Annotated in this window: 54 protein-coding genes and 3 tRNA genes (1 of these 57 only partly in view); 34 read left to right on the forward strand and 23 right to left on the reverse strand. The window is 66.0% G+C overall.

From position 1 onward, the window contains the following. Positions 1-188: 188 nt before the first annotated feature. The 4 genes from WA983_RS07405 to WA983_RS07420 all read left to right on the forward strand — a co-directional run bounded on the left by WA983_RS07405 (position 189) and on the right by WA983_RS07420 (position 3636). Positions 189-812, forward strand: coding sequence for an FMN-binding negative transcriptional regulator (locus WA983_RS07405; protein ID WP_424311814.1), 624 nt, complete (start codon positions 189-191; stop codon positions 810-812). Between the two features lie 157 nt (positions 813-969). Next, complete coding sequence (locus tag WA983_RS07410) at positions 970-2721, forward strand: ribonucleoside triphosphate reductase (RefSeq protein ID WP_424247073.1); 1752 nt, start codon at positions 970-972, stop codon at positions 2719-2721. Between the two features lie 32 nt (positions 2722-2753). Next, a complete protein-coding gene (gene nrdD, locus WA983_RS07415; protein ID WP_424247071.1) occupies positions 2754-2936 on the forward strand; it encodes an anaerobic ribonucleoside-triphosphate reductase in 183 nt (60 codons plus the stop codon). A gap of 4 nt (positions 2937-2940) precedes the next feature. Further along, the gene (locus WA983_RS07420) at positions 2941-3636 is read left to right on the forward strand and encodes an anaerobic ribonucleoside-triphosphate reductase activating protein (protein WP_424311815.1); all 696 of its coding nucleotides are present in this window, start codon (positions 2941-2943) and stop codon (positions 3634-3636) included. A 59-nt stretch (positions 3637-3695) separates the two neighbouring features. Here WA983_RS07420 and WA983_RS07425 read toward each other — a convergent pair whose 3' ends face one another. From WA983_RS07425 to WA983_RS07435, 3 genes are all read right to left on the reverse strand, one after another. Continuing rightward, complete coding sequence (locus WA983_RS07425; RefSeq protein ID WP_424247067.1) at positions 3696-5000, reverse strand: TRAP transporter large permease; 1305 nt, start codon at positions 4998-5000, stop codon at positions 3696-3698. Continuing rightward, positions 5000-5551 carry a TRAP transporter small permease gene (locus WA983_RS07430; RefSeq protein ID WP_424247065.1) on the reverse strand — a complete coding sequence of 184 codons (552 nt, stop codon included), beginning with the start codon at positions 5549-5551 and terminating at the stop codon, positions 5000-5002. Before WA983_RS07430 ends, WA983_RS07425 begins: the two co-directional genes overlap by 1 nt. A gap of 77 nt (positions 5552-5628) precedes the next feature. Then, positions 5629-6687 carry a TRAP transporter substrate-binding protein gene (locus WA983_RS07435; protein ID WP_424311816.1) on the reverse strand — a complete coding sequence of 353 codons (1059 nt, stop codon included), beginning with the start codon at positions 6685-6687 and terminating at the stop codon, positions 5629-5631. A 151-nt stretch (positions 6688-6838) separates the two neighbouring features. On the opposite strand from WA983_RS07435, the gene WA983_RS07440 reads away from it, so the two are divergent. From WA983_RS07440 to lhgO, 3 genes are read left to right on the forward strand one after another with little or no spacing between them, the layout of a single operon-like run. Next, positions 6839-7531 carry an MBL fold metallo-hydrolase gene (locus WA983_RS07440; protein WP_424247061.1) on the forward strand — a complete coding sequence of 231 codons (693 nt, stop codon included), beginning with the start codon at positions 6839-6841 and terminating at the stop codon, positions 7529-7531. Between the two features lie 14 nt (positions 7532-7545). After that, positions 7546-8187, forward strand: a complete 642-nt coding sequence (locus WA983_RS07445) for a GntR family transcriptional regulator (RefSeq protein WP_424247059.1) — start codon at positions 7546-7548, stop codon at positions 8185-8187. Positions 8188-8221: 34 nt separating this feature from the next. Continuing rightward, complete coding sequence (lhgO, locus tag WA983_RS07450; protein ID WP_424247057.1) at positions 8222-9406, forward strand: L-2-hydroxyglutarate oxidase; 1185 nt, start codon at positions 8222-8224, stop codon at positions 9404-9406. Between the two features lie 45 nt (positions 9407-9451). Here lhgO and ubiT read toward each other — a convergent pair whose 3' ends face one another. The 3 genes from ubiT to ubiU form a co-directional block, all read right to left on the reverse strand. Then, positions 9452-9973 carry a ubiquinone anaerobic biosynthesis accessory factor UbiT gene (gene ubiT / locus WA983_RS07455; protein ID WP_424247055.1) on the reverse strand — a complete coding sequence of 174 codons (522 nt, stop codon included), beginning with the start codon at positions 9971-9973 and terminating at the stop codon, positions 9452-9454. A 35-nt stretch (positions 9974-10008) separates the two neighbouring features. Further along, entirely contained in the window at positions 10009-10959 is a 951-nt protein-coding gene (gene ubiV / locus WA983_RS07460) for a ubiquinone anaerobic biosynthesis protein UbiV (RefSeq protein ID WP_424247053.1), read from the reverse strand. 79 nt (positions 10960-11038) lie between these two features. Continuing rightward, positions 11039-12094: a ubiquinone anaerobic biosynthesis protein UbiU gene (gene ubiU / locus WA983_RS07465; protein WP_424247051.1), complete on the reverse strand. Its 1056-nt coding sequence runs from the start codon at positions 12092-12094 to the stop codon at positions 11039-11041. Between the two features lie 289 nt (positions 12095-12383). Here ubiU and WA983_RS07470 point away from each other — a divergent pair, with 289 nt between their 5' ends. After that, complete coding sequence (locus WA983_RS07470; RefSeq protein WP_424247049.1) at positions 12384-12611, forward strand: DUF2249 domain-containing protein; 228 nt, start codon at positions 12384-12386, stop codon at positions 12609-12611. 2 nt (positions 12612-12613) lie between these two features. Next, complete coding sequence (locus WA983_RS07475; RefSeq protein WP_424311817.1) at positions 12614-13960, forward strand: hypothetical protein; 1347 nt, start codon at positions 12614-12616, stop codon at positions 13958-13960. Positions 13961-13969: 9 nt separating this feature from the next. Here WA983_RS07475 and WA983_RS07480 read toward each other — a convergent pair whose 3' ends face one another. From WA983_RS07480 to WA983_RS07490, 3 genes are read right to left on the reverse strand one after another with little or no spacing between them, the layout of a single operon-like run. Then, the gene (locus tag WA983_RS07480) at positions 13970-14392 is read right to left on the reverse strand and encodes a response regulator transcription factor (protein WP_424248744.1); all 423 of its coding nucleotides are present in this window, start codon (positions 14390-14392) and stop codon (positions 13970-13972) included. Further along, positions 14323-14574: a response regulator gene (locus WA983_RS07485; protein ID WP_424248742.1), complete on the reverse strand. Its 252-nt coding sequence runs from the start codon at positions 14572-14574 to the stop codon at positions 14323-14325. Before WA983_RS07485 ends, WA983_RS07480 begins: the two co-directional genes overlap by 70 nt. Further along, entirely contained in the window at positions 14571-16223 is a 1653-nt protein-coding gene (locus tag WA983_RS07490) for a sensor histidine kinase (RefSeq protein WP_424248740.1), read from the reverse strand. Before WA983_RS07490 ends, WA983_RS07485 begins: the two co-directional genes overlap by 4 nt. Here WA983_RS07490 and WA983_RS07495 point away from each other — a divergent pair. Both WA983_RS07495 and WA983_RS07500 read left to right on the forward strand, forming a co-directional pair. Next, positions 16147-16602, forward strand: coding sequence for a c-type cytochrome (locus tag WA983_RS07495; RefSeq protein WP_424248738.1), 456 nt, complete (start codon positions 16147-16149; stop codon positions 16600-16602). The two genes, WA983_RS07490 and WA983_RS07495, sit on opposite strands and share 77 nt — an antisense overlap. Continuing rightward, a complete protein-coding gene (locus WA983_RS07500) occupies positions 16595-17509 on the forward strand; it encodes a c-type cytochrome (RefSeq protein WP_424248736.1) in 915 nt (304 codons plus the stop codon). Before WA983_RS07495 ends, WA983_RS07500 begins: the two co-directional genes overlap by 8 nt. Before the next feature lie 175 nt (positions 17510-17684). Here the strand turns inward: WA983_RS07500 and WA983_RS07505 are convergent, their stop codons facing one another. Next, the gene (locus WA983_RS07505; RefSeq protein ID WP_424247582.1) at positions 17685-18344 is read right to left on the reverse strand and encodes a Crp/Fnr family transcriptional regulator; all 660 of its coding nucleotides are present in this window, start codon (positions 18342-18344) and stop codon (positions 17685-17687) included. A 69-nt stretch (positions 18345-18413) separates the two neighbouring features. Here WA983_RS07505 and WA983_RS07510 point away from each other — a divergent pair, with 69 nt between their 5' ends. Then, positions 18414-18839 carry a YbaN family protein gene (locus tag WA983_RS07510; RefSeq protein WP_424247580.1) on the forward strand — a complete coding sequence of 142 codons (426 nt, stop codon included), beginning with the start codon at positions 18414-18416 and terminating at the stop codon, positions 18837-18839. On the opposite strand, the gene hemN is transcribed toward WA983_RS07510, so the two are convergent. Continuing rightward, a complete protein-coding gene (hemN, locus tag WA983_RS07515) occupies positions 18821-20251 on the reverse strand; it encodes an oxygen-independent coproporphyrinogen III oxidase (protein ID WP_424247578.1) in 1431 nt (476 codons plus the stop codon). The two genes, WA983_RS07510 and hemN, sit on opposite strands and share 19 nt — an antisense overlap. Before the next feature lie 248 nt (positions 20252-20499). On the opposite strand from hemN, the gene WA983_RS07520 reads away from it, so the two are divergent. The 7 genes from WA983_RS07520 (at position 20500) to WA983_RS07550 (ending at position 27027) form a co-directional block, all read left to right on the forward strand. Next, on the forward strand, positions 20500-23397 hold the full coding sequence (locus tag WA983_RS07520; protein ID WP_424247576.1) for a monovalent cation/H+ antiporter subunit A: 2898 nt from the start codon (positions 20500-20502) through the stop codon (positions 23395-23397). A gap of 1 nt (position 23398) precedes the next feature. Next, positions 23399-23740, forward strand: a complete 342-nt coding sequence (locus WA983_RS07525) for a Na+/H+ antiporter subunit C (RefSeq protein ID WP_424247574.1) — start codon at positions 23399-23401, stop codon at positions 23738-23740. Next, a complete protein-coding gene (locus WA983_RS07530; RefSeq protein ID WP_424247572.1) occupies positions 23737-25386 on the forward strand; it encodes a monovalent cation/H+ antiporter subunit D in 1650 nt (549 codons plus the stop codon). The genes WA983_RS07525 and WA983_RS07530 overlap by 4 nt, the downstream gene beginning before the upstream one ends. Then, positions 25383-25871 carry a Na+/H+ antiporter subunit E gene (locus tag WA983_RS07535; RefSeq protein WP_424247571.1) on the forward strand — a complete coding sequence of 163 codons (489 nt, stop codon included), beginning with the start codon at positions 25383-25385 and terminating at the stop codon, positions 25869-25871. The genes WA983_RS07530 and WA983_RS07535 overlap by 4 nt, the downstream gene beginning before the upstream one ends. Next, the gene (locus WA983_RS07540) at positions 25868-26152 is read left to right on the forward strand and encodes a K+/H+ antiporter subunit F (protein ID WP_424247569.1); all 285 of its coding nucleotides are present in this window, start codon (positions 25868-25870) and stop codon (positions 26150-26152) included. The genes WA983_RS07535 and WA983_RS07540 overlap by 4 nt, the downstream gene beginning before the upstream one ends. Further along, positions 26149-26490: a monovalent cation/H(+) antiporter subunit G gene (gene mnhG, locus WA983_RS07545; RefSeq protein ID WP_424247567.1), complete on the forward strand. Its 342-nt coding sequence runs from the start codon at positions 26149-26151 to the stop codon at positions 26488-26490. Before WA983_RS07540 ends, mnhG begins: the two co-directional genes overlap by 4 nt. Positions 26491-26625: 135 nt before the next feature. Continuing rightward, positions 26626-27027, forward strand: a complete 402-nt coding sequence (locus tag WA983_RS07550) for a hypothetical protein (RefSeq protein ID WP_424247565.1) — start codon at positions 26626-26628, stop codon at positions 27025-27027. 16 nt (positions 27028-27043) lie between these two features. Here the strand turns inward: WA983_RS07550 and WA983_RS07555 are convergent, their stop codons facing one another. The 6 genes from WA983_RS07555 to WA983_RS07580 form a co-directional block, all read right to left on the reverse strand. Then, positions 27044-28930 carry a potassium transporter Kup gene (locus tag WA983_RS07555; protein ID WP_424311818.1) on the reverse strand — a complete coding sequence of 629 codons (1887 nt, stop codon included), beginning with the start codon at positions 28928-28930 and terminating at the stop codon, positions 27044-27046. 8 nt (positions 28931-28938) lie between these two features. Next, positions 28939-30021 (reverse strand): sensor histidine kinase, encoded by a 1083-nt coding sequence (locus tag WA983_RS07560; RefSeq protein WP_424247584.1) that lies wholly within the window; start codon positions 30019-30021, stop codon positions 28939-28941. Positions 30022-30052: 31 nt separating this feature from the next. Beyond that, a complete protein-coding gene (locus tag WA983_RS07565; protein ID WP_424247561.1) occupies positions 30053-30727 on the reverse strand; it encodes a response regulator in 675 nt (224 codons plus the stop codon). Positions 30728-30813: 86 nt separating this feature from the next. Beyond that, the gene (locus tag WA983_RS07570; protein WP_424311819.1) at positions 30814-31335 is read right to left on the reverse strand and encodes an ExbD/TolR family protein; all 522 of its coding nucleotides are present in this window, start codon (positions 31333-31335) and stop codon (positions 30814-30816) included. A 1-nt stretch (position 31336) separates the two neighbouring features. Beyond that, positions 31337-32170, reverse strand: a complete 834-nt coding sequence (locus WA983_RS07575; protein WP_424251303.1) for a MotA/TolQ/ExbB proton channel family protein — start codon at positions 32168-32170, stop codon at positions 31337-31339. A gap of 9 nt (positions 32171-32179) precedes the next feature. Then, positions 32180-32995 (reverse strand): energy transducer TonB, encoded by an 816-nt coding sequence (locus WA983_RS07580; RefSeq protein WP_424311820.1) that lies wholly within the window; start codon positions 32993-32995, stop codon positions 32180-32182. Between the two features lie 199 nt (positions 32996-33194). Between WA983_RS07580 and WA983_RS07585 the strand changes: the two genes are divergently transcribed. Next, positions 33195-34874 (forward strand): solute carrier family 23 protein, encoded by a 1680-nt coding sequence (locus WA983_RS07585; RefSeq protein ID WP_424247289.1) that lies wholly within the window; start codon positions 33195-33197, stop codon positions 34872-34874. Between the two features lie 28 nt (positions 34875-34902). Here WA983_RS07585 and WA983_RS07590 read toward each other — a convergent pair whose 3' ends face one another. Then, positions 34903-35673 carry an SDR family oxidoreductase gene (locus WA983_RS07590; protein WP_424247287.1) on the reverse strand — a complete coding sequence of 257 codons (771 nt, stop codon included), beginning with the start codon at positions 35671-35673 and terminating at the stop codon, positions 34903-34905. Between the two features lie 216 nt (positions 35674-35889). On the opposite strand from WA983_RS07590, the gene WA983_RS07595 reads away from it, so the two are divergent. Next, complete coding sequence (locus WA983_RS07595) at positions 35890-37962, forward strand: CocE/NonD family hydrolase (protein ID WP_424311821.1); 2073 nt, start codon at positions 35890-35892, stop codon at positions 37960-37962. A gap of 88 nt (positions 37963-38050) precedes the next feature. Here WA983_RS07595 and WA983_RS07600 read toward each other — a convergent pair whose 3' ends face one another. Further along, positions 38051-38371, reverse strand: coding sequence for a hypothetical protein (locus WA983_RS07600; protein ID WP_424247283.1), 321 nt, complete (start codon positions 38369-38371; stop codon positions 38051-38053). 195 nt (positions 38372-38566) lie between these two features. Continuing rightward, positions 38567-38651 (reverse strand) — tRNA-Leu (locus tag WA983_RS07605). Between the two features lie 108 nt (positions 38652-38759). Between WA983_RS07605 and rnr the strand changes: the two genes are divergently transcribed. The 12 genes from rnr to WA983_RS07665 all read left to right on the forward strand — a co-directional run bounded on the left by rnr (position 38760) and on the right by WA983_RS07665 (position 52525). Beyond that, entirely contained in the window at positions 38760-41195 is a 2436-nt protein-coding gene (rnr, locus tag WA983_RS07610) for a ribonuclease R (RefSeq protein WP_424311822.1), read from the forward strand. A gap of 77 nt (positions 41196-41272) precedes the next feature. After that, the gene (gene rlmB / locus WA983_RS07615; protein WP_424252128.1) at positions 41273-42025 is read left to right on the forward strand and encodes a 23S rRNA (guanosine(2251)-2'-O)-methyltransferase RlmB; all 753 of its coding nucleotides are present in this window, start codon (positions 41273-41275) and stop codon (positions 42023-42025) included. Positions 42026-42113: 88 nt separating this feature from the next. Further along, positions 42114-43349 carry a cystathionine gamma-synthase family protein gene (locus tag WA983_RS07620; protein ID WP_424252126.1) on the forward strand — a complete coding sequence of 412 codons (1236 nt, stop codon included), beginning with the start codon at positions 42114-42116 and terminating at the stop codon, positions 43347-43349. Between the two features lie 274 nt (positions 43350-43623). Beyond that, on the forward strand, positions 43624-43902 hold the full coding sequence (locus WA983_RS07625; protein ID WP_376813784.1) for an HU family DNA-binding protein: 279 nt from the start codon (positions 43624-43626) through the stop codon (positions 43900-43902). A 117-nt stretch (positions 43903-44019) separates the two neighbouring features. Continuing rightward, positions 44020-45822: a monovalent cation:proton antiporter-2 (CPA2) family protein gene (locus tag WA983_RS07630; RefSeq protein WP_424311823.1), complete on the forward strand. Its 1803-nt coding sequence runs from the start codon at positions 44020-44022 to the stop codon at positions 45820-45822. 48 nt (positions 45823-45870) lie between these two features. After that, positions 45871-45946: transfer RNA gene (locus tag WA983_RS07635), tRNA-Val, on the forward strand. A 56-nt stretch (positions 45947-46002) separates the two neighbouring features. Beyond that, positions 46003-47079 carry a tRNA 2-selenouridine(34) synthase MnmH gene (gene mnmH / locus WA983_RS07640; RefSeq protein WP_424250550.1) on the forward strand — a complete coding sequence of 359 codons (1077 nt, stop codon included), beginning with the start codon at positions 46003-46005 and terminating at the stop codon, positions 47077-47079. A 34-nt stretch (positions 47080-47113) separates the two neighbouring features. Beyond that, positions 47114-48169, forward strand: coding sequence for a selenide, water dikinase SelD (selD, locus tag WA983_RS07645; protein ID WP_424311824.1), 1056 nt, complete (start codon positions 47114-47116; stop codon positions 48167-48169). A 25-nt stretch (positions 48170-48194) separates the two neighbouring features. Beyond that, positions 48195-49709: a helicase HerA-like domain-containing protein gene (locus WA983_RS07650; protein ID WP_424311825.1), complete on the forward strand. Its 1515-nt coding sequence runs from the start codon at positions 48195-48197 to the stop codon at positions 49707-49709. A gap of 35 nt (positions 49710-49744) precedes the next feature. Then, positions 49745-50350, forward strand: coding sequence for a DNA-3-methyladenine glycosylase I (locus WA983_RS07655; RefSeq protein WP_424311826.1), 606 nt, complete (start codon positions 49745-49747; stop codon positions 50348-50350). Between the two features lie 6 nt (positions 50351-50356). Beyond that, positions 50357-50761, forward strand: coding sequence for a DUF3293 domain-containing protein (locus WA983_RS07660; protein WP_424311827.1), 405 nt, complete (start codon positions 50357-50359; stop codon positions 50759-50761). A 69-nt stretch (positions 50762-50830) separates the two neighbouring features. Further along, positions 50831-52525: an FMN-binding glutamate synthase family protein gene (locus WA983_RS07665; RefSeq protein WP_424248408.1), complete on the forward strand. Its 1695-nt coding sequence runs from the start codon at positions 50831-50833 to the stop codon at positions 52523-52525. A gap of 194 nt (positions 52526-52719) precedes the next feature. On the opposite strand, the gene WA983_RS07670 is transcribed toward WA983_RS07665, so the two are convergent. Then, positions 52720-54282 carry a diguanylate cyclase domain-containing protein gene (locus WA983_RS07670; protein ID WP_424248406.1) on the reverse strand — a complete coding sequence of 521 codons (1563 nt, stop codon included), beginning with the start codon at positions 54280-54282 and terminating at the stop codon, positions 52720-52722. Positions 54283-54432: 150 nt separating this feature from the next. Here WA983_RS07670 and WA983_RS07675 point away from each other — a divergent pair. Beyond that, positions 54433-54509, forward strand: a tRNA-Met gene (locus WA983_RS07675). Positions 54510-54634: 125 nt separating this feature from the next. On the opposite strand, the gene WA983_RS07680 is transcribed toward WA983_RS07675, so the two are convergent. Next, a complete protein-coding gene (locus WA983_RS07680; RefSeq protein ID WP_424248405.1) occupies positions 54635-55138 on the reverse strand; it encodes a DUF2514 family protein in 504 nt (167 codons plus the stop codon). After that, positions 55135-55464 carry the 3' portion of a hypothetical protein gene (locus WA983_RS07685; RefSeq protein WP_424248403.1) on the reverse strand. Its footprint extends 201 nt past the window's final position, so the window shows 330 of its 531 coding nt (coding positions 202-531); its start codon lies off the right edge, out of view — the gene reads right to left on this strand; its stop codon occupies positions 55135-55137. Before WA983_RS07685 ends, WA983_RS07680 begins: the two co-directional genes overlap by 4 nt.

Here is a 55464-nt window from a genome sequence, read left to right on the forward strand (position 1 = left end):
CAGCCCTCCGATCCAACGCCTCATGTTTTCGATCTCCATGGAATCCGCACGAATGGATCACACGATAGCGGGTTTGCCCTTCGCCGAACAGGCGCGGACGTGGCACATGTGTGTCAGGATCTTGCCCTTTTGAGCGCATCGGTTGAAGATGACCCCTCTCCCCCTTTTCCTGGCAGCCCCGATCGTCCATGTACCTACCCGACCATTTCGCCGAAGCCCGGCCCGAGGAATTGACTCGCATCATCCGTGAACACCCGCTGGGCGTACTGATCACACACGACGCCGAGGGCCTGGACGCCAATCACATTCCATTCGAATTCGACCCAGGCGCCGGCGCACACGGCCTGCTCACGGCGCACGTGGCCCGCGCCAATCCGCTCTGGCAGCGCTGTCCTTCGGGCAGCCCGGTGCTGGTCGTGTTCCGCGGCGCCGAAGGCTACATCTCACCCAACTGGTATCCCAGCAAACACGAGGCGCACCGCCAGGTGCCGACCTGGAACTACGAGGTGGTGCATGCCCACGGCCTGCTCACCGTGCGCGACGACGAGCGCTTCGTGCGCGGCATGGTCGGGCGGCTGACGCGCCGCCACGAAGCCGGCGAGCCCCGCCCCTGGAAGATGTCGGACTCCACGCCCGCGTTCATCAACGACATGCTGAGCCGGATCGTGGGCATCGAGATCGCCGTCACCTCGCTGGTCGGCAAGCGCAAGCTCAGCCAGAACAAAGAGGCCCGCGACCGCCTGGGGGCCGCCGAGGCGCTGGGCGCGCACGGGCATGCCGAACTGGCGCGGCGCATGCGCGAGGCGGGCTGAAACCGGATTTCCCACACCCGGGCCGGCTCATGAACGGCGCTCCAGCCTCCTGTTCTTGACCCCTATCAAGGCTATCAAAAAAAGTCGCCTGTTTACTTGATGACACTATATATTGTGTTTACGATTCACAAATACACAATATATAGAGATCACTAGGATGAATCCCAGCCAGCCTCAGACCTCGGCCGTCCCGGCCGAGCGCCCCGTCCCGCACGTGGACGTGATTCGCTCCATCGACGAATACCTGCGCCGCCAGGACTGGCGCGTCAACGCCAACGCCAACCAGGGCTATTCGCTGGGCGGCCTGATCCTGAACACCTCGGGCAAGATGATCGCCAATTACTGGCTCAGCCACGTCTACCCCGAAACCATCGGCCAGGCGCACCGCCAGGGCGATCTGCACATCCATGACCTGGACATGCTGTCGGGCTACTGCGCCGGCTGGTCGCTGCGCACCCTGCTGACCGAAGGCCTGAACGGCGTGCCCGGCAAGATCGAATCCGGCCCCCCGCGCCACATGGGCAGCGCCGTGGGCCAGATCGTCAATTTTCTGGGCACGCTGCAAAACGAGTGGGCCGGCGCCCAGGCCTTCAGTTCCTTCGACACCTACATGGCACCCTTCGTCCGCAAGGACGCCTTGTCCTACGCGGACGTCCGCCAGTGCATCCAGGAACTGATCTTCAACCTGAACGTGCCCTCGCGCTGGGGCACGCAGACGCCGTTCACCAACCTGACCTTCGACTGGGTCTGCCCGGAAGACCTGCGCGCGCAGATCCCGGTCATCGGCGGCGAGGAAATGCCCTTTGCCTATGGCGATCTGCAGGCCGAGATGGACATGATCAACCGCGCCTACATCGAGGTCATGATGGCCGGGGACGCGCGCGGCCGCGCCTTCACCTTTCCCATCCCGACCTACAACATCACGCCCGACTTCGACTGGCACAGCCCCAACGCCGAACGGCTGTTCGAGATGACCGCCAAGTATGGCCTGCCCTATTTCCAGAATTTCATCAATTCGGAACTGCAGCCGAACATGATCCGCTCCATGTGCTGCCGCCTGCAACTGGACCTGCGCGAACTGCTCAAGCGCGGCAACGGCCTGTTCGGCTCGGCGGAGCAGACCGGTTCGCTGGGCGTGGTGACGATCAACTGTGCGCGGCTGGGTTATCTGCACGCCGGCGACGAAGCGGGCTTGTTCGCCCGCCTGGACGAACTGCTGGCATTGGGCCGCGACAGCCTGGAAATCAAGCGCCGCGTCATCCAGCAGCACATGGACGACGGCCTGTTCCCGTACACGCGCCGCTACCTGGGCACCCTGCGCAACCATTTCTCCACGCTGGGGGTCAACGGCATCAATGAAATGATCCGCAATTTCACCGCGGACGAACACGACCTGACCCACCCCTGGGGCCACGATTTCGCCGTGCGCCTGCTGGACCACGTGCGCGCCCGCATGGTCGAATTCCAGGAAGCCACCGGCCATCTGTACAACCTGGAAGCCACCCCGGCCGAAGGCACGACCTACCGCTTCGCCAAGGAAGACCGCGCCCGCTGGCCCGCCATCCTGCAGGCCGGCACGGACGACATGCCCTACTACACCAACTCGTCCCAGTTGCCGGTCGGCTTCACCGACGACCCCTTCGAGGCCCTGGAGCGCCAGGACGAGCTGCAGCGCAAGTACACCGGCGGCACCGTGCTGCACCTGTACATGACCGAACCGCTGTCCTCGGCCGACGCCTGCCGCGAACTGGTGCGCCGCACGCTGGGCCGCTTCTCATTGCCCTACATCACGGTCACGCCGACGTTTTCCATCTGCCCCAGGCACGGCTACCTGCCGGGCAAGCATGAATTCTGCCCGCAGTGCGACGATGAACTGATCGCCCGCAAACAGCGGGCGGTCGCTGCCTAGATTCTTTCACCCACCCTCAACAGGAGCACTCCATGAACCCGACCCCCGTCACCCTGAACGACGCCGAGCGTCAACCCTGCGAAATCTGGACCCGCGTCATGGGCTATCACCGTCCCATGTCGTCCTTCAATATCGGCAAGAAGGGCGAATTCCACGAACGTCGCTACTTCGTCGAACGGCGCGCCGGTCAGGCACCCGCCCACTCCGCCGTCTGAGACGATGAAAGTCGGCGGGCTGGTGCCCTTCACGGCCACGGACTACCCCGGCCTGCTGGCCGCCGTCGTCTTCGTGCAGGGCTGTCCCTGGCGCTGCGGCTATTGCCACAACCCGCACCTGCAACCACGCACGACCGACAGCCCGCTGGACTGGAACGATGTCATGTCCTTCCTTCGCCGCCGCGTCGGGCTGATCGACGGCGTGGTCTTCAGCGGCGGCGAACCCACCATGGACCCCGGCCTGAGCGGCGCAATCCGCCAGGTCCGCGCCCTGGGCTATCGCATCGGTCTGCACACCGGCGGCACCCACCCGCGCCGTTTGGCCCAGGTGCTGCCGGACGTCGATTGGGTGGGGTTGGACATCAAGGCCGGGTTCGACCACTACGAACGGGTCACACAGGTCGCCGGCAGCGGCGTCCCGGCCCGCACCAGCCTGCAGGCCGTACTGGACAGCGGCGTCGATTTCGAATGCCGCACCACCGCCCATCCCGACCTGATCGATCCAGCCGGCCTGCTGGCGCTGGGCCGCGAACTGGCGAGCCTGGGCGTGCGGCGCTACGCAGTGCAGGTCTTCCGCCCGCAGGGCTGCGAAGATGCAGCCCTGAACGCGACGGGTCGCGGTCTGGCCGATTACCCCGGCCGCGCGGCCGCCGATACGCTTGCGGCGTTATTCGATTCGTTCGAACTGCGCCGGGCCTGAATCCAGAAGCCCATCAGCCCCGACGGATCAGGCGGTATCCACGCGAGTCGACGTAGTCTTCAGGTACCGTACATCATCCGGGGCAGGAAGAGGACGATGTCCGGGAAGACGGCAACGAGCGAGACGGCAAGGATCAGCATCAAAAAGAAAGGAAACGCCGCCTTGGAAATGAACAGAATGTCGCGCCCCGTCATCCCCTGCAAGACAAAAAGGTTCAGACCCACCGGCGGCGTCAACTGTCCCATTTCCACGACCAGCACCAGGTAGATGCCGAACCAGATTGGATCGATCCCCGAGGCCTGGACCGCCGGAAAGAGCACCGCAGTGGTCAGCACCACGATCGAAATACCGTCCAGAAAACAACCCATGGCGATGAAGAACACCGTGAGCGCGGCCAGCAAGGCGAAGTGGCTCATGTTCATGTCGGTGATCCAGCGCGCGATGGCCGTGGGCAAGCCCGAATAGCCCATGGCGATCGTCAGAAACGCGGACCCTGCCAGGATGAAAGCGATCATGGACGAGGACAGCGTCGCCGAAATCAGGCCTTCCTTGAAGGTCCGCCAATTCAAATCGCCAAATAACCAGCTCATCAGCAATGCCAGAACAACCCCGACGGCAGCGGAATCGGTCGGACTGGCCAAGCCCAGGTAGATCGAGCCCACGACCCCGACGATCAGCAAGGCCACCGGCAACAGGGTCTGTGACGCCTTGAGCTTTTGCCGGAAGGACAGGGGAGGATCCTTGGGTGGCGTCTTGACCCAGCCGCTCGCCGACCAGACGGCAACATAAGCCATGAACAAGCCAATGACCAGCAGGCCCGGCAACACCCCGGCGATGAACAGGCGCGCGATGGATTGCTCCGCTGCGACCCCATACACGATCAGGATGATGGAAGGCGGGATCAGCAGGCCCAGAGTCCCCGAACCGGCGATCGTGCCCAGCACCAGGCTTTCGTCGTAGCCACGCGCCTTGAGCTCCGGAACCGCCACTTTGGCCACGGTGGCACAGGTCGCTGCCGAGGACCCGCTCACCGCCGCGAAGATGCCCGAAGCGAGAATGCCGACATGGCCCAGGCCCCCGGGCAGAGAACGCATCCAGGGCGCCAGCCCCGAAAACAGATCCTTGGACATGCGCGAACGGAACAGGATCTCGCCCATCCAGATGAACAGCGGCAACGCCGCCAGGGACCATTCGGACGACGAACTCCAGAGATTGGTGGCCAGCACATGGGTGAAAGGCGCGCTCGAGAACAGCAGCACGCCGACCAGACCGGTGATGAAGAGCGCGACCGACACCCACAGGCCAACCGCCAGGCTGCCGATGAGCGTCGCCACGAGAATGAAGGACATCATGACTTCGGACATCACAGGGCCTCTTCGGCGGGGTTTTCGATACGCAAGGATTCGCTGGCCCCAGTGCGCAGGACCTCGATCAGGGTGTCAAGCGCCGCGATCAGGAACACCGCAGTGCCCAGACACAGGACGGACTGGGGGATCCACAAAGGGATTCTCAGCAGACCCGAGGCGCGGTCGCCCCACATGAAGGACTGAAAAGCCAACTGGCCGAGGCTGTAGGTGAAGATCAGTCCCGCAACCACACCGACCAGGGCCACGGCGGTCAGCGTGCCGCGCCGCACCCGGGGTGGCAGACGTGATTCGACCAGTGTCACCCGGATGTGGGCCGCCCTGCGAAAACCCAGCCCCAAAGACAGGAAGGTGGAGAAAGCCAGCGCATACCCCGACAGCAAAGCATACGAGGGGATCAACAGGCTATAGCTGCGGCCGAACACCGACATCGCCACATAATCGATCAGGTTGAGCAGGACCTGGCCGAACACGATCACCGTGATGCCCAGAAGAGAAACAGCGGCCAGGCCGCCACTGATCCGGTACACAGTATCCAGGAGCTTGCGCATCGCACCGTCCTTTTGTCTTCAAGAGACGAGTGAAGAGAAGTGCCGGCACGCTCTCGAGCGCGCCGGTCCGGACCCGCTTACTGCGCGCGGTAGGCTTTCAGGATGGTCTCGCCGCGCTCGCCGGCTTCCTTGCTCCATTCGGAGCCCATGGCCTTGCCGATCTCCTGAAGGGAAGCATTCAGCGCCTCACTGCCGTTGCCGACGGTGATGCCGTGCTCTTGCAGCACCTTGCGCTGATCGACGTGATCGGTCGCAGCCATGTCCCAGCCGCGTTTCTCGGCGGTTGCGGCGGATTCCAGCACGGCCTTCTGTGTCGCCGGGTCGAGCGCGTCGAAGACTCGCTGATTGACCACGACGATGTTCTTGGGCAGAAAGGCGGCCACATCATAGAAATACTTGAGGTAATCCCAGGCCTTGGTGTTCACCCCTGTCGAGGTTGACGTGAGCATGGCGTTCACACGTCCCGTGGTGAAGGCCTGGGCCAGGTCCGGCACCTCGACCTGGGTGGGCACAGCCCCGGCAAGCTGGGCCAGGCGCTCGGTCTGCGGGCTGTATGCACGAAACTTCAGGCCATGCAGATCCTCGATCTTTTCGACCGGACGATCGGTATAAAGCCCTTGAGGGGGCCATGGGACCGAAAACAGCACTTTCACATTCTGACGGCCCAGTTCTTCTTCGATTGCAGGCTTGGACACCTGATAGAGCTTGCGGGAGTCTTCGAAGGAGACTGCGACGAAGGGGACGGAATCCAGCGCAAAGATCGGATTCTCGTTCGCCAGATTCGAAATGATGAACTCACCGATCTGAATCTGCTGAGAGCGCACGGCATTCTTGATTTCCTGATGTTTGATCAGCGAACCGGCCGCATGCACCTTGATCTGCAGCTTGCCATCGGTGGCGGCGTTGACGTCCTTGGCGAACTGCAGGATGTTCTGAGTGTGGAAATTCGATTCTGGGTATGGCGTGGCCATCTGCCAGGTCTCGGCCTGAGCCGTGACCGCCGACAGTGCGAACGCCATGCCCGCAACGATTGTTGTGCAAAAACGCATGGATCCCTCCGGAGGTGTTTTGAGCAAGGCCAGGATGATGGCCCATGTTATTAATAATAGTATCGATAAATATTGGCAAGCAAGCATGATACCGAAATTACCGGGTAAATACCTACATTCTCTTGTGATTTAATGATAGATCAATTGATTGTCGAACAATTTCATTGTGACGATCCGGACAATGATATAAACTATTGATAATTTTATTAATAGTCAAGAAATCTCCAGGAGGATCAGTATGGGCATCCGTCATCACACACTCGTGGAGGGCAACTGCCTGAGTTTCAAGGGTGGCGCCTTCGGTTTCTCCGCCATCGTCCTGATCGAGGCCGACGGTCACGGCCCCATCCTGTTCGACACCGGCCACCATGCCACGCGCAGGCTGCTGCTCGAAGCACTCAAGCACCGAGGCCTGCAACCTGCGGACATCCGGACGGTCTTCCTGTCGCACCTGCACTTCGACCACGCCAACAACATCGACCTGTTCCCCGGCGCAACCTTCTATGCCGGTGCGACCGAATGGGCCTACGCTCACGAACCGGCTCAGGAAGACATCTTCTGCAGTCTGGGCATGAATACCTACCTCGAACGCCAGGATCTGCGCCTGATCCACGATACAGAAGGCGAACTCGTCCCCGGTCTGCACTACCGCCACGTGCCCGGCCATACGCCCGGCAGCTACCTTCTGCACTACACCCGGGAAACCGGTGAACGCGTGGTGCTGGCGGGCGACGCCTGCAAGACCTACCGGGAACTGGCCAATCGACACTCGGCCGACGAATACGATCAAGAGCGGCGCGCCTCCGCCTCTCTGCAATGGATTGCGGACAACGCCGACATCGTCGTGCCGGGCCACTTCCCAGAATTGCGCCGTACCGAGAGTGGATGGGTCTGGGACGAGCCCTCGCGACTGGAGCTCATCATCCGATGAATCCCGACAGCACAATGACGCCCTCCACCGAGCGGATCGTGGAGCAGCTCGAATCCGACATCATTTTCGGCCGACTGCGCCCCCATCAGGAACTGATCGAAGACGCCTTGATGGCCCGATTCGACGCCAAGCGCCACATGGTGCGCGCCGCCATCCAGGAACTCGTCGCGCGCCGCATCGTGGTCAAGCCGCGCTCGAAATCGGCCCGCGTCAAGGATTTCACCACCTCCGAGGTCGAGGAAATCTACGCCATGCGCACGCTGTTGCAAGGCGAAGCGGCCCGCATCATGCCCTTGCCGGCCGATCACGAGGCACTCAACGCACTCAAAGAGGTCCACGTCCGCTACGTGGCCGCGGCGTCTGTGGGGGCGGACCAGAATCTGATCCACAAGCTCAACGACGAATTCCACACACACCTGTTCGCCTTGTGCCACAACCGGATACTGTGCAAAGCGATCGCCTTCTACACCGAGGCATCCAACCCTATCCGTTCCTACGGAATCACAGATGAAAAATGGCTACGGCGCGCCATTGCCGAACATACCGCCATGATCGAAGCGATCGAAAACCAGGACCGCAAAGCCCTCGAAACCTTGGTGGTAGAGCACATGGGACCCTCGCGCCAACGCTGGGAAACCATGCGCGCGGGCGCATGAACCGCTCAAGTCTCTCCCACACCGGAACCCCATCATGAAGGTCGACTATCTCATCATCGGCGCCGGCATCATCGGCGCCGCCCTCGCGGCTGAAATCGCACGGCGCAAGCCCGCAGCCCGCATTCTCGTCGCCGAAAAAGAAAAAGACGCGGCCTGGCACCAGACCGGCCGCAACAGCGGCGTCGTGCACTCGGGTGTCTACTACACCCCAGGCAGTCTCAAGACCCGATTCTGCCGGGCAGGCATGGAGGCGACCAAAGCCTTTTGCGCCACGCGCGGCATCGGCTACGAAGAACGCGGCAAACTCCTGGTCGCCACCAATGCCCAGGAAGCGGCCAACCTCGCGAAACTGCAGGAACGCGCTGCTCAAAACGATGTCAAGGCCGAGAGACTGGAACTGGCCGAACTCAAACGTCTGGAACCCGCCATCACCGGCCTGGCGGCCCTGCATATCCCTGCAACGGCGATCACGGACTATGCCGGCATCACCCGGGCTCTGCTGGCCGATGTCGAGACGGCCGGCGGCACCGTCCGCTTCAACGCGCCCGTACTCACCGCCCGCAAGGCCGGCGAGGCCTATGAGGTCGACGTCGGTGGCGACCGGATTTCGGCAGGCCACATCATTGCCTGTTCAGGCCTGGCCTCGGACCGGGTGGCGCGCATGCTCGGCATCGACCCGGGAATCCGCATCGTGCCTTTCCGCGGTGAATACTTCGTGCTGCCCACGCGTCTGCAGACCGTGGTGAGCCACCTGATCTATCCCGTACCCAACCCCGCCCTGCCCTTTCTCGGCGTGCACCTGACCCCCATGATCGACGGCACGATCACAGTCGGCCCCAACGCCGTCCTGGCCCTCGCCCGCGAAAAATACACGCGCTTCAGCGTCGATCCGCACGACGCGTGGTCGGCCCTGAGCTACCCCGGGCTGTGGAAAATGCTCGCCAGACATCCGCTTCCCACCCTGAACGAACTGAAGGGCTCGCTGTTCAAGCGCGTCTACCTGCAAGCGGTACGCAAGTACTGCCCCGAGGTCCGCCTGGAGGATCTGACGACATATCGCAGCGCCAACCGGGCACAGGCCGTCCGACCCGATGGCACCCTGGTCGACGATTTCCTCATCAAGCGCCTGGACGGTATCACCGCCATCCTCAACGCGCCTTCGCCCGCCGCCACCGGAGCCATCCCCATCGCCCGACAGATCGCGGACGACATTCTGTAGCTCATTCCGGAGGTCTGCCGCGACTGGGCACCACCCACCGGATGCTCAACGTGGCGTGACGCCTACGCGCCCGGCGAGCGCCGAAGCCGCCGGGCGCAATCGTTGACGCACGGCGTCCAGCGTGTCCCGCAGCACCGCCTTGGGCTGGAACACCGCCATGTCGATGGAATCCAGTGTGTTCTTCACCATCAGGCCCAGTTCCGTATCGCCCTCGATCACCAGGCGGCGGCTGAAAAACAGCGTGTCGGGATCTTCCCGGCGCTGCAGCAGGCAATGGAAATCCCAGGCATCGGCGCGAAAGGTCAGGTCGGGTTCGGCCACGTCGTGCCGGGCCGCCCGGAAGGCGCCATCGCGCCAGGCGTAGTCGAAACGCAGCCCCGCATCCGCGACGTGGATGCGCAGGGAACGGCCTTCCAGCCTATGCAAGGTATCGGGATGCAGGTGGCGGGCCAGCACCAGGTTCAGGCCGGTAACGAACAGCATCGAGCCCGGATAGCGGGGCAGGCGTCCGAGGACCCGGGCGAAGGGTTCGGGAATGCGGTAAGCGGGGGTGGAGGGATTTTGCATGATCGGGCTCATAGAAATAAAGCGGGAAGGAGGCCTCAGGCCGCGCGCGTCCTGACCCCGGGGGTGCGCGCATCCTGGGCCTGCGTGACGACGACTTCGCCATCCTGGACCATGTCCAGGCCGGCGCGACCATGCCAGTAGCCGTTGCAGGGGCCGGCCGGCATCAGCGGCACCAGCCGCCGGTGGGCGTCATCGGCCGACTCACGGCCGTCGAGCACGGCGCGGAAGGCGGCGGCGACCTGGTCCATGTGCTGCGACTGCGGGCTGAGCCGCACCACGTCCACGCCCAGGTCACGCAGATCGCCCAGCGCATGGATCAGGGTGTAGACCAGCGCGGACTGGGTCTGGATACCGTTGATCGTCAGAAAAGCCTGGGATTCCTTGGTTTCCAGCAGCAGGCCGTCGGGATGATCCATGCAGACGTACTGGCAGTTGTCCTTGGGAAAATTGCGGTTGCGGGCGGTGAAGCAGCGGGCGGAAAAAGCCAGCGGCATGCGGCCATAGGCGAAGACTTCGGTCTGCAGGCCGGCGGGCCGATCCTGCTGCAGTTGCGTCAGGCCTGCGCGGCTCATTTCCAGCGGCATGACCCAGCGGGTCGCGCCCTGCGCGGCAATCACATCCAGGGTGGGTTTACTGTAAATATTCAAAAACGGCCCGCCAATGAAGGGTTTGCTTTTCATCTGCTGCACCGCCCCCATGTCATTGGCCTCGACATCGTAGCGTTCGTTCTCTGTGATCTTGCGCAGGATGTTCAGGTCGTTGCCCGATTCCAGCAGAACCTGGGTGGACAGGACAGGCGTCTTGCCGGCCTCGGCCAGCATGTCGGCAATCTCGATCCAGTCGGACAGGCGCAGTTCGTGGCGGCGCGAACAGACGGTTTCCCCCAAGTAGACGATGTCCACCGGCCAGTCACGCACGGCGGCGTAGAACTCCAGGGTGGCGACGCGAGGCCAGTAATACTGCAAGGGACCCAGGGCGATTTTCATGACGGTGTTTCCTTGTGCGCAATCAGCAGGGCAGCCCACACTCCCGACAGACCAGTCGGGCGCAGCGCCCCGCGCGGGATCATTTCCAGGGCCGGTTGTAGGCGCCCAGCGTGTGCTGCTGGCCTTCGGCCACCTTGTTCAGTTCGGCCATCCAGGACGGATGCACCGAATAGCGGGACGGGCTGCTGCGGGCCTGATCGATGGCCTGGCGCCAGACCCGGGTGACCTGGGCGGTGTAGGCCGGACTGCGTTGACGACCCTCGATCTTGATCGCCCGTACGCCCATGGCCATCAGCCGGGGCAGCAGTTCCAGGGTATTGAGGCTGGTGGGTTCTTCCAGCGCGTAATAGTTTTCGCCCGCCACGTCGAAGCGGCCCTTGCACAGGGTGGGATAGCCGGCGTTCTCGCCGCCGTCGTAGCGGTCGATCAACACGCCGTTCAGACGCGATTCCAGGCCCTGGTCCGTCTGCTGCCAGCGCACGTGCTTGGCGGGCGAGCAGACGCCGTGCGTATTGGGCGATTCGCCCGTGGCGTAGGACGACAGGGCGCAGCGCCCCTCGACCATGACGCACAGACTGCCAAAGCCGAAGACCTCGATCTCGACCGGCGTGTTTTCGCAGACCTGCTGGACCTGAGCCACCGACAGCACGCGCGGCAGCACGGCGCGCGCCACCCCGAAGCGTTCGTGGTAGAAACGGATGGCCTCGTAATTGGTGGCGGAACCCTGCACCGACAGGTGCAGCCGCAGATCGGGGTGGCGCTCGCAGGCGTAGGCCATCAGGCCCGGATCAGCCATGATGACCGCGTCCACGCCGGCTTCGGCCGCGCGGTCCACCGCGTCCCGCCACAGCGTCCAGGCGTCGGGCTGCGGATAGGTGTTCAGGGCCAGCAGGACCTTGCGCCGGCGGTCGTGGGCATAGCGGATGCCTTCGGCGATGGCGGCGGCGTCGAAGTTCAGGCCGGCGAAATTGCGCGCATTGGTCGCATCGCGAAAGCCCAGGTAGACGGCATCGGCTCCTTCGTCGACAGCGGCCTTGAGCGCCGGCAGGCTGCCCGCAGGACAGACGAGTTCGAAATCCGACGAGTCGTGGTGAGGCACCACGCCGGGACGGTGAGATTCGGGGAGGGCTGACATGGGAAGCATCCAGGGGATTCGTGGCGGGGCACACCGCCGGGCCCCGCTTCGGCAACAGCAGGCACTATGCCCTGTCGGGCGGCATCGGGCCTTAATCAGGATCAAGAAGTGCACATCCCGACCTGTGCTCGGGGTCTTTCGCAGGAAGCCACCGGCGGGTGGCAACGACGCATCCGCCCGAGGGGAAACAGCATCCGGGACACGGTCTTGACCCACCCGGGACCGGGGATCGTGTAAGGTAGTGACACCACCATCGCCACCCATGCCGCCCCCCTCTCAGAAAACCCTCATGGCCTCTCCCGACCTGACCCTCGACGTGCGCTCGCTACCCGCCCCCGAACCGCTGGAACACTGCCTGGAAGCCCTGGCTGATCTGGCCCCGGGCCAACGCCTGCACATGCTCATAGACCGCGAGCCGTATCCGCTGTACGCCATGCTGGACCGCGACGGTTTCCAGCATTGCTGCACCTTCGAGGACACACACTTCCAGGTCACGATCTGGTACGACGCGAAATAGCGATGCAACGCGCCCTGGACTTCGACAAGACGCCCGCCCTGGGCGTGCCTCTGCCCTTCTTTCTGAACGTTCCGCTGTTCGCCCTGCTGGCCGGCCTGCTGGCCGCCTGGGCCGGACCGCAGGCCTTCACCTCACACGGGAACGGCACCGCGCTGGCCCTCACCCACCTGTGGACTCTGGGCATCCTGGGCAGCGCCATGCTGGGCGCCCTGCTGCAGATCCTGGCGGTGGCCTGCAACGTCCCGGTGGGCGCCGCCCGCGTGATCGCCGGCGGGGCGCACGCGCTGCTGACGGCGGGCACGCTGCTGCTGGCGACGGGGTTCCTTGACTGGCGGACGGATGCCCTCATCGGGGCCGCTGCTCTGCTCGGCGTGGCTTTTGCGCTCTACCTGGCGGCCGTGGCGTGGGCACTCTGGCGTCACCGGCTCCAGGTCTACAAAGGTGCCCGCGAGATCCTCGTGCCGGTGCGAGGGGCGCTGTTCGCCCTGGCCGGTACCGTGCTGATGGGCCTGACCATGGCGCTGTCCCTGGGCCTGGGGCTGCCCCTGCCCGACTGGCTTGGCCCCCATGCACTGTGGGGGCTGACCGGCTGGGGCGGCCTGCTGCTGATGGGTATGTCCTTCCAGTTGCTGCCGATCTTCCAGGTGACGGAAATCTACCCCAAGCCGCTCACGCGCTGGCTGCCGCTGCTGATCCCGGGCCTGCTGCTGGCCTGGACGGCGCTGGACGCCTCCGCCGGCCTGCCCCGACTGATGCGGGAAACCGTCGAACTGCTGCTGGTCTGCGCCTACGCGCTCTGGGCCGGCGTCACGCTGCATCTGCTGTGGACCCGCAAGCGGCCCACGCCAGAGACCACCACCCTGTTCTGGTTCGCGGGCATGCTCAGCCTGCTGGCCTGCGCACCTCTATGGATCTGGATGACGCACGGTCACGCCCCCCGCGCCGGGATGGTGCTGGGCACGGTCATCATCGTCGGGGTGCTGGGTTCGGTGGCCAACGGCATGCTGTACAAGATCGTGCCCTTCCTGCTCTGGAAGCACGCCCAGGACGCGATGATCGTGCCTGACCGCGACCCGGGCCAGGCCCGCATCTATCTGAAGATCCTGCCCAAGATGGCAGCCTATATCGACGAGCGCGCCGCCCGGCTGCAATGGGCCGCCCACGTCGCCGTCGTCCTGTGCTGGGCGCTGGCGGCGGCTGGCTGGGCCCCGGCTGCCAAGGCGGCCGGCCCGGTGCTGATCGTCTCGGCGGCGGGCCTGGCCTGGAACACCGGCCGCGCGTTGCGGCTCTATCGCAAGACGCTGCAAGCGATGGCGGCGCTACCCGATGCACACCCCGGCCTGCGTTGACGCCACCGTTCAGAGATCGCCGATCTCCGTCAGGATCCGGATCAGATCGGCCATGTGGGCCGCGCCCAGTTTTTCCATGGCCTGGGCGCGCTGCACTTCGACATAGCGCACCGATACGCCCTGGTCCGCAGCGATGTCCCGGTTGGTCATGCCGGCCCGAACGCCCCGGATCACCGCGCGCTCTCGCGGGCTGAGCGCATGGTACAGCCCCTGCAGGCGCCGCCGCTGGCAGGCCTGTTCCGACTTGGCCAGGGCACGCTCGATGGCCGGCAGCAGGGTATCCAGCAACACCGGTTTTTCCAGGAAATCGGCGGCTCCGTTGCGAAAAGCATCCGTCACCATGGGGACATCCGCGTGCCCCGTCAGGACGATGATCGACAGGGGACTGCCCAGTTGAGCCAGGTGGGCCTGTACGGCGCGGCCGTCCCACAATGAGGCATGCGCATGTCCAGCAGGACCACGCCCGCCGCGTACAGATCGGCCCGCTCGAGGAACACGCGGCCGTCCGGCCAGTCCCGGCAGACCATCCCCACGGTCTCCAGCATGTACCGGCAGGCATGCCGCACCGAGGCGTCGTCATCGACCACGTGGATGATGGCTTCGCTCATATTCATGAATCGGACCTCGTGGGCTCCAAAGGCAAGTCCAGCACAACCAGGGCGCCCGGGCGTCCATCTGCGCGACGGCCGAGATGAATCCGCCCCCGCAGGGACAGCATGATACGTTGTGCAATCAACAGCCCCAGGCCCAGGCCATCTCGCCGCGTCGTCCGGAAAGGCACGAAGGGAAAGCGCAAATGCTCTTCCTCGAAGCCCGGTCCGTCATCGGCAACCTCGATACGCGCGCCGCCGGGACAGGCGCTCGCCTGAACCCTGACAAGGCCGGCCCCGAACTGTACCGCATTGCTCAGGACATTGGCCAGCACCTGTTCGAAGGCGCTGGAAACCGGGCGCTCCGCCAACGCCGCAGGCATCGAAGACTCGATCAAAACCCCCTGACGGCCGGCCTGCAAGCGCGCCATTCCGATCACCTGCTCGACCAGCACGCCCAGAGCCCGCCGCTCACCGACGGGAGCCGTCTGTCCCGGCCGCGCCCAGCCGCGTAAATTGGCAATGGCGCGATCGCAGCGCAAGACCTCGTCCCGGATCCGCTGCAAGACCGGCAGCAAGGCGGAATCGGGCGTCTCGGACTTCAGACGCCAGGCAGCGGCCTCGGCATATTGCAGGATGGCGGAAAGCGGCTGCTTCACCTCATGCGCGATCCCGGCGGCCATTTCCTCCAGCGAGGCGACCCGGTCCGCCCGCGCCAAGGCCTGTTCATACGCATGGAGCTGCTCATGCGCCTCGCGCAGGCGTCGGCGCTGCCGCCGCGCCACCCGGGCCAGCCAGAGGCTGCTGCCCAGCAGCCATGACGCACAGGCAAGCAGGCCGACCAGCCATGGCCAATAATGCGCCAGCAGGCGGCGCGTCTGCGCCCAGATGTCCCGATCGCCGGATACATAGTCGATCCGGCGCAGGCGCCGCTCCACATCGGCGGACGAAACCGGCAAAGACCATCGAGGCAGGTCGGCCGCTGGCGGCTCCTCCAGCAAGGCCCGACCCACGGCCGCCGCCAGGGCGTCGGGCACGGTGTCCAGCGCGGCCAGGGACCAGCCCGGCAAAGTGCGGGTACTGGCCTCGCAAGGCGGCGATCCGGCATCGGCACCCGTGCGGGCGTCGGTGGCCGCGGGCCGGAGCAGGCGCAAGGAAACACCGCCGAGGCGCCCGGCATCGCGCAGCTCTTCATACAGGCACAAGGGTACGATCGCGGCATCGACCTGCCCCGCCAGCAACTGCAGCAGAGGACGTTCCGCCGGAAAACCGGAAAAGACCGGAACATAGTCCCGCCCCGGCACCAGTCCTTCACGGTCCAGCAGCTCGACGCCCAGCAGATACCCGCCCAGAGCCTGCGGATCCACGGCGCCGACCCGAAGGCCGCGCAACCCGGCAAGGCTGGCAGGCCCCGCCTCGCGTGTCCAGATCGCCGAACCGATCTGCTCCAGAAAACGCAGATCCCCCCTGCCGGAAGGGCGCAGCGTCGCCAGCCAGCGCACCGGCCGGCCGGGATCCAGCGCCCCGAACTGCACCGGATTGGCCAGCAGGAAATCCAGGTTGTCCAACGCGCCGTGCTGCAAAGCCCTGTCCGGCATGAGAGGCACGAGATCGAAACGCTCGCCCGGAAAGCGGCGTTCAAGCCAGTCGCGCCACCCCGTCCAGGCTTTCAACGCCGTTTCCGGTCCGCGCGGCGCCCTGCTGTACAGGGAACACTGCATGGCCTGCCACCGCCCGGACGGACAAGGCGTGCCGCGCGTCTTCCCCGCACTGGACGGCAACTCGGCGATCTTCGCCCAGAATCCGCAATCCTCCATCCAGATCACGCTGGAAGGCGGCCGCATGCCGCTGAACCCCGACACGGACACCATGGCATTCGCCATGCCCGGATTCAGCCATCTGCCCGATCAGGATCTCAGCGAGATTCTGAGCTTCATCCGCAGCGGCTGGACCAACCAGGCCCCCGCCGTCACGCCCGACGATGTTCGTCAGATCCGGACCTTCCTGAACACCAAAACCCCCAACATCCAGACAGGAGATCGCCATGAATAGCCCCCGCGCACCGAAACGAGCGATGCGTCTGGTCCTGGCCCTGGGCGTGGGCCTGAGCCTGGGCGCCGCAGCCCTGGCCCAATCGACCGGCGCGGTTGCGCCCCAGACCCATGCCGTCAAAGACAAGGACGGCGCTCCCCTGCCGGCCTACACGATCCCGGATGACGCCGCGATCTTCCAGCACCCGGACGCGGAAGACATTCTCTACGGGCAGCGGCTGCTGAACGAAACCCAGCGGCTGCTTCCCGACCATGTGGGCGCCGCAATGAACTGCAGCAGTTGCCATGTGATGCAGGGCAAGAAACCGCTGGGAGCCCCCTTCATCAACACCTACAACAGCTTTCCCCAGTTCAACCCGCGCGCGGGACGGGAGATGACGCTGGAAGAGCGCATCAACGGCTGCATGATCCGTTCGATGAACGGCAAGAAGCTGCCTGTGGACTCGCGGGAAATGCGGTCCATGCTTGCCTACATGAAATGGCTGGCGCAGGACGTGCCGCATGGCGCCCGGGTGCAAATCAAGAACGCCAGCCCCTTCGACACGAGCCTCGTGCCCGATCCCGTCAGAGGCCGTGCCCTTTATGCTCAGCAGTGCGCGTCCTGCCACGGCGCCGACGGAGAAGGCCGCAAGGACGCCCGGGGCCACATCGTCTTCCCGCCGCTCTGGGGAGATGAGTCCTTCAATATCGGCGCCGGACTGGCGCGGACCTACAAGGCGGCGGCCTTCATCTACGACAACATGCCCATGGGCGTCCATACGGACGGCGCCTGGGGCGAAGGCCGTACGCTGAGCCAGCAGGACGCCGTGGACGTGGCGGAGTTCTTCACCCACATGCCGCGCCCCGATTTCCCGCTGAAGGACAAGGACTGGCCTTCGGGCAAGAAGCCGAAGGACGCGCGGTATTGACGTTGGGGCATCCCGCGACATGGGGACATCCCTCCACGTCGCGGCCTGCAGGCCGCTTCGATTCGTCATGCTGAAAACCCCTTCGAATTGCGGCATCCCTCCACGTCGCGGCCTGCAGGCCGCTTCGATTCGTCAGGCGTAGGACAGTCCGCAGAGGACTGTCCTACGTCCGGACTCATCCCTTATAACCTCTCAGTCCGTCGGGATCCAGGATGGTGTATTCGCGGCCCCGAACGCGGATCAGGCCGCGGCCGCTCAGTTCGCGCAGGATGCGGGAAAAGTGTTCCGGGGTCAGGTTCAGGCGCGAAGCAACGACGGCCTTGCTGATCTCGATGCGAAAGGGTTCCCCCGCCTCGCCCCGCCATTCGCGCAGCAGATAGGTGATCAGGCGCTGGGCGCCGGTGTGCAGGGTGTAGGCCTCGACGTCGCCCATCAGGGTGTACAGACGCTGGCTCAGGCCGGCCAGCATCTTGCGCGCCATGCCGGGATTGCGGTCAAGCTGATCGAACAGTGCATCGCGCCCCACATGCAGCAGCAGCGTGTCGCGCAGGGCCTCGGCAGTGACGATGTAGTCCTTGCCCATGAACATCAAGGCCTCGCCGAAACCGTCGCCCGGGCCGATCAGGCGCACGACGCGCTCCACCCCTGAGGTCGAAACGAACACCAGCTTCACCTGGCCGTAGACCACCACGTGGAACCCCAGGCAGGGATCGCCACGCCGGAAGATGATGTCCCCGCGCACGGCGCTGATCTCGCTGGTGCCCCGGGCAATGGGGTCCAGATCCTGTGGCTGCAGTTCGTTGAACAGCGGCACCTGAGAGAGCAGATCGCGCATCCGGGCGTGACGCGTGCGGTCGTCGCCCCCACCCCGCAGACGCCACGGGTTGATAGAATCCCCCGTACGATGATCCGCGCTCTCCTGACCTTCCTGGGTATCGTGGCCCTGGCCCTGGGCATGCTGGGCATCTTCCTGCCCCTGCTGCCCACCACCCCCTTTCTGCTGCTGGCGGCTTTCTGCTTCCTGCGCAGTTCGCCGCGCATGCATGCCTGGTTGATGTCCCATCGCATCCTCGGTCCGTACATCCGCGACTTTCAGGCGGGGCGCGGTATCCCCTTGCGCAGCAAATGCATCGCGCTGGCCTTCATGTGGCCCTCGCTGGCCCTGTCGGCCTGGGTCATGCCGGTGCCCTGGGCGCGCTGGTTCCTGCTGATCCCGGGCATCGGCGTGACGATCTACCTGTGGCGCCTGCCCACCCGGCCGGCGGGCGACGCCGACGTGGCCACGCACACACAGGACCCGATCACCCCCGATCAGATCAAGCGGGAATAGGTCGCCACCCGGGGCCGGCGCACGTACTGATCGAACACCATCGCCAGCGCGCGCACGAACACGCGTCCCTTGGGCAGCACCCGCAGGCCGCGCGCATCCAGCTCCAGCAAACCGGCGTTCGCATAGGGGCGCAAACGGGCCAGTTCGTCCGCAAAACAGGACTCGAAGGAACGGCCGTGGCGCGCCTGGAAATCAGCGAAATCCAGCGGCATGCTGCACATGACGGTCATGATGACCTCGCGGCGCAGGGCGTCCTCCGGGCTCAGGTCGAAACCCTTGGCCGTGGGCAGTTCGCCCTGCTGCAGACAGTCGCGGTAGGCGTTCAGGGAATGGTGGTTCTGGATGTAAGCGTCGCCGACCTTGCCGATCGCCGAAACGCCGAAGCCCACCAGATCACATTCCGCGCGGGTGGTGTAACCCTGGAAATTGCGATGCAGGCTCTGGTTCAGGCGCGCCCGGTTGAGCTCGTCGTCGGGCTTGGCGAAATGGTCCAACCCGATATAGACATAGCCGGCCGCCAGCAGACGGCGCACCGACATCAGGAAGATCCCCAGGCGCGTGTCGGCGCTGGGCAGGTCTTCGGCGTGAATCAGGCGCTGCGCCTTGAAGCGGTCAGGCAGGTGGGCGTAGTTGTACAGGGCGATACGATCGGGGGATAGCTCGATCAACTGGTCCAGGGTGCGGCTGAAACTGTCCAGCGTCTGCTTGGGCAGACCGTAGATCAGATCGGCGTTGATCGACTGAAAACCGTTGTCCCGGCTGGCCTGCAGGGCCGTACGCACCATGTCATACGGCTGGATGCGGTTGACCGCCGCCTGCACCAGGGGATCGAAGTCCTGCACGCCGAAGCTGGTGCGATTGAAGCCCAGCCCCGCCAGCATGGTCAGCGACGCAGGCGTGACGGTGCGTGGATCGATCTCTACGCCCAGTTCGGCGTCGGGGGTGAATTCGACGTGGCGGCGGATCCGGTCCATCAACGCAGTCAGTTCGTCCGCACTCAGGAAGGTCGGCGTGCCGCCCCCCAGGTGCAGTTGAATCGCGCGGTTGTGGCGACCCAGGTGCGGGCCGACCTGGTCGATTTCCTGGTACAGGACATCCAGGTATTCAGCCGAACGGCTGTGGTCCTGGGTGATGATCTTGTTGCATGCACAGAAATAGCACAGCGACTCGCAAAACGGCAGGTGCACGTAGACCGACAGGGGCGGCGCCTGCTCGGCCGCTGCCCGCTCTTGAAGACGCGCGACGTAGGCCGCAGCCGGGTAGTCCTGCTGAAAACGGTCGGCCGTCGGATACGAGGTGTAGCGCGGGCCGGACTGGTCGAAGCGACGGATCAGCGCCTCGGAAATTTCCAGGTCGGGAAAAGCGATGGTCTCCGCAGAGGAGGCCTCGGCGGGCGTTTCTTGGGTCGTCATGCGGCAAACTCCTGCGACAAGGCCGCGCCGGAAACCGAGAGGACCGGTGCTTCAGGCGGCATTGTTCTACATTTCAACATAGTGTCCCTGAAAAATCCTCCTACCGACTTGACGCAAGTCAAGCCGGTGTCTTCGCGTATCATTGAACCATTCCGCGCACCCACGCCCGGCCATGTCCTTCGCATCCGGCGATTTGTCCGGCAAGGACCCGCGGGCTGTGTGTTTCCGATTTCCGTATCATCCACCCCATGCTCCTGACCCTGATCCTCGCGATCCCGTTTGCCGGCAGCCTGTGCGCCTCGCTGCTGCCCGCGACCGCGCGCCGGGCGGGAGCCTGGCTGGCGGGCGGCAGCGCACTGGCCTGCCTGATCCTGACGCTGTGGCTCACCCCCGAAGTCGCCGCCTCAGGCGTCATCAAGCTCAGCCTGCCCTGGATCCCCACCCTGGGGGTGGACCTGACCCTGCGCATGGACGGCTACGCCTGGCTGTTCGCCGTGATCATCTCGGCCATGGGTGCCCTGATCGCCTTGTACGCCCATTATTACCTGTCGGCTCAGGACCCGGTCCCCCGCTTCTTCACTTTTCTGCTCAGCTTCATGGGCGCCATGCTGGGCGTAGTGCTGGCCGGCAACCTGATCCAATTGCTGGTGTTCTGGGAGCTGACCAGCCTGTCCTCGTTCATGCTGATCGGCTACTGGCACCACCGCATGGACGCCCGGCGCGGCGCGCGGATGGCCCTGCTGGTGACCGGCGCCGGCGGCTTCTGCCTGCTGGCCAGCATGCTCATCATTGGCCACATCGTCGGCAGCTACGATCTGGACGCGGTACTCGCGGCCGCCACGGCGATCCGGAGTCACCGCTGGTACCCCATCCTGCTGGTGCTGCTGGCCCTGGGTGCCCTGACCAAAAGCGCCCAGTTTCCCTTCCATTTCTGGCTGCCCAACGCCATGGCGGCCCCCACCCCGGTATCGGCCTACCTGCACTCGGCCACCATGGTGAAGGCAGGCGTCTTCCTGCTGGCACGCTTCTGGCCGATCTTCTCCGGCACCGACTGGTGGACCTGGATCATCGGCGGCGCGGGCCTGTGCTCGCTGCTGCTGGGTGCCTATGCCGCCACCTTCCAGCGCGACATGAAGGGCGTGCTGGCCTACTCCACCATCAGCCACCTGGGTCTGATCACCCTGCTGCTGGGCATGAACAGCCGCCTGGCCCTGGTGGCCGCCGTGTTCCACATCATCAACCACGCCACTTTCAAGGCGTCGCTGTTCATGGCGGCGGGGATCGTCGATCACGAAAGCGGCACCCGCGACCTGACCCGCCTGTCCGGCCTGCGGACCCTGATGCCGCTGACCGCGACACTGGCCATGGTGTCGGCCGCCGCCATGGCGGGCGTGCCGCTGCTCAACGGCTTCATCTCGAAGGAAATGTTCTTCGCGGAAACCGTCTTCATCACCGGGCACTGGGCCAGCCGCTGGGGCCTGCCGATCGCCGCCGTGGTGGCAGGCGCCTTCAGCGTGGCGTATTCGCTGCGCTTCATCCTGCAGGTATTCTTCGGCCCGCCTGCGACCGATCTGCCGCGCACGCCGCACGATCCGCCCCGCATGATGCTGATCCCCTGCGCGGTGCTGGTGCTGTTCTGCCTGGCCGTAGGCATTCTGCCCGGCCTGTTCCTGGAACCCGTCCTGAACATGGTCATGCGGTCCCTGCTGGGCAATCACATCCCGGTCTACGACCTGCAGGTCTGGCACGGCCTGAACCTGCCCCTGCTGATGAGTCTGGCCGCCATGGTCGCCGGCATCGGCCTGTACCTGGCGCTGCGCGCGCGCGACCGGCGCACACCAGGTCAGGTGCCCCTGATCTACCGCCTGGACGGGCGCCAGTCCTTCGAATCCCTGCTGGAGGCCATCGACGCCGGCTCGGCACGGCTGCTGTCCTGGTTGCAGACCCAGCGGCTGCAACCCCAGGCGCTGTTGCTGGTACTGGCCACCGGCGCAGTCGCGTTGCTGCCGCTGCTGCCGGGCGGCTGGTGGCCGCACGTCGCCATCACCACCCCGGCACAATGGTCCTTCGGGCTGATGTGGCTGGCGGGCGGCGCCTGCGCCCTGGCGGCGGCCTACCAGGCCAAATACCACCGCGCCGCCTCGCTGATGCTGGCCGGTGCGGCCGGCCTGACCACCTGCGTCACCTTCGCCTGGCTGTCGGCCCCCGACCTGGCCCTGACCCAGCTCACGGTCGAAGTCGTCACCACCGTGCTCATCCTGCTGGGGCTGCGCTGGCTGCCGCCCCGCATCGAGGAATTCCCCGGCCCCACGCCGCAGATGACGCGCTGGCGGCGGCGGCGCGACTTCCTGGTGGCCGGGGCCGCAGGCACCATGATGGCGGTCCTGGCCTACGTCATGATGACGCGCCCCTCGGCGCACGACAGCATTGCCGCCTATTTCGTCCAGCAGGCCTTGCCCCTGGGCGGCGGCGCCAACGTGGTCAACGTGATCCTGGTCGATTTCCGCGCCTTCGACACCTTCGGAGAAATCACGGTGCTGGGGGTCGTGGCGCTCAGCGTGTACGCACTGCTGCGACGCTTCCGCCCGCCGGCAGAAACCATTGCCGCGCCGCTGCGCCATCGCGGCGGCGACACGCCGGCCGCCTTCGAGGAACCCGATCTGCGGGCGCCGCTGCCCGAGGGCACGATGCGCGTGCCCGCCGTCCTGGTGCGGCTGCTGCTGCCGGTCTCCACCCTGATCTCGCTGTACTTCCTGCTGCGCGGCCACAACCTGCCGGGCGGCGGCTTCATCGGCGGACTGATCATGGCCACCGGCATCATCCTGCAATACCTGGTGGGTGGCATTCTGTGGGTCGAAGCCCGTCCCCTGATCCGCCCGCAAGCCTGGATCGCCCTGGGTCTGCTGGTGGCCGGCGCCGCCGCCATGGCGGTATGGTGGGTCGGCAAGCCCTTGCTCGCTGCCCATGCGCTGGACCTGGCCCTGCCCCTGGTCGGCACCCTGCACCTGTCCAGCGTGCTGCTGTTCGATCTGGGCGTCTACATGCTGGTGGTGGGCGCGACGGTCCTGATGATCATCGCCCTGGCGCACCAGTCCCTGCGCTTCTACCGCAAGCTCACTGAAGCTGCGGACACGGTCGAGGCCTGACATGGAATGGATACTGGCACTGGCAATCGGCGTACTCGCAGGCTCGGGAGTCTGGCTGCTGCTGCGGCCACGCACCTTCCAGTTCATCATGGGCCTGGCGCTGCTCAGCTATGCGGTCAATCTGTTCATCTTCGCCATGGGACGGCTGCGGGTGGACGCGCCGCCGGTCATCGATCCGGCCTGGACCGACCCGGCACGCTACGCCGACCCCCTGCCCCAGGCTCTGGTGCTGACCGCCATCGTCATCGGCTTTGCCACCACGGCGCTGTTTCTGGTCGTGCTGCTGGCTTCGCGCGGGATGAGCGACACCGACCACGTGGACGGTGAGGAACATCGCCCATGAACATCTGGCTGCAACACCTGCCGGTCCTGCCGGTCCTGATCCCCCTGCTTGCGGCGGCGCTGATGCTGCTGACTCGCGACAACCAGCGGCGGCTGCGCGTGGCACTGGGCGCGGTCGCGCTCGGCCTGATGGCGCTGACCGCCCTGATGCTGGTGCGCGCCACCCAGGGCATCGGCGCGCCGCACTGGCCCGACGGCGTCGGCGTCTACCTGCTGGGCAACTGGCCCGCACCCTTCGGCATCGTGCTGGTGGCCGACCGGCTGGCCGCGCTGATGCTGGGCCTGACGGCGGTGCTGGGCCTGTGCGCCTGGATCTACGCCACGGCCCGCTGGGACCGGGCCGGCAGCCACTTCCATCCTCTGTTCCTGCTGATCATGATGGGCCTGAACGGCGCCTTCCTGACGGGCGACCTGTTCAATCTGTTCGTCTTCTTCGAGATCCTGCTGACCGCATCCTACGGCCTGATGCTGCACGGCTCGGGCAAGCGCCGGGTCGGCGCCGCCCTGCACTACATCGCCGTCAATCTGATTGCGTCCTTCCTGCTGCTGGTGGCCATCGCCCTGATCTACGGCCTGACCGGCACGCTGAACCTGGCCGACCTGTCGGTGCGCGCCCTGGCCCTGCACGGCGCGGATCGGCAACTGTTCGACAGCGCAGCGGCGATCCTGGGGGCCGCCTTCCTGATCAAGGCCGCCGCCTGGCCGCTGAACTTCTGGCTGCCGAACACCTATTCCGAAGCCGCCGCGCCGGTGGCCGCGCTGTTCGCCATCATGACCAAGGTCGGCATCTACGCCCTCCTGCGCATCGGTTCGCTGCTGCTGCCGGCCGGCGCCCCGGCAGCCTTCGGCGGCGCCTGGATGTTTCCCGCCGGGATCGCCACCCTGGCCTTCGGCACCCTGGGCATGCTGGCCAGCACCCAGGCGCGGCGCATCGCCGCCTACGCCATCATCACATCCTCGGGCACGCTGTTCGCCGCCCTGGGCATGCCCGGCGCCACCCTGACCGGCCCGGCCCTGTACTACCTGCTCAGCTCGGTTCTGGCGCTGGGCGCCCTGTTCCTGCTGCTGGAGCTGACCGAGCGCAGCCAGTCCTTTGGCGCCGACATGCTGGCCATCACCCAGGAAGCCTACGAGAACGACGACCCTGACGCCGCCGACCTGAGCGGCCAGACGGTGGGCGTGCCGCTGCCAGCCACCATGGCCTTCCTGGGCCTGAGCTTCTTTGCCTGCGCCCTGCTCATCATCGGCCTGCCGCCGCTGTCGGGCTTCGTGGCGAAATTCTCGCTGCTGTCGGCCGCGTTGCGCACCGCCGAATACGGCGCGCCCACGGTCAACGTCTGGCTGCTGGTGGCGGCCATGCTGTGCTCCGGCGTGGCCGCCCTGATCGCCCTGGGCCGCTGCGGTGTGCGCCTGTTCTGGGTGCCGGAGGACCTGCACATCCCGACCCTGCGGCTGAACGAGGCCATCCCCGTCCTGGTGCTGTTGTCGGCCTGCGCCCTGCTGACGGTACGCGCCGGGTCCGTGATGGCCTACCTGGAAGACACCGCCTGGTATCTGGACCAACCGGGCCGCTACGTCGAAGCGGTGCTGGGCCAGGGCCCGCACGTCTTTCCCGACCCGGCCACCGGTCACGGAGCGCCGCGATGAAGCGCCTGCTCCACGCCTTGCCGCTGGCCTGCCTGCTGCTGATCCTCTGGCTGGTGCTGAACGACAGCCTGTCGACGGGCCATCTGGTCCTGGGGACGGTCATCGCCCTGACGCTCGCCCTGCTGGCCCCGATCCTGCGCCCGGTACGCGCGCGTCTGTCGCATCCGCTCACGGCCCTGCGCCTGACCTGGCACGTCGCCGTCGACATCGCCCGCTCGAACCGCGACGTCGGACGCATCATCCTGCGCGGCCCCCGGGCCAATGCCCATCCGGGCTTTCTGGACATCCCGCTGCGCATCCGCGACCCGCACGGCCTGGCGGCGCTGGCCTGCATCGTCACCTTCACGCCCGGCACCGTCTGGTCCGGCCACGATCCCGAGCGCAACGTCCTGACCTTGCACGTGCTGGACCTGAGTGATCCCCAGGGCCTGACCCACATCATCCAGGACCGCTACGAACGCCCCCTGATGGAGATCTTCGAATGAGCGCGACGCTACTGTACTGGGCTGGCGGCTTTGCCCTGCTGTGCTTCACCCTGGGGCTGGGCTGCGCCGCCGTGCGCCTGATCCGAGGCCCCGGCGCCGAGGACCGCGTCCTGGCCCTGGACACCCTCTACATCAACGGCATGCTGATCCTGCTGGTGCTGGGCCTGCGCTTCGAGGCCGGGCTGTATTTCGACGTGGCCCTGCTGATCGCCCTGTTCGGCTTCGTCGGCTCGGCCGCCCTGTCCAAATTCCTGCTGCGCGGCGAGGTGATCGAGCCATGACCGAACTGCCCCTGTGGGCCGCCGTGCCGGCGGCCCTGCTGCTCGTCCTGGCAGGGATCGTGACCCTGGTGGGTTCCCTCGGGCTGCTGCGCCTGCGCAGCTTTCCCGAACGCATGCACGCCCCGACCATGGGCATGACGATGGGGGCATTCTGCGTCGCCCTGGCGGCCACCCTGGTCGCCAGTCTGCTGCAGCACCGGCCCATCGTCCACGAATGGCTGATCTGCCTGTTCCTGTTCATGACGGCGCCGGTCACGGCCATTCTGTTGATGCAGAGCGCGCGCCGCCGCCAGCGTACGCACCCGGATGCCGCCGATGCCCCGGATGGGTCTGAATGATCTGGTTACTCTATGACTAGGGGAAACCCGTAAACTTGATTCGAAGCCGTGCGCGCGGTTCCGTTTCGCATCGCCCGCATGGTCCCTGAACCGAGCCGGGAATCGCCCGGGATCCACTCGCAAGGAGTGTTCATCATGCGTCGAATCAATCACATGCCGCTACGCGTCGCGCTGCTGGCCGCCGGCCTGGGCTACGCAGCCTTGTTCACCTCCGGAGCGCAAGCAGCCGGACCGCAAGCCCAATCCCAGTACCAGAAAGACGTGGCGCGCTGCCACAACACCCCGGGCATCGACGTACAGGCCTGCCTGAAAGAAGCAGGCGCCGCAGCCCAGGCGACTCGCCAGGACACGCTGACCCAGCCGTCCGCCCAGGTCGAAGCGCGCAACCGCGACGAACGCTGCGACAGCCTGCCCGCCGACCAGCGCAAGGACTGCATGGCCCTGATGGGCGACACCGACGCGCGCACGCAAGGCTCGGTCCAGTCCGGCGGTGTGCTGCGCGAAACCACGATCACGATCCCCGCGCCCGGTTCCTGATTTGAGCGCACCCCGGTCAGAGTTCCATCTGCATGCCCATTTCCACCACGCGATTGGGCGGAATCTTGTAGAACCGGGTGCTGCGGCTGGCATTGCGCGCCATGAAGGCGAACAGATGCCGCCGCCAGCTCTGGTGCCACGGCAAGCGGCGTACCACGATCACGGTCTGGCGCGACAGGAAATATGAAGTCAGCATGGGCTCCAGGTTCAGATCCTGGACCTCCAGGCCGATCTGCTCCACGACCTGGGGCACGTTGGGTTCCTGCTTGAACCCCCAGCGTGCCACGGCCTGCCAGGCGCTGCGGCTGACCCGTTCGATCCGCAGCCGTTCGCCAAAAGGCACGTACGGCACGTCAGCGACCTCGATCGTCAGGAACAGCGCCTGCTCGTGCAGCACTTTGTTGTGTTTCAAATTGTGCAACAGCGCGGGCGGCACCGTCCCCACGATCATGCTCATGAAGACCGCCGTGCCCGGTACGCGGGTCGGCGGGTAGGCCTCCAAAGACTCCATGAAGCCGACCAGCGGCTGTTGATCGCCGGCAAGCGTATCGTGGATCTGCTGGCGCCCCTGCTTCCAGGTCACCATCAAGGTCAGCAGAACGATCCCCACCACCAGCGGCAGCCAGCCGCCTTCGTGCAGCTTGAGCGTATTGGACGAAAACAGCAGCACGTCGATCACCAGAAACAGAGTGATCAGGGCCAGCCAGGCCAGGCGCCGCACGCCATGCGTATTCTGCGGCAGCACGGCAAACGCCAGCAGCGAGGTCATCAGCATCGTGCCCGTGACGGCAAAGCCGTAGGCATGCGCCAGACGGTCGGAGGAACCAAAGGACAGCGTCAGGACCAGGACGGCCGCCAGCAGCAGCCAGTTCACGCGCGGCAGATAGATCTGCCCTTCTTCGCGTGCCGAGGTGTGCTGGATCACCATCCGCGGCCAGTAGCCCAGTTGCACCGCCTGCCGCGTCATGGAAAACGCGCCGGAAATCACCGATTGCGAGGCGATGACCGTAGCCAGCGTGGCCAGCGCCACCAGTGGAATCAGGCCCCAGTCGGGCGCCAGCAGAAAGAAGGGGTTGCGGATGGCCTCGGGGTCGCTGAGCAACAGCGCCCCCTGCCCGAAATAGCACAGAACGAGTGCCGGCAGTACCAGGGAGAACCAGGCGCGGCGGATGATCGAACCGCCGAAGTGCCCCATGTCGGCGTACAACGCCTCGGCGCCGGTCAGCGCCAGGACCAGCGCGCCCAGCGCCAGAAAGGTTTCCCAGGGGGCGTCGCCGATGAAGCGGAAGGCCCAGACCGGGTTGACGGCCCGCAGGACCTCGGGCTGGCCAATGATCCGCCAGGCGCCCAGCCCGCCCAGCACCAGGAACCAGCACAGCATCACCGGCCCGAAGAGCTTGCCCACAGTACCGGTGCCGCGCGACTGAAACATGAACAGAGCCACCAGCACGACCACCGAGATCGGCACGACCCAGGCGTCCAGCCGGTGCGACACGATGCCGATGCCCTCGACGGCCGACAGCACGGAGATCGCCGGAGTGATCATGCTGTCGCCGTAGAACAGGCTGGCGCCGATCAGCCCCAGCACGGCCAGGCGCCAGCGCTTCGGGCCGGAGCGTCCGCGCAGGGCCAGTTCCATCAGGGCCAGCGTGCCCCCTTCGCCCCGGTTGTCGGCGCGCAGGATGCAAGTCACGTATTTCAGCGACACCACCAGGATCAGCATCCAGAACAGGATCGACAGCATCCCCAGGATATGCTCGACGTCGGGCCGGCCCGTACCCGACAAGGCGACCTTCATGGTGTACAGCGGGCTGGTGCCGATGTCGCCATAGACCACGCCCAGGGCGCCGATCATCAGGGCCGCCTGCGGACTATGGGGCGTCGTTTCTTTCTGCATGTTCATAGGATGTGTCATTCGGCCCGCGTGAGGCAGGCGCCCCGCCGGGGGCCGGGAAAAACGAGCGTGACCCGGGTACCGGGAAACGCGGGCCGGCTGGCGATCTTCCACCAGGCGCCGTGGGCGCGCGCGATTTCGCGCACGATCGCCAACCCCAGACCAGAGCCGCCCTGGACCGCATCGGCTGCACGGTAAAAAGCCTCGAAGACACGGTCCAGATCCTCGGCCTGGATGCCTGCGCCGTCGTCCTCGACCGAAAACGAGGGCGGATTGGCCATGACGCGCAGCACGATGCCGCGCGCGCCCCGTCCATAGCGCAGGGCGTTGTCGATCAGATTGCCCAGCAATTCCCCCAGCAGCACCGGATCGCCGTCCACCCAGACCACCGCGTCAGGCGCCACCAGTTGCAGATCGAGCGACTGGTCGCGCGTACGCGACAGCCACTCCCCGCCCGCCTGACGCATCCATTCGCACAGATCCAGGCGCACGAAACTGTCCTGTGGCCGGGCCGCGTGTTCGGCGCGCGCCAGGATCAGCAGTTGCTGGCCCATGCGGATCATATGATCGGTCACGGACTTGATGCGCCCGGCGCGTACGCGGATATCCTCGGACAGGTCCTGACCGAGCATGAGTTCGGACTCGACTTTCAGGCCGGCCAGGGGGGTGCGCAACTGGTGGGCGGCATGGCCGATGAAGCGGCGCTGGGCCTGGACCGAATCGTCCAGGCGTACGAGCAGGTCATTGAAATGCAGGAGCAGAGGCGCGATCTCGCTCGGCAGGCCGGCGGTGTCGAGCGGCTGCAGATCCTCGATGGAGCGCTGGCGAATGTCGTCGGCCAGCCGGTTGATGGAGGCCAATTCGACGCGGATACCGGAAATCAGCACCCAGACGAACAGTACCACCAGCAAGCCCTGGGTCAGCATCATGGTCCAGAACAGATCGCGCAGCAGCCAGGGTTGGGGACGGATCACCCCCGTCATGAACCAGGTGGCCAGCAGGTCGATCGCCGCCAGAATGAAAAAGGCCGGCAGCAACCGGCGCACCAGGCGGCGAGCCAGCGAATCCCGGGGGATCAGACGCTCGACCAGACCCCGCACCCTGCGGCCGACGCGCGGGCCGGCGATGGATTCAGGGGGCACGGTCGACGTCGAGCAGGTAACCGAAACCGCGCACCGTCTGGATACTGGTCCCAGTGCCGTCGAGCCGCTTGCGCAGGCGGTAGACATAGACTTCGACCGCGTTTTCGCTGAAATCGGCATCCCAGGCCGACAGGGAATTGACGATCTGCTGCTTGGTCACCACCCGGCCGGGACGCGCCATCAGCATTTCCAGCACGGACAGTTCGCGGACCGACAGCGCCAGACGTTTGCCATCCACCCGGATCTGGCGCCCCACGGTGTCGAAAGACAGAGGACCGCATTCCAGGATGGTCTGGGCCTGGCCCGTGTGCCGGCGGGCCAAAGCCCGCACCCGCGCGGCCAGCTCGGGCAATTCAAAGGGTTTGGTGACGTAATCGTCGGCGCCGGCATCCAGACCGGCCACGCGGTCGTCCAGACCATCGCGCGCCGTGAGGATCAGCACCGGCACCTGGGAACCGCCGTCGCGTACGCGGCGCAGGACTTCCAGGCCGCTCAGACCGGGCAGGTTCAGATCTAGCAGCAGCAGATCGTAGATCTGCCCGGCGAGCGCGCCTTCGACACGATCGCCAGACAGCAGCCAGTCGACGGCATAGCCCTGCCCACCCAGGAACTCCTGCAGGGCGTGACCGAGGGTGGCGTCGTCTTCGATGACCAGGACTCTCATGACGCTGATTCTAGCCCGAAGCGTTCACGCCGCGTCATCGTTGGAGGGTCGCGTTACATTGCTGACGATTGCTTGAACGCGCCCGATCAACCGCCGTGCGCGGCGGCCGGAGCCGGCGATGCGGCCGGCCCCCCGGTGGCCGCCGGAGCGGCGCCTTCCGGCGCCGAGCCTGTCTGCGGCCCACCCCGGACCGGCTGGCCCGGCGTGGTGACGAAGCCCAGGCGCTTCATGCCTGCCTGGCGGGCCGCCCCCATGATTTGCGCCAGCAGCCCATAGCGGGTCTCCACGTCGGCGCGAATGCGGACTTCGGGCTGGGGATCAACCCCGGCCTCGGCGGCGAAGCGGGCGGCCAGTTCATCCTCGGCGATCGGCTGCTCGTTCCAGAACAGCGCGCCGGACGGGTCGATGGCCAGATCGATCACTACCGGCTTCTGCTCCACCGGCTGGGCCGTGACCTGGGGCACGTTGATGCGGATCGAGTGGCTGAGCAGGGGCGCCGTGATGATGAAGATCACCAACAGCACCAGCATCACGTCGATCAGCGGCACCATATTGATCTCGGACATGGTGCTGCCGGGCCCCTTGGAATCGAAACTGCCGAATGCCATGTCAGGCTCCCCGCTGGCTGGCCAGACTGAGGGTCCGGCCGTTGCGCTCGTGGCTGCCGTCAGCCACCGGCTGGCCGGTGGTCAGAAAGGTGAACAGGTCGTGCGCAAAAGCGTCCAGTTGCGCCAGGTAGACGCGGTTGACGCGCACGAAGGCGTTGTAGGCCAGCACGGCGGGGATGGCGACTGCCAGGCCCAGGCCGGTCATGATCAGGGCCTCGCCCACGGGACCGGCGATGCGGTTGATGGTGACGCCATCGGTCATGCTGATGCTCAGCAGAGCGTGATACACCCCCCACACCGTGCCGAACAACCCCACGAAGGGCGCGGTCGAACCCACGGAGGCCAGCACCGTCAGGCCGTTTTCCAGACGCGCCGTTTCCTCGTCAATGACCTTGCGGATGATGCGCGTCACGAAGGCCGCCGTGGAACCGCTTTCCTCCAGTTTGAGCGCGCCGTACTTGGCGTGGTGCTTGCGGGCATGGATGGCGTGGCTGGCCAGGTGGGCGAAGGGTTCTTCCGCCCCGTGCGTGGAAATCTCGTTTTCCACCTGCTCCAGCGAACTGGCGGCCCAGAATTCCGCCAGGAATTCGCGCGAGCGGCGGCGGATGCGCAGATGCGTCAGCCCCTTGGCCAGGATCAGATACCAGCTTGCCAAGGACATCAGCATCAGGAAGGCGAACAGGGACTTGCCCACCGCGTCGCTCTGGCCGATGAAATGCAGCACCCCCTGGCCGCCGGTTCCCACGGCGTCCGAGTTCAGCGCCACCTGGGCGGCATCAGGCCCCACGGCCTGGGCCAGCGTCAGCGCCGCACTCCCGATCAGATCAAGCATCATGTTCCTGTCCTATAAGACGAAATCGAAAGGAATGTCCACCATCGCCTTGTAGGCGATCCCGTTTTCCGTATACGGACGGAATCGCGCCTGACGCATGGCCTCCACGGCCGACTCATCCAGGCGCGCATGCCCGGATGACGTACGGACCGACACATGGGCCACCTGGCCCAACGGGGAAATCAGCACGCGCAACACGACCCGGCCCTGCTCGCCCCGGCGCTGCGAAACGCGGGGATACACCGGGCTGGGTCGCTTGCCCAGATAGTCCACCTGACCCACCGTGCGGGGCCGGTCAGGGTCCACCGCCGCCGGCTCGCCGCGCGCCTCGGACGCCTGCCGGGCACCACCCGCCGTGGCGGCCTGCGCAGCGCTGATCTGCGGCGCGGGCGGGGCCGGCCGGGGTTTGGGCGCGGGCTGAGGCTTTGGCTTGGGCGGCGGCTTCGGTTTCGGCTGCGGTTTGGGAGCAGGTTCCGGCGGCGGCTCGGTGATGGACTCGGGTTCGGGCGTTTCGACGACCGGTTCGGGTTCGGGTTCGGGCTCCGGTTCCGGTTCGACCACGGGTTCCGGCTCGACGACAGGTTCTTCGGGCACAGGCTCCGGCGGCGTTTCCACCGGCGGCGCAGGCGCGGCTGCAGCCACCGGCTCGGGCTCGATCGCCGGCCCCAGTTCCACGAACTGCACGTCCAGCGCCTCGGGCCGCCCCTGGGCGACCTCGACCACCGGCGCCGACAGCACCATGGCCAGCACGGCCACGTGCAGGCCCAGGGCCACGCAGGCGGCGACGATCTTCAGCGGTGTAAAACGGGAGGAGAAACCGGATGACATGAACCAGCGGACGACGTCAAGAAGAGCGTGCGATCTTATCATGAATGATAACGGTTCTCAATAATTCCGGTGATAAACTCTGCGAAATTTTATCCGGAATCCACGTGCCATGGCCCGTTCGTCCCGTCTGCAACTCCCTCCCCTCCCCCGCTTCAAGCGGCCACCCGAGTTGCTGTACTCAGCGGACGAACGACCACCGATGCCCACACTGGCCGGCCTGGCGCTGCAACACGTTGCCACCGCACTGGCGCTGATCGCCTATGTGCTGGCGGCAGCCCGGATCGGCCAACTGGACGCCGCAACCACGCAGGCCATGGTCACGGCCAGCATCCTGGGCATGGCGGTCTCGACCTTCCTGCAGTCCTGGGGTGGACGGCTGGGTTCAGGCATGCTGGTGATCCACATGCCCGACCCGCTGCTGGTCGTCCTGTCCGGCATGCTGGCGGCCCAGTACGGCCTGGGCGGCCTGGTACTGATCGGGCTGGTCAACGGCCTGGTGGCACTGGGGACGGGATCGCTCGTCCCGTATCTGCGCACCATCCTGCCTCCCACCGTCGCCGGCATCATCGTCTGCGTGGCCGGCCTGTCGCTCGTCGAACCCGCGCTGCGGCACGTCACAGGGCTGGGGGAAAACGGCCTGGACACCGCCGACATCCTGATCGGCGCCGCCACCCTGGGGACGATCATCGGCCTGTCGATCTGGGGCAACCAGCGCGCCAAGCTGTCCGCCCTCCTGGGCGGCCTGCTGGCCGGCCTGATCGTCTCGGCCCTGACGGGCAAGCTGCACGGCTGGGATGCGCTCGCCAGCGCTCCCCTGTTCGGCCTGCCGCACCCGCCGATGCCCGTGTTCAACATCGATGCCGGCATCCTGCTGGCCGTCGCCGTACTGTCGCTCATGACCCAGCTCGACGTCTTCGGCTGCGTGGTGCTGCTGCACAAGATGAACGAGTCCGACTGGCGCCGTCCCAGCATGCGCATGATCAGCGGCGGCATGCGCGCCTGCGGCCTGGGCAACATCGTGGGCGCCTTTCTGGGCGCCCTGCCCAACGCGGCCTCGTCAGCCAACATCGCCCTGGCGCACATCAGCCGCTCCACCTCCCGCTGGATCGGACTGCTGACCGCCGCGCTGCTGGCGCTGATCGCCTTCCTGCCTCAGGCGTCCCTGGCCCTGACCCTGATCCCCACCGCCGTCATCGGCGCCATCGAAATCTATGCCGCCGCCTACCTGATCGTTTCCGGCATCGAACTGATCGCCTCGCGTGCCCTGGACTCACGCGGCATCTTCATGATCGGCCTGTCCTTCGTGCTGGGCATGGGGGTGATCCTGATGCCCGAACTCGCGACGCACGCGCCCGAGTCCCTGCGCTTCGTGGTCGGCAACGGCATCATCATTGCCGGCGTGAGCGCCATCGCGCTGAACTCGTTGTTCCGCCTGGGTACCTCGCGCCAGACCGAGCAGACCTTCGAGAGCGTCGATGGCGCAGCCGCGCCCATTCAGCAGGTGGTCGACTTCGTCGAAACCCAGGGGGGCGCCTGGAGCGCCCGGCGCGACGTGGTCCGGCGCGCCGCCCAGGCCGCCCTGGAAGCCGCCGAGGCCATCCAGAGCGGCGGTGGACGGCGACTGCGCGGCATCCGGGGCAGCTTCGACGAATACAACCTGGACATCGAACTGCTGCACGACGGCCCCGAACTGGAACTGGGCGCCCATGCGGGTCACGCCCCGGCCGACCTGCTCGATATCGACGACACCGCCTTCCAGCACGCGCTGGATCAGACCCTGTCAGGGCTGTCAGGCGTCATGCTGCGCAGCCTGGCCGACCGCCTGCAATCAGGCCAGCGCGACGGACTGACTTATCTGCGGCTGCATTTCGACCACTAATCCGGCCGAATGCTCAGCCGGTGCGGGTTTATTCGTCCCGGGTCACGGTCAAGGCGGCAAACGATTGCGAGGTCGGCATCACCTCGATCGCGTTCACATTGACGTGCGGCGGCAGGGACGCCACCCAGGCGACCGTTTCCGCAATATCCTCCGGTCGCAGCGGATGAGCACCGGCATACATCGCCGCCGTCCGTTCCTGATCGCCCTTGTAGCGGACGAGGGAAAACTCGGTCTCGCCGACCAGCCCCGGCTGCACATCCGTCACCCGCACACCCGTGCCCGCGAGGTCCGCACGCAGATTGCGGCTGAACTGCGCCACGAAGGCCTTGGTGGCGCCATAGACGTTGCCACCCGGATAGGGATATTTGCCGGCCACCGAGCCGATGTTGATCACCAGCCCGCGCTTGCGGGCGACCATGCCCGGCAGGAAAGCGTGCGTCATCAGCGCCAGGCCGGTAACGTTCGTGTCGATCATGGTCCGCCAGTCCTGAAAATCGGCCTCCTGGGCCTTTTCCTTTCCCAGAGCCAGACCGGCGTTGTTGACCAGCACGTCGATGTCGCGCCAGACCTCGGGCAGTGACTGCGCCATGGCGGCGACCGCCTGCTCGTCCCGGACATCGAGCGACACCGGCAGCACGGCATCGCCATACTTCTGTTGCAGTTCCCGCAAAGGTTCCATCCGGCGCGCGGTGGCGATCACCCGATAGCCGTCGCGCAGGAAACGCTCGCTGATCGCGCGGCCGAAGCCTGCAGAAGCCCCGGTGACGAGGGCGATGGGTCGCTGTGTGGAATCGTTCATAAGTCCTCTGGATGCTCCGCCTTCGCGCCGGCCGACGGACCGGCGTTCAAACCTGCGATGGTACTCCTTCGGGCGGTACCCCACCGACGGCCGGGCATGCCCGGCCCTTCCGAGGGCAACGACCCTGCTTAACTTTTACTGACAACATGAAATTCTTGTTAGCATGCGCTCTCGAATCGGCGGACTAGAACCGTATCAAACCCGAGGGGACACTCTATGCGCTGGAACACCGCGCTCTTGAAAAAACTGGCAGGCTGTCTTTTCCTGACCGGCGGTTTATTGGGTTGTCACGGCACCGCCGTGCTCTCGGAAACAAACACGCCCTACGAATTCGTCGTGGAGAACAGCACGCTTGAAATGAAGGACGGCGTGCATCTGGCGGTGACCTACTACCGCCCCGTCGCCAAGAAACCCGGGGAGACATTCCCGGTCATCATGGAAAAGGTGCCCTATCGCAAGGATGACTTTTTCACACTGGGCGACTATGAGTACGGCGCCTATTTCGCCAAGCACGGCTACGTCGTCGCCCGGGTCGACGTACGCGGCACCGGCGGCAGCGGTGGCCCCATCCCGGTCAGCGAATATTCCCAAGCCGAAATTGCCGATGCCGAAGAACTCGTTGCACAACTCTCGAAGAAAAGCTGGTCCAACGGCAATGTGGGCATGTACGGCATCTCATGGAGCGCCTTCAACTCGATGATGACGGCGCACAGAAAACCGCCGGCGCTCAAAGCCATCATCGCCGCGCACGGATCGACGGACCTGTTTTACAACGACGTCCATTACATCGACGGCGCCTTGCACACGGACGTCTATGCACATCAGATCGATACCGACAACTCGATGCCGCAGAGCCCGGACTACCGCATCGACGCAACTTATTTCCACAATCGCTTCGACCGGGAACCCTGGATATTCACCTGGCTGCGCCAGCAGCAGGATGGCGATTTCTGGCGCCAGGAATCGCTCGCATTCAAAACACCGCTGGAAGTGCCTGTCTACCTGATTGGCGGACTGCTCGACGGCTACCGCGACTTCGCGGTTGACGTCAGCAAAACCGCCAAGGCGCCGGTCATGGCCGAAATCGGGCCCTGGAACCATGCCTGGCCCGAGTACGGCGCGCCCGGCCCCAACTACGAGTGGCGGGCCAAGGCCTTGCGCTGGTGGGACTACTGGCTCAAAGGCAAAGCCAACGGAATTCTGGACCAACCTGCCCGGATGGCCTTCATGCGCACCGGTCACGCCCCCGCCACCGATCTGGCCACCGTCCCCGGCTATTGGCGCTGCGACCAGCAATGGCCCGTGGACGGCAGCACCACCCGGCGCCTCTATCCGCAAACGAAGCGGCAACTGGGCAATGCACCTTCCACGCAAGGCAATGCCGAAAAACTGCGCTACCGCGCCGGCGCCGGGATGGCCGCCGGCGGATGGTGGGGCGAACAAACGGGCGACATGGCTGCGGACGACGCCCACAGCCTGGTCTACGACTCCGCCCCCTTGACCGAGGCCCTGGAAATCATGGGCATGCCGCAAGTACGCCTGCGCGTCGCGGCGGACGCCCCGTTCTACCAATGGACCGTGCGCCTGGAAGACGTGGCGCCGGACGGCCAGGTGTCCCTGATCAGCGGCGCCGCCATCAATCCGTCCCAACGCTTTTCACGCCTCAAGCCCGAAGCGCTGATTCCGGGCGAACCCACGACGCTGTCCACGGCGATCCATTTCACCACCTGGCGTTTCAAACCCGGCCACCGCATCCGCCTGGCCGTCTCCAACGCGCAGTTCCCCATGATCTGGCCCAGCCCGACGCCCGGCACCACCACGCTGTTCCCCGGCGCCGAGACCTGGATCGACCTGCCGGTCGTGCCCACGCAACATGAAACCAGCCCATCTTGCGTGCTGCCAGCGCCCGAGGCCGGCGACCCTGCCCCCTTCGGCAAGGAACTGGAAAGCCACCCCCCGGTTTTCAAGAGCGTCCGCAATGAACAGACCGGCGACTCGACATTCACCACCGCCAGCGACATTGCCTGGACTCTGCACGGCAACACCTACCGGTCTGCAGAGCAGTACCAATGGGACGTCAATGACAAGGCGCCCGCCAAAGCCCGTTTCCGCGGCGAGCGCAGGAATGTATTCACCATCGCGGGTCGTGAAATCGATCTACTGACCGTGGCGCGGATTGAATCGGATGCGACGACGTTCCACGTGACATTCACCAAGACGCTGCGAGAGAACGGCCGCCTGGTCAGGAAAAAGACGTGGACGGATCATATTCCTCGAAGATATCAATAACGGCGTAACGGCCCCAAGTAAAAAACCCGCGAGACCTCATGTCTACGCGGGTTTTTTACTGTTTGATGCCAGAAGGCATCGGACTCAGTCAGTCCACCAAAGCCGTCCCCGACCCCAGCGCAACCAGCCGCAGCGCGTTCCTGAGATTCTCTTTCATGAGCTTGCTCACCGCCTTTGCGGTATCCGCATCGCGCGGGTTCGCCAGGCAGGTCAACAGTCGCTCGATGTCACCGTCCGTCAACATGACCTGATGCTGGTCCGAGCCGTCTTTGCCATTCGGAACCCAGGCCGTGATCTGAACGCCCAGCCTGCCCTGGTCATCGATCTGAGTTTCTGCATGCCCAGGAAATTTCGCACGCAAGGCCCCTGCTTTTCCCTCTGAGGATTCTTCGGTTTTTTTTATCTTCATGACACTCCCGTCGTCTCGGATCACACCGGCTGATTCTATGCCTGCCCAGCCCGAAAAATCCCTCAAGGAAAACCATGATCCATGACGCTCTGACCCGCCAAAAGCAAAAAACCCGCAAGACTGAGCGTCTACGCGGGTTTTGCTTTTTGATGTCGGAGGACATCGGACTGAATTGGACTTCCCGATAAAGAGAAGTGGTGCCCAGGAGAGGACTCGAACCTCCACACCTTGCGGCACATGGACCTGAACCATGCGCGTCTACCAATTCCGCCACCTGGGCACTGCATAACGTGTATGCTATTGTCTTCGCCGATCCGCTGCGTTGTTTAGCGCCTCGTTCAGCGAAGACAGAAATATACACTACATTTTTTTTGGATGCAAATAGCCTTTGAAAAAGCGAACCAACAACGACAATAACCGCGACGCTTCCAACCCGCCGGCGAACGGTCTCTCCTTTGATTTCGACCCCAACGTCCCCACCCGCGAACAGGTGCTGGACACCCTGCGTAAAGCCGGCAAGCCCCTATCGCCCGAGGCTCTGGCCGACGCCACACACGCGACGATTCCCCTGTCCACCGGCTTCATCCGCCGCATCAAGGCCATGGAACGCGATGGCCAGGTGCGCTATAACCCCCAGGGAAGGTTGCAAATCTGCAACAACACGCACTTCATCACCGGCATCGTCCAGGGTCATCGGGACGGCTTCGGCTTTCTGATCCCCGACGGGGGGGGCCAGGACCTGTTCCTGTCGCCTCACGAAATGGCCAAGGTCCTGCACGGCGACCGGGTCAAGGTCAAAGAAACCGGTGAATTCCGCGGCCGCCCCGAGGGCGCGATCGTCGAAGTCGTCGAACGGCGCACGCTGAAACTGGTCGGCCGCTTTCTGAAGGAACGCGGCATCTTCATCGTCGCGCCCGAAGACCAGCGCATCAAACACGACATTCTGATCGCGCCGCAGGACACGGCGGGCGCCGAGCCCGGCCAGGTGGTGACGGTGCAGATCCTGCGCCAGCCCGCCAGCCATATTCAGCCCCTGGGCCGCATCACCGAGGTCCTGGGCGAGATCGACGATCCCGGCATGGAAATCGAAATCGCCGTGCGCAAGTTCGACGTGCCGGTGGAATTCTCCGACGCCACGCGCCGGCAACTGGCCTCGATTCCGGATCATGTCCGCGCGGAAGACTGGGAGGGCCGCATCGACCTGCGCGACGTGCCCTTCATCACCATCGACGGCGAGGACGCACGCGACTTCGACGACGCGGTGTTCTGCATGCCCGCCGACCTGGGCACGGCCAAACGTGCGCGGCCCGGCTGGCGGCTGCTGGTGGCCATCGCCGACGTCAGCCACTACGTGCGCCCCAATTCGGCGCTGGACGAGGACGCCCTGGACCGGGGCACCAGCGTGTATTTCCCGCGCCGCGTCATCCCCATGCTGCCCGAGGCCCTGTCCAACGGCATCTGTTCGCTGAATCCGGACGCGGACCGTCTGGTGATGGTGTGCGACATGATGATCCCGGCGGGCGGCGCCAAGGCCGGATCCATCGCCGCCTATCAGTTCTACGAAGCCGTCATCCATTCCCACGCCCGCACCACCTACACCGACATCTGGGCGGCGCTGCAGCAGCCCACCGGCCCGGCGGCGCAAAACCTGGGCGATCTGCTGCCCCACGTGCAGACGGCCTACGATCTGTTCCAGTCCTTCGAGCAGGCCCGGCGCAAGCGCGGTGCGATCGATTTCGACACGGTCGAGACCCGCATCGTCTGCAATCCCCTGGGCCGCATCGAGCGCATCGAACCCTACGTGCGCAACGATGCCCACCGCCTGATCGAAGAATGCATGCTGGCGGCCAATACCTGCGCGGCGGACTTCATCGTGCGCAACAAGGCCCAGGCACTGTTCCGCGTGCATGACGGCCCGACCCCGGAAAAGCTGCAGACGCTGCGCGAGTACCTGCGCCTCCTGGGCCTGACGCTGGAAGGCGGCGATGACCCATCGACTGCCGACTACGCCCGCCTGATCCAGGCCAGCCGGTCACGGCCGGACTTCGCCTCGATCCAGACGATGTGCCTGCGCTCGATGCAGCAGGCCATCTACAGCCCCGAACAGACCGGCCACTTCGGCCTGGCCTACGAACACTACGCCCACTTCACCTCGCCCATCCGGCGCTATCCGGACTTGCTGGTACACCGCGTGATCCGGGGCCTGCTGCGCCAGCGCCGCTACCAGCCGCCGGCGCTGCCGGGCCTGCCCGCCGATCCCGCCCTGCCCGCGAAGATCCGCGAACACGATGCCTGGGAAGCCCTGGGCGCGCTGCTGTCGGCCCGCGAACGGCGCGCCGACGAGGCCTCGCGCGACGTCGAGGCCTGGCTGAAATGTTGGTTTGTGCGCGAACACGTGGGTGAAGTCTTCAGCGGCCGGATCAGCAGCGTCACCAGCTTCGGGGTATTCGTCACGCTGGACACGCTCTACGTGGAAGGGCTGGTGCATATCTCCGAACTGGGCGGCGACTACTTCCAGTACCACGAGGCCCTGAACGAACTGCGCGGCGAACGCACCGGCTTGCGCTACCAGTTGGGCGACGCCCTGCAGGTGCAGGTGGCCCGCGTAGACCTGGAGGCCCGGCGCATCGACTTCCGACCGTTCAAGGGCGAAGACTTCAAGTCGTTGCAGGCCGAGATCGAGGGCGACCCCCGCCCTTCCCGCCCGTATAAAAAGGCCGCAGGCGCCAAGCCTGCCGCCCTGCGCGGCACCACGGCCCATCAGCGCCGCGCCGAGGCCAAGCGCGCCGCGCGTCAGGAAACACCGCGCAAGCGGCGTTCCTGATCCGACGCACTACAATTCCAGAAAGGGTCCGCCCCGTGCGGCGGACCCGCTTCGTCCACCCCGATAGGCCCCGCCCGATGTCATCCCAACAAATCCTGGCCGGTTTCCATGCCGTGCAGGCGCGTCTGCGCCACGCCCCGGACTCCATCCGCGACGTCTACCTGGACACCTCGCGCCAGGACGCCCGCATGCAACGCTGCATCGAACAACTGGAGGCCGCGAACGTGCGCTGGCACGCCGCCGACGCCCAGCGTCTGGACGGGCTGGCGCACGGGGTGCGCCACCAGGGCATCGTCGCTCTGGCCCGCCCCCGACCGCTGGCCGTGGCGGTGGACGAGGTGCTGGATACGCTGGAAGATCGCGGCGAACCCGCCCTGCTGCTGGTGCTCGACGGCGTCACCGACCCGCACAATCTGGGCGCCTGCCTGCGTACTGCCGACGCCGCCGGCGTACATGCCGTCATCGCCCCGAAGGACCGCGCCGTCGGACTGAACACGACGGTCCAGCGTGTAGCCTGCGGCGCGGCCGACACCGTGCCCTATCTGATGGTCACCAATCTGGCGCGCACCCTGCGCGCCCTGCGCGAACGCGACGTCTGGCTGGTGGGCACGGACGACGCCGCCACGCACAGCCTGCACCAGGTCGATGCGCGCCGCCCCATGGCCTGGGTCATGGGCGCCGAAGGCGAAGGCATGCGCCGCCTGACCCGCGAGACCTGCGACGAACTCGTGTCCATCCCCATGCGCGGCTCGATCGAAAGCCTGAACGTCAGCGTCGCCAGCGCAGTCTGCCTGTACGAGACCGTGCGCCAGCGACTGGCGCCCGTCTGACAGACGCGCCAACGAAAAAGCGCATAATGTCCGGGCCGACCCGCCCGGGCCGAGCCCTTTCCCCTTCAATCCGATCCACCGTCTCCCCATGTCCGATCAAGGCTTCACCACCCGGCTCGTCCACGCCGACCACCATGCCAAGCTGGAACACGGTGCCATCCACCAGCCCATCCATCCGTCCACCGAATACGCCTTCGCCGACGCGCGCGAACTGGCCGCCGTATTCCAGAACAAGCCCGGCTACACCTACGCCCGGCAGGGCACGCCGACCACGGCCTCGCTGGAAGCCAAGGTCACGGATATGGAGCACGGGCTGGGCACGGTGACCTTCGCCACCGGCATGGCGGCGCTGAACGCCATTTTCTTCGCCCTGCTCCGCCAAGGGGACCACCTGGTCGCCAGCAAATACATCTTCGGCAACACCAACAGCCTGTTGATGACGCTGGAAAATTTCGGTGTGGAACTGAGCCTGGTGGACGCGACCGACGCCGCCCAGGTCGAGGCGGCGATCCGACCCAATACCCGCATGGTCTTCGTCGAGACCATCGCCAACCCCGGCACCCAGATCGCCGATCTGAAGGCGATCGGCGATCTGTGCCAGGCGCGCAAGCTGGTCTACGTGGTGGACAGCACCCTGTCCTCACCCTACCTGGCCCCGAGCCGGAATTTCGGCGCGTCGCTGGTGATCAATTCCCTGTCCAAGCATATCGGCGGCCACGGCAACGCCCTGGGCGGCGCCGTCACCCAGACCGGGCTGTACGACTGGACCCACTTCCCGCACATCTACGAGCAATACCGCAAGGGCGACCCGCGCGGCTGGGGCCTGCTGCAGATCAAGAAAAAGGGCCTGCGAGACATGGGCGGCACTCTGTCCTCGGACGTGGCCCACCGCATCGCGGCCGGCGCCGAGACCATGGCGCTGCGCATGGACCGCATTTGTTCCAACGCCCTGGCGCTGGCACGCTTTCTGGAAACCCATCCGCTGGTCGGCAAGGTCCACTACCCCGGCCTGCCCGGCCATCCCCAGCACGCGCGCGCCACGCAGTGGTTCGGCGGCCGCTACGGCGGCCTGCTGGGCGTCGAGCTGCACGACCATGTCGACGTCTTCGACTGCCTGAACCGCCTGCGCGTCGTGGCCCTGGCCACCCACCTGGGGGACAATCGCACCCTGGTGCTGCCCGCCGCCCATACCATCTACTACGAGATGGGTCCGGAGCGCCGCGCCCTGATGGGCATCCCCGACGGTTTCCTGCGTATCTCCGTGGGGATCGAAGACGAAGCCGATCTGATCGGTGATTTCGCCCAGGCGCTGGACGCGATGTAAAGCTGTTCGATGCCGATTCCTGGTTTGGGGTATACCCGTACCCGACGGTGGTTTTTTTTAACAAACGTCAGGAAACACGCGGGTTTCCAGTGATTTCTTCTTGACACTCCAGGCCATTCGAAGGCTTAATACGGCTTAGCCTTCGAACCGGCCAGAATCCTGCCGCCCTGCGGCCGTGAAAACCGGATCGGCCTGGCTGAGACAGACCATCATCCATCAAACAGCCTGGCGGATCGTCCGCCTGGCCACAATAAACCTCAGGGGTATTTCATCAATGAACAAGACCGAGCTGATCGAGCACATCTCCTCCAAGACCGATCTCTCCAAGGCTGATGTGGGCCGTGCCCTGGAAGCCTTCGTGGGCGCCGTGAAGACCACCCTGAAGAAGAAGGGCTCGGTCACCCTGGTCGGCTTCGGCACCTTCGCCGTGTCCGAACGCGCTGCCCGCACCGGCCGCAACCCGCGCACCGGCGAAGAAATCAAGATCAAGAAGGCCCGCGTGCCGAAGTTCCGTCCGGGCAAGGCCCTGAAGGATGCCGTGAACTCCAAGTAATCCGGCGCTTCACGCACAAAAGGCCACCGCATCGTCGGTGGCCTTTTCCGTTTTGGCCGCACCCGACGCCCGGACCGGCCGCCACTCTGAAATTTTCACCCTGGAAGGAAGCACACGATGGCAAGCGAAGGGGATGCGAGCCAGTTGATCGGTCTGGTCACGCTGCTGGGGGCGGCCGTGCTGGCGGTGCCGCTGTTCAAGCGCCTCGGCCTGGGTTCCGTGTTGGGCTATCTGGCGGCGGGGCTGGCCATCGGACCCTACGGTCTGGGCCTGATGGCCGACGCCGGGACCATCCTCCACGTGGCCGAACTGGGGGTGGTGATGTTCCTGTTCATCATCGGGCTGGAGATGAAGCCCTCACACCTGTGGAACCTGCGCGGGCAGATCTTCGGACTCGGCAGCCTGCAGGTCGTGGTGTGCGCCCTCCTGCTCACCGGGGTGGGCATCGGCTTCGGCTTTCCCTGGCCGGTGGCGTTCGTCAGCGGCGCCGGCTTCGTGCTGACCTCCACCGCCATCGTCATGCAGGTACTCGCCGAACGCGGCGACATCCTGACGCCGCGCGGCCAGCGCATCGTCTCCATCCTGTTGTTCGAAGACCTGCTGATCGTGCCGCTGCTGGCGGTGGTGGCCTTTCTCGCGCCAGCCGACGCGGCACCGGTGGCTGCGGCCCCGCTGTGGCAGCGCGCCGGCATCGGCTTGCTGTCGCTGGGCGCGTTGGTGGCAGCGGGGCTGTGGCTGCTCAACCCGCTGTTTCGCGTGCTGGCCAGGGCCAAGGCGCGCGAAGTGATGACGGCCGCCGCACTGCTGGTGGTGCTGGGGGCGGCGCTCCTGATGGAACTGGGTGGCCTGTCCACGGCCATGGGCGCCTTCGTCGCCGGCGTGCTGCTGTCGGAATCCTCCTTCCGCCACCAACTGGAGGCCGACATCGAGCCGTTTCGCGGCCTGCTGCTGGGGCTGTTCTTCCTGGGCGTGGGCATGGCGCTCGACCTGGACGTGGTGGCGCGCGACTGGCGGCTCATCGGCCTGGGCGTGGTCGCGCTGATGCTGGCGAAGGCCCTGTGCATCTACGGGGTGGCGCGGCTGGCCGGCAGCAGCCGCGCCGACGCCATCGACCGCGCCACACTCATGGCCCAAGGCGGGGAATTCGCCTTCGTGCTGTTCGCCGAGGCCTTGAGACTCAAGGTCATCGGCCAGACGGTCAACGCCGACATGACGGCGATCATCGTGCTCTCGATGGCCCTGACCCCGCTGGTTGGAGCAGTCTATAAACGCTATGCCCAGTCCGAGGCCGGGTCGCTCGATGGTGTGGAAACCCCGCAGGACCTGTGCGGCAACGCGCTCATCATCGGCTTCGGGCGCGTGGGGCAGATTGCCAGCCAGGGGCCGCTGGCCCGGGGCACCACGCTGTCCATCATCGACAACGACCCCGACGTGATCCGCAACGCCGCGCGTTACGGCTTCAAGGTCTACTTTGGCGATGGCGCCCGCGCCGACGTGCTGCGCGCCGCCGGTGCCCGGCATGCCCAGGTCATCCTGGTCTGCGTGGACGATCCGGCCGCCGCCACGCGCATCGTCGAGAACGCGCGGCGAGAATGCCCCCAGACCCGGCTGGTCGTGCGCGCCTTCGACCGCGAACACGCACTTGAACTCATCCGGCTGGACGCCGACCATGTGGAACGCGAGACCTTCGAAGCGGCGCTGCGGATGGGGCATCAGGCGGTACTGGCCCTGGGCGCCACGGACCAGGAAGCCGACGATCTGACCGACGACGTGCGCAGCCGGGACGCCGAGCGCTTCACCCTGGAAACGGCCGGCGGCACCTTCGCCGGGCGCGCGCTGCTGCTGGGCAACATCGAACGCATCGACCCGCCGCGCCACAAGCGCAAACCGGGCGCGCCCCTACCGCCGGAGAATGTATAATGCGCCCCTGCGCCCTGGCGACCTGCCGGGGCCATCAGGCAGACATCCGGGTGCTTAGCTCAGTTGGTAGAGCGGCGCCTTTACACGGCGTAGGTCGGGGGTTCGAGCCCCTCAGCACCCACCACGGATTCGGCCTTCGCCTTCCAGGCATCCTCGCCCCGGCGGATTTACAATCCCGCCATGAATCCCACACCGCATCACCAAGGCTCGCTGCGCTGCGGCCTGGACGCCCTCGGCCAGTTCGACGAGATCGTCGACGTGCGCACGCCCGCCGAATACGAAGACGACCACATCCCCGGCGCCCTGAGTGCGCCTGTGCTCAGCAACGAGGAACGCGTCCTGATCGGCACGATGTACGCCCAGGAATCACCCTTCAAGGCCACGCGCCTGGGTGCCGCCCTGGTGGCACGCCACATCGCCGAATACCTGGAAACGATCTTCGCCGACCGGCCGCGCTCCTGGCGCCCGCTGATCTACTGCTGGCGCGGCGGCAAGCGTTCAGGCGCCATGACCACGTGGCTCAACCTGATCGGCTGGAAAGCGCGCCAGTTGGACGGCGGCTACAAGACCTGGCGCCGCCACGTGATCGACACGCTCGCCGAACGCCCGGCCGGACTGGACTGCGTCGTGCTGACCGGCCCCACCGGGTCGGGCAAGACCCGCCTGCTGCAATCGCTGGGTGCGGCCGGCGCCCAGATCCTGGATCTGGAAGGGCTGGCCCGCCATCGCGGGTCACTGCTGGGCGCACTGCCGGACCAGCCGCAGCCCAGCCAGCGCGGCTTTGAATCCGCCCTGCTGCAAGCCATCGAAACCCTGGACCCCGCCCGCCCGGTCTTCGTCGAGGCTGAAAGCCGACGCATCGGCCAGGTCGGCCTGCCCGACGCATTATTGAACGCCATGCACGCGGGCCGCTGTGTGCGCGTGCATGCAGCCCTGCCGCAACGCATCGCCTTTCTGCTGCAGGACTACGCCCATCTGTTCGACACACCCGACGATTTCGGCCAGACGCTGGAACGGCTGATCGGCCTGCACAGCCGCCAGACGATCCGCGACTGGCAGGCCCTGATCGCCGCCGACCGGCGCGCCGAGCTGTTCCAGGCGCTGGTGGAAAGCCACTACGACCCCGCCTACCGTCGCAGCAGCGATTCCCATTACGCCGATCTGACCCAGGCAGCGGTGTTCGACTACGACCCGACCGCCGACGACGGCCACGCCCAGGCCCGCGCCCTGATCGAACAACTGCGCATCCCGGCCTGAACCCCAGGCCCCACCCCACAGGATTCCCGCCCCCATGAACGCTCCCGACATCGCCGTTCCCCGCCTGACCTCCCTGTCCCACGGAGGCGGCTGCGGCTGCAAGATCGCCCCCGACGTGCTGGCGCGCCTGATGCGCGACGCCCTGCCTGCCGGGCCGTTCCCCGATCTGCTGGTGGGCACGCAATCGTCCGACGATGCAGCCGTCTACCGCATCAACGATGAGCAGGCGCTGATTGCCACGACCGACTTCTTCATGCCCATCGTCGACGACCCGCGCGACTTCGGCCGCATCGCCGCGACCAACGCACTGTCGGACGTCTACGCCATGGGCGGACGCCCGATCCTGGCCCTGGCCCTGGTCGGCATGCCGATCAACGTGCTGCCGCACGACACCATCGCCGCCATTCTGGCGGGCGGCGCCTCGGTCTGCCAGCAGGCCGGGATTCCCATCGCCGGCGGCCATTCGATCGATTCCGTGGAGCCGATCTACGGCCTGGCCGTCATCGGCCTGGCGCATCCGGACCGCATCAAGCGCAACGACCGCGCCCGCGCAGGCGACGTGCTGATCCTGAGCAAACCGCTGGGCGTCGGCATCCTCTCGGCCGCGCTGAAAAAAGACCGGCTCGACGCCGACGGCTACCGCGCCATGATCGATAGCGCGACCCGGCTGAACACCCCGGGCGCACGCCTGGCCGAACTCGACGCCGTGCATGCCCTGACCGACGTGACCGGCTTCGGCCTGCTGGGCCACACGCTGGAAATGTGCCGGGGCTCGGGCCTGCGCGCCGAATTGTCCTACGCCGCCCTGCCCTGGCTGGCGCCCGCGCCGGATCTGGTCCGGGACGGTATCCAGACCGGTGCGTCCGGACGCAACTGGACCGCCTGCGGCGCCGATGTCACCCTGGATGCCGGTTTGCCCGACGAAGCCCGCGCCCTGCTGACCGACCCGCAGACCTCCGGCGGCCTGCTGGTCGCCTGCGCCCCGGAGGCCGCCGACGAGGTCCTCGCCCAGCTGCGCGCCGACGGCTTCGCGCAAGCCGCTCGGATCGGGCGTCTGGAGGCCGGCGCCGCCCATATTCGGGTATCCTGATTCCGTCCCTTTCCCCGGAGCCCTCATGGCCGATCCCTTGATCATCGCCCGCAACGCCGACGCCCAGGCCGCTCTGCTGCCCCAGTTGGCCAACCGCCACGGCTGCATCACCGGCGCCACGGGCACCGGCAAGACCATCACCCTGCAGGTCCTGGCCGAATCGTTCTCCCGCATCGGCACGCCGGTCTTCATGGCGGACGTCAAGGGCGACCTGACCGGTATTTCCCAGGCGGGCGCCGCGTCGCCCAAGCTGGCCCAGCGCCTGACCGACCTGGGGCTGCCCGAACCCGTCTGGGGCGGCAGTCCGACCACGCTGTGGGACATCTTCGGCGAACAGGGCCATTCGATCCGCGCCACCGTATCCGATCTGGGGCCGCTGCTGCTGGCCCGCATGCTGGACCTGAACGACACCCAGGAAGGCGTGCTGACCCTGGCTTTCCGCGTCGCCGACGACGAGGGCCTGCTGCTCCTGGACATGAAGGACCTGCGCGCCATGCTGCAGTTCGTGGCCGACCATGCCGCCGAACTGCGCACCCGCTACGGCCAGGTATCCTCGGCCTCCATCGGCGCGATCCAGCGCAATCTGCTGCGTCTGGAATCCCAGGGTGCCGAGAACTTCTTCGGTGAGCCCATGCTGGACGTCTTCGACTGGATGCGTACCGATGCCCAGGGGCGCGGCATGATCAACATCCTGGCCGCCGACCGCTTGATGCAGTCCCCGCGCCTGTACGCCGTCTTCCTGCTGTGGATGCTGGCCGACCTGTACGAACGCCTGCCGGAAGTCGGCGATCTGGACAAGCCCAAACTCGTCTTCTTCTTCGACGAAGCTCACCTGCTGTTCAAGGACGCCCCCGCTGCCCTGCTGGAAAAGATCGAACAGGTCGTGCGCCTGATCCGCTCCAAAGGCGTGGGGGTGTATTTCGTCAGCCAGAACCCGACCGACATCCCCGACACCGTCCTGGGCCAACTGGGCCACCGCGTGCAGCACGCACTGCGCGCCTACACCCCCCGCGACCAGAAGGCCGTCAAGACCGCCGCGCAGACCATGCGGCCCAATCCGGGACTGGACGTCGAGGCCGCCATCACCGAGCTGGCCGTGGGCGAGGCCCTGGTGTCCCTGCTGGACCCCAAAGGCCAGCCCACCCCCACGCAGCGCGTCTGGATGCTGGCCCCCGGCAGCCGCATCGGCCCGGCCACGGCGGCAGAACGCCAGGCGCTGCTGGGAGCCTCGTCGCTGGCCGGCAAGTACGATCAGACCGCCGACCGCGAATCAGCCTACGAGATCCTGCTGCAGCGCGCCCAATCCGCAGGCGCCGCGCCCGCCGGGGCCAAAGGCGCCGCCGGCGCCAGCGGATCGCCCGCCGCCCAGGACAACGGCATCACCGGCATCCTGAGCGACTTTCTGTTTGGCTCCACCGGCCCGCGAGGCGGCAAACGCGACGGCGTGGTGCAATCGGTCACCAAGAGCGTGGTGCGCAATGCCGCCAATCAGTTGGTGCGCGGCCTGCTGGGCTCCTTGGTCGGCGGCAAGCGGCGCTGAGCCCGCAAGGCCGGAACACAACCCGGAAACAGCGCATGCCTGACCAAGCGCCCCGCCCTGCCCCCGCGTCCGAGTCCCCCGCCACGAGTCTCGTGCGCTGCCGCTGGTGCACCGACGATCCGCTGTACCAGCGCTACCACGACAGCGAATGGGGTGTGCCCTCCCGCGATCCCCAGCATCTGTTCGAGATGCTGATCCTGGAGGGCTTTCAGGCGGGTCTGTCCTGGCTGACCGTGTTGCGCAAGCGCGAAGCCCTGCGCGCCGCCCTGCTGGGCTTCGACCCCCACGCCCTGGCCCGGACGGACGAGGCCTGGGTTCAGGACCGCATGCAGGACGCCGCCATCATCCGCAACCGGCTGAAGCTGCGCGCCGCGGGCCGCAATGCACGAGCCTGGCTGGCACTGCCCGATCCTGTCGGGCTGGTGTGGTCGGTGGTGGGCGGCCGACCCATCATTCATCACTATGCCGCCCCGGAAGACGCGCCCGTCGCCGGTCCCGAAGCCGACACCCTAAGCCGTCTGCTGAAGCGCCATGGCTTTACCTTTGTCGGGCCGACCATCTGCCAGTCCTACCTGCAGGCCATCGGCTGCCTGATGGATCACACCACGGACTGCCATCGTCATCGGGCGCTGGCGGTCTAGGCGTCCATGACGCTGACCGAAGCCTATCAGGCTGCGCACTACCGCATCGACGCTGATCCGCCGATCGTCCTGCGCATCGGCCAGGCGCAACCCGCGCTGCGGTCTCTGATGCCGTCCGGCAGCGAGACCGGCGGCATTTTCCTGACTGCCTGCAACCCGTACAGCCGCCGCCTGCGTCCCGCTGCCAATGCCCGCCGCCTGCGCGCGCTGCGACGGGCGGTCGAGCGGCTCGGGCACGCCTGGCTGCCGGGCCGGGGCCTGGACCCGCTGGGACAGTGGCCCGATGAGCCCAGCCTGTGGATTCCCGGCTTGCCGCTGGACGAGGGCCTGCAGCTGGCGCGCCGCTTCGGACAGAACGCCCTGGTCCGATGCGGACCGGACACGGTGGCGCGTCTGGTCTGGATACGCTGAACGCCCCCACCCGCCGAACGCGCGCATCTGCTAAGGTAAACGCGTCGCCCGATTCCACGGAGCCCCTTCATGCATGCACTGTTCACCCGTCACACCGCCTTTCACATCATCCTCGCGCTCACCGTGCTGTGCGCCTTGCTGGCCCTGTCCTTCAGTCCCGGCTGGTGGCTGCCCTGTCTGCTGTTCCTGGGCCTGAGCCTGCTGGGGTTCTACGACCTGAACCAGACCCGGCACGCCATCCGCCGCAACTACCCGGTCATCGGCAACCTGCGCTTTCTGTTTGAATTCATCCGCCCCGAAGTCCGCCAGTATTTCTTCGAGGACGACACCCTCAAGCTGCCCTTTTCGCGCGTGGACCGGTCCCTGGTCTACCAGCGCGCCAAGCAGCAAATGGATCAGCGCCCCTTCGGCACCCAGGGCGACGTTTACGGCAACGCCTACGAGTGGATCAACCACGCCATGGTTCCGGTCCACGTCCAGGACCATGATTTCCGCGTCACCGTCGGCGGGCCGGACTGTACTCAGCCCGTGGATCTCTCGGTCTTCAATATTTCCGCCATGAGCTTCGGCGCACTCTCGGCCAACGCCGTCATGGCTCTGAACAAGGGTGCCGCACTGGGCCGTTTCGCCCACGACACGGGTGAAGGCGGCGTCAGCCAATATCATCTGCAACACGGCGGCGACCTGATCTGGAACATCGGTTCGGGCTACTTCGGCTGCCGCAATCAGGACGGCAGCTTTTCCGAGGAACGCTTCGCCGACATGGCCCGGCGGGACAACATCCGCATGATCGAGATCAAGCTGTCCCAGGGCGCCAAACCCGGCCACGGCGGCATCCTGCCGGCGCCCAAGGTCACGCCGGAAATCGCCGCCGCGCGCGGCGTGCCGGTCGGTCAGGACTGTGTGTCCCCGTCCAGCCACAGCGCCTTTCAGACCCCCATCGAACTGATGCATTTCGTCGCCCGCCTGCGAGAACTGTCCGGCGGCAAACCAGTGGGCTTCAAGCTGTGCATCGGCCACCCCTGGGAATGGTTCGCCATGGCCAAGGCCATGCTGGCGACCGGCATCACGCCCGACTTCATCGTGATCGACGGCGCCGAAGGCGGCACGGGCGCGGCTCCCATCGAATTCGTCGACCACGTCGGCACACCGCTGCGCGAAGGCCTGCGCCTGGTCCACAACACACTGGTCGGCATCGGCCTGCGCGAACGCATCCGGCTGGGCGCTTCGGGCAAGGTCATCAGCGCCTTCGACATGGCGCGCCTGATGGCCCTGGGTGCGGACTGGTGCAACAGCGCCCGCGCCTACATGTTCGCCATCGGCTGCATCCAGGCCCAGACCTGCCATACCGGCCGCTGCCCCACCGGCGTCACCACCCAGGACCCCAAGCGTCAGCAGGCCCTGGTCGTGGCCGACAAATCCGTGCGCGTGGCCAACTATCACGCCAACACACTCAAGGCGCTGGGCGAACTGCTGGGGGCGGCCGGCCTGGGCCATCCCGACCAACTGCGTCCACACCATATCGCGCGGCGCATCGCCAACGGCGAGGTGCGCGTCCTGTCCGCCCTGTTCCCCGACCTGGAAAAAGGCGAACTGCTGGAAGGCCGGTTCCGCAACACGATCTTCCGCACTGCCTGGCCCATGGCGCAAGCCGAATCCTTCGAGCCGCTGTACAGCCTGAGCGCTGCCCTGTCCGGCCACGCCGACACCGCGCTGGCCCCCGACCAGCATCCAGACACGCAGCCTGGGACGGCAACGGCATGAGGCAAATCCCGCATCGATCTGTCACATCTCCTAGGGAATCTACCTATGGGCTGGATGCCCTCCTGATCTATACTGGAATCGCTACCTGATAGGTAGTCCATCACGCCTCAGGGCGTTGACTTTGCACCGCTCCCATGCGGTGCTGCTGCCCACTGCGGCAGCAAGGCCCCGCCAAAAGGCGGGGCCTTCACATTTCAGGCCTCCGACGATTCGACACGATTCCGGCCCCCCTGCTTGGCCCGGTACAAGGCCTGATCGGCGGCCTTCAGCGTCGATTCGACATCGCCTCCGTCCCAGACCGCCACCCCGGCAGACAAGGTGATCACAGCGTCGCCCAGCAACCGCGCGTTTTCCATGGCGGCCCGCAAACGCTCGGCAACCCGCATGGCCTCCGCCAGATCGATCTGCGGCAGCACCCACAGGAATTCCTCGCCGCCCTGGCGGAACAAGCCATCTCCCTGACGCGCCTGGACCCGCATCAGGTCGGCCAGCCCGACGATCACGCGATCCCCCATATCGTGACCGTACTGATCATTGACCCGCTTGAAGAAATCGATGTCCAAGGCCACCACGGCAAACGGCCGAGCCTGCGCCTCCAGGGTCTTCAAGGCGATGTCCAGCCCACGCCGGTTGCCCAGCCTCGTCAGCGGGTCCGTATGCGCAGCGCTGTGCAGTTCGCCCATCTGAATACGCACCCGCCCGTACCCCGCCAGCAACGCCCGGCGCAGGCGCTGTGCCTCCAGATACCAGCAATTCACGACCGTGATGCGCCGCGCCGTGCTGTCCTCGTAACCATCCTGAACGATCTGCGACAACTCGCCCAGCGGCCGGGAGATCCAGCGTGACAGCAGCCACAGCAGGACGAGCAACACCAGCGCCGGCCATATCGTCAGCCACAGCACCCGCATCATCAAATCGCTCAGCTCGCGCAGCGCAAGCTCCACGGGGCGCTGTACCACGATTCCCCAGTCGGCCGCCGCCACGTATGCATAACCGGCCAGCATGTCCACGCCACGGCTGTTGACCTGACGCATCTGGCCCGACCGCCCCTTGAGGACAGCGTCGATGACCGGATTATTGGCAACGTCCGAACCGATACGTTCGACCTGCGGGTGATACAGCAGGCGTCCTCGCGCATCGACCACGTAGACATACGTGCCGTCCCGGAAATACTGTTCGCCGATCAAACGCTGCAGCCCGCCCTCGGCCTGCAGATAGACGGTGGCGGCCAGGTGGCCCAGCAAACGCTCTTCTCCATCGAACAGAGGGTGCGAGAGCGTAATGGCCAGATTGCCCAGCACCGTCACGAACGGCGGACTGATCGCCGGCAGCCGCTCGTTCGCCAGATTGCGCCACCTGTCCGGGTCGACCTTCCGGCCCCTCAAACCCAGCCCCATCGGCGAGGCGGCCTGCACCACGCCCAGCACATTCGTCACGGCCACGGCATTGAAGCCCAGTTCCTGGTGACGCAGGCGCTCCGTCTCTGCCTGAGCCACCGCAGGCGCCATCCCCGAGCGGGCCAGGAGATCGGCCGAATAGGCCAGATTGGCCTGCGCCCGCAGCAGCATATCGGACGTCGTCCGGGCAAGCTTGGTGGCGAACGCCTCGTTGGCCTCCAGCGTATTGGCCATCAACTGCTGCCGCTGCACCTGGTAGGCTCCCGCCATGCCGCCCGCCAGCATCACCGCCGCGCTGAACACGGCCAGCAGCAGGATCAGTTGTCGTAGATTGATTCTGGATGGTCTCCGGATGTGCATCCGCCCTGTTTTCCTTCCGGGGCGGGCCCCGTTCCTGGTCGTTCTCTGAAGCTTGAACTATACGCCAGAGAACATGAGCATCTGCGGCATCATGCGCTTGCCCCTGGTGACTTGCATGCTTGGAATTCCCCCCCTATAATTGCGTGCTTTGGCGCATTAGCTCAGCTGGTTAGAGCGACGGAATCATAATCCGCAGGTCCCCTGTTCGAATCAGGGATGCGCCACCAGAATTATCAAGGGCTTAGGTGAAAACCTAGGCCCTTTTTCTTGCCCACATCAGACCAGTTATTAGACAGTGTCTAATAACTCGCAGCCGATGCCCGCCACCGAGCGGGCTTTTTTGCGTCTGAGATCACCGCAGCGACTCGTAGGCCCTCTCGCAAGCCAGTCCAGCTATTTGGACCCGGTCAGCGAATCCACTGACGTCTCGACCAGCCTCGTCCAGCCCGCTGAGCAGCCCGACGAGCAGATCGAGGGTGTCGGCACCTGACTGACCCTGGCTTCCGCCGGCAGCGGCGGGATCTCGGCCGGCGGCACGGAGACGGGCGACTTGCTGGCGCAGGCGCTCAGAAGCAGCACGGGCGCGATCAGCATCAGCAGCCGCAACGGCGGCCTGTTCCTTGGCATCATTGATAACTCCTTCGCGCACCGTCCACCGGCGCTGTTCCGTTGCCCTGGCCAGCGCCTGGGCGTCTGCGATTTGTTGCGCCTGGTCGCGCTCCATGCCCGAGATCTTGGCGTCGTAGCGCCAGCCTTGGACTGTCCACGCGGCGGGCCCGGCGATCAGAGCCCCGGCCAGACCAGCGGCCGCGTAGCCCTTCCAGCCAGCCAGGGCACGAATAGCAGCGGCGATCATGCCGCCCCCAGCGCAGCGCAGGCCGCACGGTAATGGCCCAGCCACGTGTTCGGATGCGGCCGCCCGGGCCTCCAAACTCGCTGGTACAGGTTCCAGGCGCCCAGATGGTCACCCACCGCCGGCAGCGCGCGCGGATCGGTCCACAGCAACAGTCGGCCGAGCGCCACGGCCAGGATGTCGTCCCGGTCCAGGGCGTCATAGACCTGCTGGGGCGCAGCCACGACGCCGCGCGCGAGGCACACGTCGGCGGCATAATCCCGGCTGGCCGCATGCGTCAGCACGCCCTTGACGCCTCCACCGCGCTCGAATTGCAGCAGACCCCGAGC

Origin of the sequence: Castellaniella sp. (assembly GCF_049650445.1) — a bacterium.
GTDB lineage: Bacteria > Pseudomonadota > Gammaproteobacteria > Burkholderiales > Burkholderiaceae_B > Castellaniella.

Coding starts and splice junctions, on each gene's coding strand:
- WA983_RS07405 (WP_424311814.1), top strand. CDS start 189: ATGTACCTACCCGACCATTTCGCCGAAGCCCGGCCCGAGGAATTGACT.
- WA983_RS07410 (WP_424247073.1), top strand. CDS start 970: ATGAATCCCAGCCAGCCTCAGACCTCGGCCGTCCCGGCCGAGCGCCCC.
- nrdD (WP_424247071.1), top strand. CDS start 2,754: ATGAACCCGACCCCCGTCACCCTGAACGACGCCGAGCGTCAACCCTGC.
- WA983_RS07420 (WP_424311815.1), top strand. CDS start 2,941: ATGAAAGTCGGCGGGCTGGTGCCCTTCACGGCCACGGACTACCCCGGC.
- WA983_RS07425 (WP_424247067.1), bottom strand. CDS start 5,000: ATGTCCGAAGTCATGATGTCCTTCATTCTCGTGGCGACGCTCATCGGC.
- WA983_RS07430 (WP_424247065.1), bottom strand. CDS start 5,551: ATGCGCAAGCTCCTGGATACTGTGTACCGGATCAGTGGCGGCCTGGCC.
- WA983_RS07435 (WP_424311816.1), bottom strand. CDS start 6,687: ATGCTTGCTTGCCAATATTTATCGATACTATTATTAATAACATGGGCC.
- WA983_RS07440 (WP_424247061.1), top strand. CDS start 6,839: ATGGGCATCCGTCATCACACACTCGTGGAGGGCAACTGCCTGAGTTTC.
- WA983_RS07445 (WP_424247059.1), top strand. CDS start 7,546: ATGACGCCCTCCACCGAGCGGATCGTGGAGCAGCTCGAATCCGACATC.
- lhgO (WP_424247057.1), top strand. CDS start 8,222: ATGAAGGTCGACTATCTCATCATCGGCGCCGGCATCATCGGCGCCGCC.
- ubiT (WP_424247055.1), bottom strand. CDS start 9,973: ATGCAAAATCCCTCCACCCCCGCTTACCGCATTCCCGAACCCTTCGCC.
- ubiV (WP_424247053.1), bottom strand. CDS start 10,959: ATGAAAATCGCCCTGGGTCCCTTGCAGTATTACTGGCCTCGCGTCGCC.
- ubiU (WP_424247051.1), bottom strand. CDS start 12,094: ATGTCAGCCCTCCCCGAATCTCACCGTCCCGGCGTGGTGCCTCACCAC.
- WA983_RS07470 (WP_424247049.1), top strand. CDS start 12,384: ATGGCCTCTCCCGACCTGACCCTCGACGTGCGCTCGCTACCCGCCCCC.
- WA983_RS07475 (WP_424311817.1), top strand. CDS start 12,614: ATGCAACGCGCCCTGGACTTCGACAAGACGCCCGCCCTGGGCGTGCCT.
- WA983_RS07485 (WP_424248742.1), bottom strand. CDS start 14,574: ATGAATATGAGCGAAGCCATCATCCACGTGGTCGATGACGACGCCTCG.
- WA983_RS07495 (WP_424248738.1), top strand. CDS start 16,147: ATGAGAGGCACGAGATCGAAACGCTCGCCCGGAAAGCGGCGTTCAAGC.
- WA983_RS07500 (WP_424248736.1), top strand. CDS start 16,595: ATGAATAGCCCCCGCGCACCGAAACGAGCGATGCGTCTGGTCCTGGCC.
- WA983_RS07505 (WP_424247582.1), bottom strand. CDS start 18,344: ATGCGCGATCTGCTCTCTCAGGTGCCGCTGTTCAACGAACTGCAGCCA.
- WA983_RS07510 (WP_424247580.1), top strand. CDS start 18,414: ATGATCCGCGCTCTCCTGACCTTCCTGGGTATCGTGGCCCTGGCCCTG.
- hemN (WP_424247578.1), bottom strand. CDS start 20,251: ATGACGACCCAAGAAACGCCCGCCGAGGCCTCCTCTGCGGAGACCATC.
- WA983_RS07520 (WP_424247576.1), top strand. CDS start 20,500: ATGCTCCTGACCCTGATCCTCGCGATCCCGTTTGCCGGCAGCCTGTGC.
- WA983_RS07525 (WP_424247574.1), top strand. CDS start 23,399: ATGGAATGGATACTGGCACTGGCAATCGGCGTACTCGCAGGCTCGGGA.
- WA983_RS07530 (WP_424247572.1), top strand. CDS start 23,737: ATGAACATCTGGCTGCAACACCTGCCGGTCCTGCCGGTCCTGATCCCC.
- WA983_RS07535 (WP_424247571.1), top strand. CDS start 25,383: ATGAAGCGCCTGCTCCACGCCTTGCCGCTGGCCTGCCTGCTGCTGATC.
- WA983_RS07540 (WP_424247569.1), top strand. CDS start 25,868: ATGAGCGCGACGCTACTGTACTGGGCTGGCGGCTTTGCCCTGCTGTGC.
- mnhG (WP_424247567.1), top strand. CDS start 26,149: ATGACCGAACTGCCCCTGTGGGCCGCCGTGCCGGCGGCCCTGCTGCTC.
- WA983_RS07550 (WP_424247565.1), top strand. CDS start 26,626: ATGCGTCGAATCAATCACATGCCGCTACGCGTCGCGCTGCTGGCCGCC.
- WA983_RS07555 (WP_424311818.1), bottom strand. CDS start 28,930: ATGAACATGCAGAAAGAAACGACGCCCCATAGTCCGCAGGCGGCCCTG.
- WA983_RS07565 (WP_424247561.1), bottom strand. CDS start 30,727: ATGAGAGTCCTGGTCATCGAAGACGACGCCACCCTCGGTCACGCCCTG.
- WA983_RS07570 (WP_424311819.1), bottom strand. CDS start 31,335: ATGGCATTCGGCAGTTTCGATTCCAAGGGGCCCGGCAGCACCATGTCC.
- WA983_RS07575 (WP_424251303.1), bottom strand. CDS start 32,170: ATGATGCTTGATCTGATCGGGAGTGCGGCGCTGACGCTGGCCCAGGCC.
- WA983_RS07580 (WP_424311820.1), bottom strand. CDS start 32,995: ATGTCATCCGGTTTCTCCTCCCGTTTTACACCGCTGAAGATCGTCGCC.
- WA983_RS07585 (WP_424247289.1), top strand. CDS start 33,195: ATGCCCACACTGGCCGGCCTGGCGCTGCAACACGTTGCCACCGCACTG.
- WA983_RS07590 (WP_424247287.1), bottom strand. CDS start 35,673: ATGAACGATTCCACACAGCGACCCATCGCCCTCGTCACCGGGGCTTCT.
- WA983_RS07595 (WP_424311821.1), top strand. CDS start 35,890: ATGCGCTGGAACACCGCGCTCTTGAAAAAACTGGCAGGCTGTCTTTTC.
- WA983_RS07600 (WP_424247283.1), bottom strand. CDS start 38,371: ATGAAGATAAAAAAAACCGAAGAATCCTCAGAGGGAAAAGCAGGGGCC.
- rlmB (WP_424252128.1), top strand. CDS start 41,273: ATGTCATCCCAACAAATCCTGGCCGGTTTCCATGCCGTGCAGGCGCGT.
- WA983_RS07620 (WP_424252126.1), top strand. CDS start 42,114: ATGTCCGATCAAGGCTTCACCACCCGGCTCGTCCACGCCGACCACCAT.
- WA983_RS07625 (WP_376813784.1), top strand. CDS start 43,624: ATGAACAAGACCGAGCTGATCGAGCACATCTCCTCCAAGACCGATCTC.
- WA983_RS07630 (WP_424311823.1), top strand. CDS start 44,020: ATGGCAAGCGAAGGGGATGCGAGCCAGTTGATCGGTCTGGTCACGCTG.
- mnmH (WP_424250550.1), top strand. CDS start 46,003: ATGAATCCCACACCGCATCACCAAGGCTCGCTGCGCTGCGGCCTGGAC.
- selD (WP_424311824.1), top strand. CDS start 47,114: ATGAACGCTCCCGACATCGCCGTTCCCCGCCTGACCTCCCTGTCCCAC.
- WA983_RS07650 (WP_424311825.1), top strand. CDS start 48,195: ATGGCCGATCCCTTGATCATCGCCCGCAACGCCGACGCCCAGGCCGCT.
- WA983_RS07655 (WP_424311826.1), top strand. CDS start 49,745: ATGCCTGACCAAGCGCCCCGCCCTGCCCCCGCGTCCGAGTCCCCCGCC.
- WA983_RS07660 (WP_424311827.1), top strand. CDS start 50,357: ATGACGCTGACCGAAGCCTATCAGGCTGCGCACTACCGCATCGACGCT.
- WA983_RS07665 (WP_424248408.1), top strand. CDS start 50,831: ATGCATGCACTGTTCACCCGTCACACCGCCTTTCACATCATCCTCGCG.
- WA983_RS07670 (WP_424248406.1), bottom strand. CDS start 54,282: ATGCACATCCGGAGACCATCCAGAATCAATCTACGACAACTGATCCTG.
- WA983_RS07680 (WP_424248405.1), bottom strand. CDS start 55,138: ATGATCGCCGCTGCTATTCGTGCCCTGGCTGGCTGGAAGGGCTACGCG.